This is a genomic window from Pseudomonas asturiensis (genome assembly GCF_900143095.1).
GTDB lineage: Bacteria > Pseudomonadota > Gammaproteobacteria > Pseudomonadales > Pseudomonadaceae > Aquipseudomonas > Aquipseudomonas asturiensis.
Genome location: NZ_FRDA01000001.1, coordinates 222591 through 280261 on the forward strand (window position 1 = coordinate 222591; position 57671 = coordinate 280261).

53 protein-coding genes (2 of these 53 cut by a window edge) are annotated in these 57671 nt (G+C 58.4%); 29 read left to right on the forward strand and 24 right to left on the reverse strand.

The window, feature by feature from the left end; translation table 11 throughout:
• The 5 genes from BUB69_RS01175 to BUB69_RS01195 all read left to right on the forward strand — a co-directional run.
• Positions 1–1262 carry the 3' portion of an amidohydrolase gene (locus BUB69_RS01175; protein WP_073162234.1) on the forward strand. 577 nt of this gene lie to the left of the window's left edge, so the window shows 1262 of its 1839 coding nt (coding positions 578–1839); its start codon lies beyond the left edge, outside the window; it ends in the stop codon at positions 1260–1262.
• A 71-nt stretch (positions 1263–1333) separates the two neighbouring features.
• Positions 1334–1963, forward strand: coding sequence for an isochorismate family cysteine hydrolase YcaC (gene ycaC, locus BUB69_RS01180; RefSeq protein ID WP_073161897.1), 630 nt, complete (start codon positions 1334–1336; stop codon positions 1961–1963).
• 528 nt (positions 1964–2491) lie between these two features.
• A complete protein-coding gene (locus BUB69_RS01185; RefSeq protein ID WP_073161898.1) occupies positions 2492–2809 on the forward strand; it encodes a hypothetical protein in 318 nt (105 codons plus the stop codon).
• A gap of 537 nt (positions 2810–3346) precedes the next feature.
• A complete protein-coding gene (locus tag BUB69_RS01190) occupies positions 3347–3865 on the forward strand; it encodes a chalcone isomerase family protein (protein ID WP_073161899.1) in 519 nt (172 codons plus the stop codon).
• Positions 3866–3882: 17 nt separating this feature from the next.
• Complete coding sequence (locus tag BUB69_RS01195; protein WP_073161900.1) at positions 3883–4422, forward strand: DUF3833 domain-containing protein; 540 nt, start codon at positions 3883–3885, stop codon at positions 4420–4422.
• A gap of 13 nt (positions 4423–4435) precedes the next feature.
• Here BUB69_RS01195 and moaA read toward each other — a convergent pair whose 3' ends face one another.
• The 9 genes from moaA to BUB69_RS01240 form a co-directional block, all read right to left on the reverse strand.
• Positions 4436–5434 carry a GTP 3',8-cyclase MoaA gene (moaA, locus tag BUB69_RS01200; RefSeq protein WP_073161901.1) on the reverse strand — a complete coding sequence of 333 codons (999 nt, stop codon included), beginning with the start codon at positions 5432–5434 and terminating at the stop codon, positions 4436–4438.
• A 224-nt stretch (positions 5435–5658) separates the two neighbouring features.
• Positions 5659–7011, reverse strand: a complete 1353-nt coding sequence (locus tag BUB69_RS01205) for a cation:proton antiporter (RefSeq protein ID WP_073161902.1) — start codon at positions 7009–7011, stop codon at positions 5659–5661.
• 391 nt (positions 7012–7402) lie between these two features.
• Positions 7403–8455: an ABC transporter substrate-binding protein gene (locus BUB69_RS01210; RefSeq protein ID WP_073161903.1), complete on the reverse strand. Its 1053-nt coding sequence runs from the start codon at positions 8453–8455 to the stop codon at positions 7403–7405.
• Positions 8452–9669, reverse strand: a complete 1218-nt coding sequence (locus BUB69_RS01215; protein ID WP_073161904.1) for an NAD(P)/FAD-dependent oxidoreductase — start codon at positions 9667–9669, stop codon at positions 8452–8454. The genes BUB69_RS01210 and BUB69_RS01215 overlap by 4 nt, the downstream gene beginning before the upstream one ends.
• On the reverse strand, positions 9666–11027 hold the full coding sequence (locus tag BUB69_RS01220; RefSeq protein ID WP_073161905.1) for an FAD/NAD(P)-dependent oxidoreductase: 1362 nt from the start codon (positions 11025–11027) through the stop codon (positions 9666–9668). The genes BUB69_RS01215 and BUB69_RS01220 overlap by 4 nt, the downstream gene beginning before the upstream one ends.
• Positions 11024–11332 (reverse strand): (2Fe-2S)-binding protein, encoded by a 309-nt coding sequence (locus tag BUB69_RS01225; RefSeq protein ID WP_073161906.1) that lies wholly within the window; start codon positions 11330–11332, stop codon positions 11024–11026. The genes BUB69_RS01220 and BUB69_RS01225 overlap by 4 nt, the downstream gene beginning before the upstream one ends.
• 21 nt (positions 11333–11353) lie before the next feature.
• Entirely contained in the window at positions 11354–12148 is a 795-nt protein-coding gene (locus BUB69_RS01230) for an ABC transporter permease (RefSeq protein ID WP_024685662.1), read from the reverse strand.
• Between the two features lie 3 nt (positions 12149–12151).
• Positions 12152–13024: an ABC transporter permease gene (locus tag BUB69_RS01235; protein WP_073161907.1), complete on the reverse strand. Its 873-nt coding sequence runs from the start codon at positions 13022–13024 to the stop codon at positions 12152–12154.
• Complete coding sequence (locus tag BUB69_RS01240) at positions 13021–14049, reverse strand: ABC transporter ATP-binding protein (protein WP_073161908.1); 1029 nt, start codon at positions 14047–14049, stop codon at positions 13021–13023. Before BUB69_RS01240 ends, BUB69_RS01235 begins: the two co-directional genes overlap by 4 nt.
• A 240-nt stretch (positions 14050–14289) precedes the next feature.
• Between BUB69_RS01240 and BUB69_RS01245 the strand changes: the two genes are divergently transcribed.
• Positions 14290–15129: an IclR family transcriptional regulator gene (locus BUB69_RS01245; RefSeq protein ID WP_073162235.1), complete on the forward strand. Its 840-nt coding sequence runs from the start codon at positions 14290–14292 to the stop codon at positions 15127–15129.
• A gap of 21 nt (positions 15130–15150) precedes the next feature.
• Here the strand turns inward: BUB69_RS01245 and BUB69_RS01250 are convergent, their stop codons facing one another.
• The 8 genes from BUB69_RS01250 to BUB69_RS01285 all read right to left on the reverse strand — a co-directional run bounded on the left by BUB69_RS01250 (position 15151) and on the right by BUB69_RS01285 (position 21763).
• Positions 15151–16350 (reverse strand): cyclic di-GMP phosphodiesterase, encoded by a 1200-nt coding sequence (locus tag BUB69_RS01250; RefSeq protein WP_073161909.1) that lies wholly within the window; start codon positions 16348–16350, stop codon positions 15151–15153.
• Positions 16351–16419: 69 nt separating this feature from the next.
• The gene (locus tag BUB69_RS01255) at positions 16420–18042 is read right to left on the reverse strand and encodes a methyl-accepting chemotaxis protein (RefSeq protein WP_073161910.1); all 1623 of its coding nucleotides are present in this window, start codon (positions 18040–18042) and stop codon (positions 16420–16422) included.
• Positions 18043–18319: 277 nt separating this feature from the next.
• On the reverse strand, positions 18320–19282 hold the full coding sequence (locus BUB69_RS01260; protein WP_073161911.1) for a class I SAM-dependent methyltransferase: 963 nt from the start codon (positions 19280–19282) through the stop codon (positions 18320–18322).
• Between the two features lie 90 nt (positions 19283–19372).
• A complete protein-coding gene (locus BUB69_RS01265; RefSeq protein ID WP_141121801.1) occupies positions 19373–20071 on the reverse strand; it encodes a YoaK family protein in 699 nt (232 codons plus the stop codon).
• A gap of 59 nt (positions 20072–20130) precedes the next feature.
• Positions 20131–20358, reverse strand: coding sequence for a hypothetical protein (locus BUB69_RS01270; protein ID WP_073161913.1), 228 nt, complete (start codon positions 20356–20358; stop codon positions 20131–20133).
• Between the two features lie 159 nt (positions 20359–20517).
• Complete coding sequence (locus BUB69_RS01275) at positions 20518–20787, reverse strand: hypothetical protein (RefSeq protein ID WP_084537020.1); 270 nt, start codon at positions 20785–20787, stop codon at positions 20518–20520.
• A 233-nt stretch (positions 20788–21020) separates the two neighbouring features.
• Positions 21021–21362 carry an FKBP-type peptidyl-prolyl cis-trans isomerase gene (locus BUB69_RS01280; protein ID WP_073161914.1) on the reverse strand — a complete coding sequence of 114 codons (342 nt, stop codon included), beginning with the start codon at positions 21360–21362 and terminating at the stop codon, positions 21021–21023.
• Positions 21363–21484: 122 nt separating this feature from the next.
• Positions 21485–21763, reverse strand: a complete 279-nt coding sequence (locus BUB69_RS01285) for a hypothetical protein (RefSeq protein ID WP_073161915.1) — start codon at positions 21761–21763, stop codon at positions 21485–21487.
• 604 nt (positions 21764–22367) lie between these two features.
• Between BUB69_RS01285 and BUB69_RS01290 the strand changes: the two genes are divergently transcribed.
• Together BUB69_RS01290 and BUB69_RS01295 are read left to right on the forward strand one after the other, a co-directional pair.
• Positions 22368–23936 carry a TerC family protein gene (locus BUB69_RS01290; RefSeq protein ID WP_073161916.1) on the forward strand — a complete coding sequence of 523 codons (1569 nt, stop codon included), beginning with the start codon at positions 22368–22370 and terminating at the stop codon, positions 23934–23936.
• A 158-nt stretch (positions 23937–24094) separates the two neighbouring features.
• Positions 24095–24367 carry a hypothetical protein gene (locus tag BUB69_RS01295; protein ID WP_024685675.1) on the forward strand — a complete coding sequence of 91 codons (273 nt, stop codon included), beginning with the start codon at positions 24095–24097 and terminating at the stop codon, positions 24365–24367.
• Positions 24368–24403: 36 nt separating this feature from the next.
• Here BUB69_RS01295 and BUB69_RS01300 read toward each other — a convergent pair whose 3' ends face one another.
• On the reverse strand, positions 24404–24994 hold the full coding sequence (locus BUB69_RS01300; RefSeq protein WP_073161917.1) for a GNAT family N-acetyltransferase: 591 nt from the start codon (positions 24992–24994) through the stop codon (positions 24404–24406).
• Between the two features lie 293 nt (positions 24995–25287).
• The gene (locus BUB69_RS01305; protein ID WP_073161918.1) at positions 25288–25806 is read right to left on the reverse strand and encodes an Hcp family type VI secretion system effector; all 519 of its coding nucleotides are present in this window, start codon (positions 25804–25806) and stop codon (positions 25288–25290) included.
• A gap of 523 nt (positions 25807–26329) precedes the next feature.
• Here BUB69_RS01305 and tssA point away from each other — a divergent pair.
• The 15 genes from tssA (at position 26330) to BUB69_RS01380 (ending at position 46321) form a co-directional block, all read left to right on the forward strand.
• On the forward strand, positions 26330–27871 hold the full coding sequence (tssA, locus tag BUB69_RS01310; RefSeq protein WP_073161919.1) for a type VI secretion system protein TssA: 1542 nt from the start codon (positions 26330–26332) through the stop codon (positions 27869–27871).
• Positions 27872–27897: 26 nt separating this feature from the next.
• The gene (gene tssB / locus BUB69_RS01315) at positions 27898–28395 is read left to right on the forward strand and encodes a type VI secretion system contractile sheath small subunit (RefSeq protein WP_073161920.1); all 498 of its coding nucleotides are present in this window, start codon (positions 27898–27900) and stop codon (positions 28393–28395) included.
• Positions 28396–28423: 28 nt separating this feature from the next.
• Complete coding sequence (tssC, locus tag BUB69_RS01320) at positions 28424–29899, forward strand: type VI secretion system contractile sheath large subunit (protein WP_073161921.1); 1476 nt, start codon at positions 28424–28426, stop codon at positions 29897–29899.
• Positions 29896–30309, forward strand: coding sequence for a type VI secretion system baseplate subunit TssE (gene tssE, locus BUB69_RS01325; RefSeq protein WP_073161922.1), 414 nt, complete (start codon positions 29896–29898; stop codon positions 30307–30309). The genes tssC and tssE overlap by 4 nt, the downstream gene beginning before the upstream one ends.
• Positions 30310–30412: 103 nt before the next feature.
• A complete protein-coding gene (gene tssF / locus BUB69_RS01330) occupies positions 30413–32200 on the forward strand; it encodes a type VI secretion system baseplate subunit TssF (protein ID WP_073161923.1) in 1788 nt (595 codons plus the stop codon).
• The gene (gene tssG, locus BUB69_RS01335; RefSeq protein WP_073161924.1) at positions 32164–33171 is read left to right on the forward strand and encodes a type VI secretion system baseplate subunit TssG; all 1008 of its coding nucleotides are present in this window, start codon (positions 32164–32166) and stop codon (positions 33169–33171) included. Before tssF ends, tssG begins: the two co-directional genes overlap by 37 nt.
• A 12-nt stretch (positions 33172–33183) precedes the next feature.
• Complete coding sequence (gene tssH, locus BUB69_RS01340) at positions 33184–35802, forward strand: type VI secretion system ATPase TssH (RefSeq protein ID WP_073161925.1); 2619 nt, start codon at positions 33184–33186, stop codon at positions 35800–35802.
• A gap of 10 nt (positions 35803–35812) precedes the next feature.
• Positions 35813–37327: a sigma-54 interaction domain-containing protein gene (locus BUB69_RS01345; protein ID WP_073162237.1), complete on the forward strand. Its 1515-nt coding sequence runs from the start codon at positions 35813–35815 to the stop codon at positions 37325–37327.
• Between the two features lie 200 nt (positions 37328–37527).
• Positions 37528–38670 carry a type VI secretion system-associated FHA domain protein gene (locus BUB69_RS01350; protein WP_073161926.1) on the forward strand — a complete coding sequence of 381 codons (1143 nt, stop codon included), beginning with the start codon at positions 37528–37530 and terminating at the stop codon, positions 38668–38670.
• Positions 38671–38692: 22 nt separating this feature from the next.
• Entirely contained in the window at positions 38693–39181 is a 489-nt protein-coding gene (gene tssJ / locus BUB69_RS01355; RefSeq protein ID WP_073161927.1) for a type VI secretion system lipoprotein TssJ, read from the forward strand.
• 2 nt (positions 39182–39183) lie between these two features.
• Positions 39184–40515 carry a type VI secretion system baseplate subunit TssK gene (tssK, locus tag BUB69_RS01360; RefSeq protein ID WP_073161928.1) on the forward strand — a complete coding sequence of 444 codons (1332 nt, stop codon included), beginning with the start codon at positions 39184–39186 and terminating at the stop codon, positions 40513–40515.
• A gap of 17 nt (positions 40516–40532) precedes the next feature.
• Positions 40533–41408 (forward strand): type IVB secretion system protein IcmH/DotU, encoded by an 876-nt coding sequence (gene icmH, locus BUB69_RS01365; protein WP_245825246.1) that lies wholly within the window; start codon positions 40533–40535, stop codon positions 41406–41408.
• Positions 41405–44920: a type VI secretion system membrane subunit TssM gene (tssM, locus tag BUB69_RS01370; protein ID WP_073161930.1), complete on the forward strand. Its 3516-nt coding sequence runs from the start codon at positions 41405–41407 to the stop codon at positions 44918–44920. The genes icmH and tssM overlap by 4 nt, the downstream gene beginning before the upstream one ends.
• 14 nt (positions 44921–44934) lie before the next feature.
• A complete protein-coding gene (locus BUB69_RS01375) occupies positions 44935–45792 on the forward strand; it encodes a serine/threonine-protein kinase (RefSeq protein WP_073161931.1) in 858 nt (285 codons plus the stop codon).
• A gap of 70 nt (positions 45793–45862) precedes the next feature.
• Positions 45863–46321: a GNAT family N-acetyltransferase gene (locus BUB69_RS01380; protein ID WP_073161932.1), complete on the forward strand. Its 459-nt coding sequence runs from the start codon at positions 45863–45865 to the stop codon at positions 46319–46321.
• Between the two features lie 20 nt (positions 46322–46341).
• On the opposite strand, the gene BUB69_RS01385 is transcribed toward BUB69_RS01380, so the two are convergent.
• Entirely contained in the window at positions 46342–46812 is a 471-nt protein-coding gene (locus tag BUB69_RS01385) for a metallophosphoesterase family protein (RefSeq protein ID WP_073161933.1), read from the reverse strand.
• A gap of 202 nt (positions 46813–47014) precedes the next feature.
• Here BUB69_RS01385 and BUB69_RS01390 point away from each other — a divergent pair, with 202 nt between their 5' ends.
• Positions 47015–47854 (forward strand): TauD/TfdA dioxygenase family protein, encoded by an 840-nt coding sequence (locus BUB69_RS01390; RefSeq protein WP_073162238.1) that lies wholly within the window; start codon positions 47015–47017, stop codon positions 47852–47854.
• Between the two features lie 186 nt (positions 47855–48040).
• On the forward strand, positions 48041–48238 hold the full coding sequence (locus tag BUB69_RS01395; RefSeq protein ID WP_073161934.1) for a hypothetical protein: 198 nt from the start codon (positions 48041–48043) through the stop codon (positions 48236–48238).
• On the opposite strand, the gene BUB69_RS01400 is transcribed toward BUB69_RS01395, so the two are convergent.
• Positions 48213–48725 carry a GAF domain-containing protein gene (locus tag BUB69_RS01400; protein WP_073161935.1) on the reverse strand — a complete coding sequence of 171 codons (513 nt, stop codon included), beginning with the start codon at positions 48723–48725 and terminating at the stop codon, positions 48213–48215. The genes BUB69_RS01395 and BUB69_RS01400 overlap by 26 nt on opposite strands.
• A 397-nt stretch (positions 48726–49122) precedes the next feature.
• On the opposite strand from BUB69_RS01400, the gene BUB69_RS01405 reads away from it, so the two are divergent.
• Positions 49123–51027, forward strand: coding sequence for a methyl-accepting chemotaxis protein (locus BUB69_RS01405; protein ID WP_073161936.1), 1905 nt, complete (start codon positions 49123–49125; stop codon positions 51025–51027).
• 51 nt (positions 51028–51078) lie between these two features.
• On the opposite strand, the gene BUB69_RS01410 is transcribed toward BUB69_RS01405, so the two are convergent.
• Entirely contained in the window at positions 51079–51984 is a 906-nt protein-coding gene (locus BUB69_RS01410; RefSeq protein WP_073161937.1) for a LysR family transcriptional regulator, read from the reverse strand.
• A 104-nt stretch (positions 51985–52088) separates the two neighbouring features.
• Between BUB69_RS01410 and BUB69_RS01415 the strand changes: the two genes are divergently transcribed.
• Complete coding sequence (locus BUB69_RS01415; protein ID WP_073161938.1) at positions 52089–53291, forward strand: aspartate aminotransferase family protein; 1203 nt, start codon at positions 52089–52091, stop codon at positions 53289–53291.
• Positions 53292–53413: 122 nt separating this feature from the next.
• A complete protein-coding gene (locus BUB69_RS01420; RefSeq protein ID WP_073161939.1) occupies positions 53414–53962 on the forward strand; it encodes a DUF4174 domain-containing protein in 549 nt (182 codons plus the stop codon).
• Between the two features lie 63 nt (positions 53963–54025).
• On the opposite strand, the gene BUB69_RS01425 is transcribed toward BUB69_RS01420, so the two are convergent.
• On the reverse strand, positions 54026–54466 hold the full coding sequence (locus tag BUB69_RS01425) for a CBS domain-containing protein (protein WP_073161940.1): 441 nt from the start codon (positions 54464–54466) through the stop codon (positions 54026–54028).
• 126 nt (positions 54467–54592) lie between these two features.
• Positions 54593–57172 carry a bifunctional diguanylate cyclase/phosphodiesterase gene (locus BUB69_RS01430; RefSeq protein WP_073161941.1) on the reverse strand — a complete coding sequence of 860 codons (2580 nt, stop codon included), beginning with the start codon at positions 57170–57172 and terminating at the stop codon, positions 54593–54595.
• A gap of 222 nt (positions 57173–57394) precedes the next feature.
• On the opposite strand from BUB69_RS01430, the gene BUB69_RS01435 reads away from it, so the two are divergent.
• A protein-coding gene (locus BUB69_RS01435) for a DNA polymerase II (RefSeq protein ID WP_073161942.1) crosses the window boundary here: on the forward strand, positions 57395–57671 show its beginning. It continues 2087 nt past the right edge of the window; only the first 277 of its 2364 coding nucleotides appear in the window; it begins with the start codon at positions 57395–57397; the stop codon falls past the right edge of the window.

The window sequence follows — 57671 nt, forward strand, 5'->3', positions numbered from 1 at the left end:
TTCTGTATTCGACGTTGGCCAAGGGGCCGAAGCTGCCGTTGGAATATCAGGTCAACTCGACGCGGCAGTTCATGCGCGAACTCAACCGCCTGGGCCTGACCAGTGCCATCGACGCCGGTGGCGGCTTCCAGAACTACCCCGATGATTACGCGGTGATCGAACAGTTGGCCCGGGAAAAACAGCTGACCGTGCGCATCGCCTACAACCTGTTTACCCAGAAGCCCAAGGAAGAGCTGGCGGACTTCAAGAACTGGACCAGCACCGTCACGCTGCATCAGGGTGATGACTTTCTGCGGCACAACGGGGCAGGGGAGATGTTGACCTTCTCGGCCGCCGACTTCGAGGATTTCCTCGAACCTCGTCCGGATCTGCCGACTGGCATGGAAGGCGATCTGGAGCCTGTCGTCCGTCACCTGGTCGAGCATCGCTGGCCGTTCCGCCTGCATGCCACCTACGACGAATCCATCAGCCGCATGCTGGACGTGTTCGAGAAGGTCAATCGCGACATTCCGTTCAATGGCCTGCCGTGGTTCTTCGATCACTGCGAAACCATCACGCCGAAGAATATCGAGCGCGTTCGTGCGTTGGGCGGCGGGATTGCGATCCAGGACCGTATGGCGTTTCAGGGTGAGTATTTCGTGGAGCGTTATGGCGCCAAGGCCGCCGAGATGACGCCGCCGATCAAGCGCATGTTATCCGAAGGCGTGCCGGTGGGCGCAGGTACCGACGCCACGCGAGTGTCCAGCTACAACCCCTGGACCTCGCTTTACTGGATGGTCAGCGGGCGCACGGTTGGCGGTCTGGAACTCTATCCCGAAGGACTGCCACGCGAGACCGCGCTGGAACTCTTCACCCATGGCAGCGCCTGGTTCTCGTCCGAGCAGGGCAAGAAAGGCCAGATCAAGGTCGGGCAACTGGCGGATGTCGTGGCGCTTTCGGCGGACTACTTCAGCGTCGAGCCTGAAGCCATCAAGTGGATCGAGTCGGTGCTGACGGTCGTCGACGGCAAGGTTGTGTACGGCAGCGGCGACTTCGAAACCCTGGCGCCACCCAGCCCGCCGGTACTGCCGGACTGGTCGCCGGTGGCCAGGGTTCCAGGCCATTGGCGTCCCACCTCACCGATGCTCGCCCAGGTACATCAGTGCAGCGGCCCTTGCGCCGTGCACGTCCACAGCCATGAACGGGCGCGGCTTTCCAATGCCCCGGTCAGCGATTTCCAGGGCTTCTGGGGCGCTTTCGGCTGTTCCTGCTTCGCCTTCTGATCACATTACCCAGGACTGCACGGGGCCGTAGCGCCCCGTGCCATTAGCGACAACCCTAATAGGAGTCAATCATGAGCACTGCAACCCCTTACAACCGTTTGAACAAAGACGACGCCGTGGTTCTGCTGGTCGATCATCAGACCGGCCTGATTTCGCTGGTGCAGGATTTTTCCCCCAATGAGTTCAAGAACAACGTGCTGGCATTGGGCGACCTGGCCAAGTTCTTTGGTCTGCCGACCATCCTGACCACCAGTTTTGAGAACGGTCCCAATGGTCCGCTGGTGCCTGAACTCAAGGAAATGTTCCCCGACGCGCCTTACATTCCGCGCCCCGGCCAGATCAATGCATGGGACAACGAGGAATTCGTCGCAGCGGTCAAGAAGACTGGGCGCAAGCAGTTGATCATCGCCGGTGTGGTGACGGACGTTTGTGTTGCATTCCCGACCCTGTGCGCACTGGCTGAAGGTTTCGAAGTATTTGTGGTAACCGATGCCTCCGGCACGTTCAACGAGACTGTCCAGAAAGCGGCCTGGGCGCGTATGAGCGCGGCGGGTGCGCAACTGGTCAACTGGTTCTCGGTGGCCTGCGAGCTGCAGATTGACTGGCGCAACGACATGGAAGGCCTGGCGAACCTGCTGTCGCAGCGTATTCCGAACTACCGCAACCTGATGAACAGCTACAGCGCTTTTACCGCTCGCTAAACCCTCATCCATAACCCCCGCGCATCAATGGCTCAGTGACCAAACGGTCACTGAGCCATTTTTCTGTTCTTGTCGGACAATTATGTAGTGCCTGAAAAATATCACTACATAATGATTGACGCCCCCGGTTTCCTTTTGCATTATGCAGCTGTCTCCCTGATCGGGAGCGCCGCAAAGATGTATTGAACAGGCTCGGCAAGCCGTCGAGATGTTCCCGGATGTAGGCTGCCCACAAGGCAGATTGATGAAGCTGACCTGGCATGATCGTCGATACGGGCGAGAAGCTGGCGAAACGTCCTCATGATGCTTGTGGCTGATCAATCAATGATCATCAGGCTTTTGAGTTTCGCGACTTCTTCTCTCTTCGATGACGCTGCCATGTAGTGGCTTTGCATCAAGGCTACCTGCACTTCCTTGAGGGCTGGATCTGTATTCGACGAACACGACATCGTGTTTCGTGCTGAATCGTCTGGCACATGAACTTGATGTATCAACCATTGAACTGCTTACGAGCGAAGGAGCATCAACATGAACATGAACCAGCAGCCGAATATTGATGAACTGGCTCGTCTGTTTGCCGCCCGCAAAGACACGCTTGATAACCATATTGCATGGATTGCCGATTCCGGCGAAGTTCATGTAGACCCCATGACACCGCACACGCAGGACGATGAGTTCCGCGAGGCTCACCCTGAGCTGCGCGCCGCGCTGGGCATGTTCCGCCGGGGCCTGGGCTACGTTGGCAAGAAGGCGGCCGCTGATCGTGCCTACATGGAAAGTACCCTGCAGGCGCTCAAGACCGAATGGCATAACAGTCGCCGTCAAGCACACAGTCGAGTCGCTTGATACGGTCGAGGCGTTAGTGCGTATGTTTCAATAACGTTTTGTTGCCTGTCACGACAGTCTGCCTCCATGTCAAACATGCAGGCAGACTTTTTACGATCGCGCCTTTTTAATAAGTCGTTTTGTTTTAATAAGTCGTTTTGTTATACATGATTAAGTACCCAGGGGTAGCGACTTTAAACAGTGCGTCTATGCTGTCTGAGTGCGTGTGTTGTTCATTATCGACGTTTATCGATATTGACCGTTGCCAGCCCAGGTCTCGTTTAAAGTCGCCTGCTGTCTGATGACTGGCTGCGCATTAAATCTCTTAAAGCGGTGCACTCATTGGAGTCTGTGTATCGGTTTTGATAACGGACTGTTTCAAAATTGAAAAAAAGATTGTCGTATTGTTGTACAAAGCGATTTGACTGGTATAGATTTTTAGCCATGAGTCAGCGCGTATGGCGCTGTTTTTGCCGGTTCCGGTATAGACCACACCGCTGACTCACCTCATTTACACCCGTCGGTGCCCATATCGACGGGATCTGCCAGAGGCTGACAATGGTTGCGCCGAGATGGTTGTTGGTCCTGCTGCTGATCAGCGGTGGTGCTCAGGCCAACTGGCGTGAAGCCCTGCCTGATGCGCAGGTCGTTGGCTCCGGCGAACTGACCTTGTTCGGATTTCGAATCTATTCAGCCAGGCTGCTCAGTCCTGCGAAACCCTTCGTGGTCGATGCGCCAATGGCGCTTGAACTCACCTATCACCGGGCCATCGACCGGGAAGATCTGGTCGATGCCAGCATCGATGAAATCAAGCGTATCTCCGGCTCTGCTGTCACCGCCGAACAACTCACGGCGTGGCGTCGGCAGATGGAGCAGTCATTTGTCGACGTGCAGCCGGGCATGAAAATCACCGGTGTTTATGTCCCAGGACGCGAAGCGCGGTTTTATGTAGGTGAGAAACTGCAGCATGTCGTGCCTGATAGCGCCTTCGCCAAGGCATTCTTTCTCATCTGGCTCGACCCGAAAACCCGTAATCCGGAGCTCAGGGAACGTCTGCTGGGCAAGGCAGAATCTTGAAAATTCATGGAGGGCTCATGCTCAGAAAGTGGTTGTTAGCGCTCTGTCTCGGATCGCTTCTCGCGGGCTGTGGCGGCGTCCCCGTCAGCCATTACAGCCAGGAAACGCCGAAGCTCGACCTTCGTGAATACTTCAGCGGCCGCGTTGAAGCCTGGGGCATGTTTCAGAAACGCTCGGGCGAAGTGACCAAACGCTTTCACGTGATCATCAACGGCCACAGCGAGGGCGAAGTGCTGGTGATGCATGAGGCGTTCAGCTACAGCGACGGCACCCAGCAGGTTCGCGAATGGCGCTTGCGTCCGGACGGACCGGGGCGCTGGACGGGCACAGCCGGTGATGTGGTCGGCGTGGCCGCGGGAGAGGTCTCAGGCAACAGCTTTCACTGGCGTTATGTGCTGAGACTGCCGGTGGACGGCACCGAGTATGACGTCAGCCTGGACGACTGGATGTACCTGATCGACAAGCAGACCATGGCCAACCGTTCATCCATGACCAAACTGGGTGTCGAGGTCGGGCAGGTCACCTTGTTTTTCCGCAAACAGGACGTCGCTAAATAGCGATGAACCGGCGTTAGCCGCCGGTCATGTTCATGAAGCGCACCACCTGCACACCATCATCGTGGGTGAAGTTGTGGCTCCAGGGCTTGATCTGCATGGCGTCGATGATCGCCTTTTCCAGTTTGTGCGGCTGACCGGGGTTGGCTCGCAGTACAGCCTTGAGGTCTACCGAGTGCTCATTGCCCAGGCACAGCAGCAAGCGACCCTCCACCGTCAGGCGAACCCGGTTGCAGGTGCTGCAGAAGTTGTGACTGTGCGGCGAGATAAAACCGATGCGAATCCCGGGCGCTTCAGCCAGCCGCCAGTAACGTGACGGGCCTTGCGTGGAGTCGGTGGACGGCACGAGCGTATAGCGCTCTGCAATGCGCTCGCGAACCTGATCACTGGAGCAGAACGATTCAGCGCGGCTGTGCTCGCTGATGATGCCCAGCGGCATTTCTTCGATGAACGACACATCCAGATTGCGATCAATCGCGAAAGCCAGCAGGTCGTTGACCTCATGATCGTTACGGCCCTGCATCACCACGCAGTTGAGCTTGGTGTGAGTGAAACCTGCTGCGTTGGCGGCGTCGATACCGGCGATGACCTTGTTCAGGTCGCCGGTGCGGGTCAATTCACGAAAACGGGCCGGGTCCAGGCTGTCGAGGCTGATGTTCAGGCGCGTGACGCCTGCGTTGAACAGCGGACCAGCCAGCTTGTCCAGCTGCGAGCCATTGGTCGTCATGCACAGTTCACGAAGGCCGGGCAGGGCGGCGATTCGCTCACACAGGCCCACGACACCGGCGCGCACCAGCGGCTCGCCACCGGTCAGGCGTATCTTGCGCGTTCCCAGCGCCACGAAGCGTTCGGCAACCTGCAGGATTTCTTCAAGCGAAAGAATCTGTTGACGAGGCAGAAACGTCATCTCTTCGGCCATGCAATACACGCAGCGGAAATCGCACCGGTCGGTTACCGACATGCGCAGATAGTCGACTTTGCGGGCAAAGCGGTCCATCAGGACGGGTTCTGACATTTCACCTTCTTACGTGATCGATCAATGAATGGGTTGCCCGATTTGGACGCCAACGCACTGAAGGAGTTTGATTTATTCAGGATCATAGTGCAGACCCATAGTAGCGACAGGTCACGACGATTGCACTGGCTTCATGCCATCCACGCTACCGAGTCGAAATGCCGCAGTCCAATCGCTTGTTCCAATGGTCTCATCGAGTTGCTCTATGGCAGCACTCTCTGCCGTTATTCTGGAGCCGTATTGGCCCGGGAACTGCGTTCATAGCGCTCCAGCAGCGGCTGGATACTGATGCCATGCAGCAGAATGCTCAGCGCGACGACTGACAAGTTCATGCCAATCACCAGATGACCGACGTCGTCAGACAGCCCATGGGACAGCGCAAAACACAGGTAATACAGGCTGCCGATACCGCGTATGCCGAACCAGCCCACCAGCGCTTTCTGGCTATTGTTGAGCAGCCGTTTGCTGATCAGAAACCACACGCTCACTGGCCGAATGACGCAGAACAGCGCCAGCCCCAGACCGATGGCGCGCCAGTCCCAATAAACTGCCAACGCTGCGCCCAGCAGTGTGATCAGCAGCACTTCCATTGCCCGCTCGACCAGGCTGCCAAACGCCAACATGTCGCCCATCATGACCCCGGCGGCCAGTTGCGAATCGCTCAGCTCTTCGGCTTCGGCCACGGTGCCTTTTTCAAGCGAACCGGTCATGTGGCCGAGCACGGGCTGCGCAACGTGTTCAGAAGGCACTTCTGAGCGGGTGACGCGTGCTTCCGCCTGACGCAGACCGACGCCTGCTGCGAACACCGATAGAAACCCGAAGGCATCTACGCTTTGCGCCACGACGTAGGACAGCGCGATCAGCGCCAGCGCCAGATAGTCGTTGGGCGAGGAGGTGCTGTCGGCATTTCGGATACGCAGGAAAATCATCAGATGCCCGACGCCCCGGCCCATGCCGTAACCAATCAGCAGACCGGCAGGCACCGCCCAGATCAGATGCTTGAGAAACCACAACTGCAGCCAGTCTGTGGTGGTCTCTCCAGAACTCAGGTACAGCAGCGCGAAAATCACGAAGGGGAACGCTGTTCCGTCGTTCAGCCCGGCTTCACCGGACAGGCCGAAGCGCAGACGGTCCTGATCCTGTGCGTTGTTCACTTGCACCATTCCCGCGAGCACCGGATCTGTCGGCGAAAGCACAGCGCCCAGCAGCAATGCGATTCCCCACGTCAGGCCGAACAGGTAGTGGGCGGCGATGGACACGCCTGCAATCGATGCCAGCATTACCGGCCCTGCCAGCCAATAGGCTGCATGCCAGGCCTTGCAGTGCAGCGGCAGGCGCAACTTGATGCCGGTGCTGAACAACGAAAACAGCACCGCGGCTTCGGTCAGGCGTTCAAGCCATTCATAGGACTCCTTGAAGTCCAGATCCAGTACACCCAGCCCCATCGGGCCGATGCCGAAGCCAAAAGCCAGGCACAACGCCGACGTGGTGACCGGCATCCAGCGAAGGTAGGAAGACGTCAATGCCAACAGCATCAACAGCGCGCCGAGCACGCTCATGCAAATGATGAAACTCATAATGGGGAAGTCGCCGTGAAAGCGCCTTGAAAAGAGGGCGTTACCTTGGGACTGCCGTTAGGGGAAATAAGTTGAAATAATTTGTTAACGAATAGATGAGCGTGCTGCTCGCTGATCGTTCTTGTGTGCCGCGCCCATCGTTCTACACAAGTCTTGCTGCAACCAACGAACTGTGGGAGGCGGCTTGCCGGCGATGCTTTTTCTGAAGCGAAACATCAGCGACTGAACTGACGCCATCGCCGGCAAGCCGCCTCCCACGGGGTATGCATTCAGCTAGACACCCTCGTTTAGGCCCCGTTTTGCGCGTCCTGCGGGCTTGTGTATAACGCTGAGCGTAGAGCGCCGGCACGATCAGTGTCGCGGCCGGCTCATCATGCTGCGTCAGTCGAGACTATCGCTCGATACTGCGACTCCAGCGGGCGTTCCACTCCGGACGAATCTGGTTCACCTGATCCCAATCGATGGTCACAGCGGTTTCCAGATACCTGTTCATCGCCTCGACCTGACTGCGGGTCTTGTCAGTGGTCGGGGTTTTCGGGTTGGACGGAATCTGATCACCGAATTCCAGCGCCGGGGCCTGTGCTTCAGGTGTCAGCAGATAAGCCGCGAGCTTTTGTGCCAGCTCAGGCTGGGTATTGTTGGCAATGGTGCATTCGGCCACGTTCAAGACCACCGCACCTTCCTTGGGTGCGGCGTATTCCACCGGCACGCCCTTGATCTTCAAGGCGGTCACCTGAGTCGGTGTCAGCGGGAACAGCGCGGCTTCGTCGGTCTGCACCATCTCGGAAATCTTCGCCGAGCTTGCGATGTATTCCAGCACGTTCGGGCCGACGGTTTTCGGCCACGCCTTGAAGCCTGGCTCGACATCCTTCTCGCTGCCGCCCTGAATGCGGTTGAACATCAAAAAGCCATGCAGGCCGAAGGTCGACGAGGCCAGCGACTGAAACACCACCTTGTCCTTAAAGCGCTTGTCCGCCAGGTCCATCCAGGAGGTGGGAGCAGCCCAGCCTTTTTCCTTGAACATGCGCGTGTTGTAAGCCAGCCCCGTGACGCCAAGGCTGACGGCTGCTGCCTGTTCCTTGATCTTTGCCTTGGCCGGCAGATCGCTCAGCGCCGCACTGGGCTGCAGGCTGTCGCACAGGCCCATGGAAATCGCTCGATACATGATGCCGTCGTCGAGAAACATGACGTGCATCTGCGGGTTGTCCTTGCTGGCCTGAACCTTGGCCAGGATATCGGCCGATGTGCCGGGCACGATGACAACTTTCACGTTGTTGGCCTTCTCGAAGGCGGGCAGCACCTGATCGGCGTACAGGCGTTCCATCGTTCCGCCGTTCATGCCCAGATAGAGTGTGGTCTCGGCACTGGCGGGCATGGACGTGAGCAAAGCCGCCAGGGGCAGGCAAGACAGACCGGTTAGGGCGACACGTTTGGCAATGTTCATAAAGGCGACCTTCCTCTGTGCAATGGGATGACGTTCGAAACGGGTTCAGGGACAGTGCGGGGTGTGGCGATCAGGTTTGAGTCTGTGAGCAAATCGGGTTGTTCGGACCGGAATCGGCCGACTGAAAACGCGTCCAGCGGTATCGACGACCGACCGGCGCAGACCCACTCGGCCAGCGCTTCGCCCGCCGCCGGACCGATCTGGAATCCGGCTCCTGCAAAACCGAAGCCGTGCAGCAGGCCTGGTTGCGTCAGGCTGGGGCCAAGCACTGGCTCACGATCCGGCAGATAGCCTTCGGTGCCGCTCCAGGTGCGGATGGCCTGAGCGCCTTTGAGCGGCGGGTACAGTTCGACGGCGTTGCGCAGAATGTCGAGCACGGCAGCCTGACCCGGTCGCGCACGCGCCGGATCGAGCGCAAAGCCCTGACCGCCGCCCAGTACGCAGTTGCCTCGTGCCACCTGGCGCGCGTAAATGCCGCCGCCTTCCACGCCCGTGCTGACGTCCATGAACATCGGCAATGGCTCGGTCACCAGCATGGCCGGGTGCCCGGAATACATGGGCACCGGTTCGTTGAACTGCGCCGCCAGTTGCCCGGCCCAGGCACCCGCGCAGTTGAGTAGCCATGGCGCGCGCAGTTTCAAGCCGTTAAGGGTTTCGACGATGAAAGCATGTCCGTCATGGCTGACCTGCGTCACCTGCGCCTGCTCGAAGACCTGAGCGCCAGCCAGACGTGCAGCGCGCGCAAAGGCGGGCGACACCAGACGCGGGTTGGCGTGTCCGTCATCGGCGCACAGCGAGGCCCCGACCGCGACATCGCCGGCCCAGGGAAACCGTGCGCGCAGTTGAGCCCGATCCAGCAACTGCAAGTCCAGCCCGAAGCCCTGGCTGGCCTGCGCATACGCTCGCAGCGCATCCATATCCTGATCACTGCGAGCCAGTTTCAGATGCCCGGAGCGCTGGTATTCGCCATCAATGCCGATCAGGTCTGGCAGGCTGCCCCAGATCTGATGCGCACGTTGAGACAGTGGCAACTGCGAAAGTGGACGACCCTGACGTCGAACGCCGCCGTAGTTCACGCCGCTGGAGTGTGAGCCGCAGAAATCGCGTTCCAGCAACGCCACGCGCTTACCTTTGCGTGCCAGCACCAGCGCCGCCGAGGCTCCGACAATGCCGCCGCCGATGATCAGCGCGTCGGTTTCGATCAGCGTACTCATGGCTGCGCCTCCAGGCCGAATGGAATCGGCTTGATTGGCGATTGCCCGCGCAGACGACCGACCTGCTGCACCGGGCGACCGCTCTCACAGGCGACCAGCTCGGCCGCGGCCAGACCGCACATCCGGCCCTGACAGCGTCCCATGCCGACCCGGCACATGGCTTTGACGCGATTCATTTCCCAATGGCCGTCCTGCACCGTGCGGCGGATATCGCCTGCACTGACTTCCTCGCAGCGGCAGATCAGCGTTTCGTCGGGCACGAGAGTCGCCCAGTCGTCCGGGAACGGGAAAGCGGTTTCCAGTCCGTGACGAAAGCGCTCGATGCGCTTGAGCTGTGCGTTCAGGCTGTCGACACGATGCTCATCCACCTGAAGGGCGCAGTCTTGCAGCAGGCTCAACGCGGCCAGTTCGCCAGCCATTTCAGCCGCATCGGCCCCCATGATTCCGGCACCGTCGCCCGCCAGATACACCTGCGCCACGCTGCTACGCCCGGCCTCGTCGCGAACCGGCAGCCAGGCGCGGTTCAGAGGACTCCAGTCGAAGGCGCAGCCGATCAGATCGGCGAGTTGGGTTTCGCTGCGCAGTGCATGGGCGAAGGCCACGGCGTCGCAGTCCAGATGGTGGCTCTGACCATTGCGCGTCCAGTTTACGCCCGCGACCCGTTGCTCACCGTCGATACGCGTCAAGTGCGCACCTTGATGCACCGGGATGCCATGCGCTGTCAGCCAGGCGCGGTAATACAGGCCCTTGGCAAGGGTCGCGGGCTGGCGAAGCAGGGCGGGAAGGGCGCGGCACTGTGCGGAAAACGGTGCGCTGTCCAGTACGGCCAATACCTTGGCACCGGCCTTGGCATATTGATAGGCGACCAGATACAACAACGGCCCGCTGCCACAGAACACCACGCGCTCACCAATGGCGCAGCCCTGATATTTCAGCGAGATCTGCGCTGCGCCCAGGCTGTAAGCGCCCGGCAGGGTCCACCCGGGTACAGGCAGAATCCGGTCGGTCGCGCCTGTGGCCACGACCAGGTGCGTGTAATCGACATGCCCGCAACGGCCATCCTGCAAGGTGTCGAGGCGTCCTGCTTCAGCGTTCCAGACCAGCGTGCGGGGCCGATAGTCGATGCGGCTGGTCAATGCATCCAGCGTCTGATGGACGGCCACGGCCTTGTTCGCTTCGAAGCCGTAGAGGTCGTTTGGCAAGCGCTTGAAGTTTTCAGGCTGGCGACGGTAGATCTGTCCACCGCCACGCAGGCCCTCGTCGATCAGACACGCCTTGATGCCATGAGCCAGGAGCGTCTGCGCAGCCCGGATGCCTGCCGGCCCGGCGCCGATGATCACCACCTTCTCGTTGCTCACGATTGCGGTTCCTCGGAAAAACGCCGTCCCGCTTCGCGGCTGACCGTCTGGCCAGCCTCCAGAAGCGTCGAGCAGGCACGCACCCGCTGACCATCGCCCAGACGAACCCAGCAATCCTGGCACGCACCCATCATGCAGAAGCCTGCACGCGGCTCGGCGCTGAAGTCGCTGCCGCGCAAGTGATCACTGGCCGTGAGTACCGCTGTCAGCAATGTATCGCCGAGCAGGCCCGTGGCTGGCTGTCCATCAAGCGTGAAGCGCAAAGCCGGACGTTCCTGTTCGGCGAGTCGTTTAAGCAGTGCCATTAATATGCTCCAGCCCCGTAATCAGTGTTTGCCAACCAGCACGCGGTCCAGCCCATAGACCCGGTCGAGCAGGATCATGGTGGCCGCCGTAAGTGCGATGACCAGCGCCGACACGGCCGCCATCATCGGGTCGATGGATTCGGTGGCGTAGACGTACATGCGCACCGGCAGGGTCTGTGTGGCGGGGGAGGTGACGAAGATCGACAAGGTCACCTCGTCGAAACTGTTGATGAACGCCAGCAGCCAGCCGCCCGCAACACCGGGCAGAATCATCGGCAGGGTGATCTGGCGAAACAGCGTGAAGCGGCTGGCACCGAGCGATTCGGCAGCGTGTTCGGCACTGCGATCAATACCGATGGCCGCCGCCAGCACCAGCCGTAATACGTAAGGCGTGATCACCAGCACGTGAGCGAAGATCAGCCACGTGAAGCTGCCGTTGACGCCCATCAGGGCGAACAGGCGCAGCATCGCGACCCCCAGCACCAGGTGCGGAATGATGATCGGTGACAGAAACAGGGCGTTGAAAAAGTTGCGTCCCGGAAAAGTGTGCCGGGTGATTGCCAGGGCTGCGGGCACTGCAATCAGGGTCGCCAGCGTGGCCGAGATAAAGGCCAGTATCAGGCTGTTATAGAACGAGTCGATGAAGTCCGCCCGTTCGAACACCGCCTTGAACCAACGCAATGAGAAGTCTGTGGTGGGCAGGCTCAGGGTGTTTTCCGGGGTGAACGCCACCAGGCAGACGACCACCAGCGGCGCCATCATGAACACCACGACCAACGCATGAAACGACAGGGCCAGAGGACCGTTCTTGGACATGAATCATTCCCCCAGGGATTTCTTGTAGCGGCCTTCGATCATGCGGTTCCACGACAGCATCACCAGCAGGTTCACCAGTAACAGCGCCACGGCCAGCGTCGCACCCATCGGCCAGTTGAGTTCCGACAGGTACTGGTCGTAGATCACCGTTGCGACCATTTTCAGGCGTCTGCCGCCGAGCAGGCCGGGAATGGCGAACGAGCTGGCGGCGAGACCAAAGACGATCAGCGAACCGGACAGCACGCCGGGCATGACCTGCGGCAACACGATCAGGCGCATCACTTTGGCCTGACTGGCGCCCAGCGACAGCGCGGCCTGCTCTGCCGTCGGGTCAAGCTTCTGCAGCGAAGTCCAGACCGGAATGATCATGAACGGCAACATGACGTGGACCAGCGCGATGATCACCGCGAACGGCGTATACAGCAGCTTGACAGGGCGTCCGCCCATGGCCTGGATGCCCTGATTGATCAGCCCGTCTGCGCCCAGCAACAGGCTCCAGCCAAACGCCCGGACCACCACTGAGATCAGCAGCGGGGTGAGGATCAGAATCAGAAAGATCGAACGCCACGGCGTGCCCATGCGGCTCAGGATGTAGGCCTCGGGCACACCGATTACCACGCAGAGCAGGGTTACGAGCGCGCTGATCCAGAAGGTGCGCAGAAAGATCTCGTAGAAGTAGCTGTCGGTGAGTACCGCGCCGTAGTTGTCCAGCGTGTAGCTGTCGCTTTTGACGCCCACCTGATAGTCGAACACGTTGAACGACAACAGCAGCGTCAGGCCCAGTGGCAATACCAGCAAGCCTATGTAAAGCGCCAGCGCAGGCGCTGACAGCCAGTAACCGCGCCCGCCCTGACGCATCTGGGTCAGCAGGCTCATGCGCTTACCTCGCCGGCGTCCAGCACGCGCAGCAGCTCGGACGACCAGTCCAGGCCGACCGCCGCACCTTTTTCCAGTGGCGCCTGACCGTCATTACGGCGCACGACGGTCAATTCACCGACGCCGGTCTGAATGCTGTACAGCCATTGGCTGCCGAGAAAATAACGGGTGACGACGCGCCCTGACAGACGCCCGCAGCCCGGCGCAACCAGATCAATCTTTTCCGGCCGCAGGCTGAGGGTTAACGCCCCTTCGCCCGGCAACTGGCGTAGTTGCGGTACGCCGCTGCCGTCCAGATCGCCCTGCAACAGGTTGGCCTTGCCCACGAAACCGGAAATGAAGCGCGTGCGCGGGTGCTCGTAGAGTGTGTAGGGTTCATCGATCTGGGTGATACGCCCGGCCTGCATGACGACCACCCGGTCACTGATCGACAACGCTTCGGCCTGGTCATGAGTGACCATCAGCGTGGTGATGCGCACTTCGTTCTGAATACGGCGAATCTCGAATTGCATTTCTTCGCGCAGGTTGGCGTCCAGGTTGGACAGCGGTTCGTCGAGCAGCAGCACCGGCGGCTCGATCACCAGCGCTCGTGCCAGCGCCACACGCTGACGCTGTCCTCCTGACAATTCACGCGGGTAGCGCTCGGCGTGTTGATCAAGGCGCACCAGCTTGAGGACCTTGCTGACCCTGCTCTGGAGCTCGGCAGTTGGCACCTTGCGCATGCGCAGGCCGAACGCGACGTTGTCGGCGACCGTCATGTGGGGGAACAGCGCGTAACTCTGAAAGACCACGCCCAGGCCACGGCTGCTGGGTTTGGCGTGAGTAATGTCGCGCCCGTCGAGCACGATGCGTCCGTCACTGACGTCGACGAAGCCTGCGATCATCTGCAAGGTGGTGGTTTTACCGCAACCGGACGGGCCCAGCAGCGAGACGAACTCGCCCTTGTCCACGTTCAGGTTGGTCGCGACAACGGCGTCTATCGAGCCGTAGCGTTTGGAGAGACCTTCGAGCTGCAGAAATGCCATGCCTGCTTCCACCTTCTATACATGCGCGCCGGGGCACGCGTTTGTCATGGGCAGATGCGAAGTGAAGTCATGCAGCTATGGACGTTGGTGCTCGATCTGGGTCGGCTACCGGTGATTGTTCAAATCGCCCCTGTGGACTGAGAGTAGGACGAAGGCTAGGATGCACTCAATGGGCAATTTCACTGAGCAACATCTTTTTTCGTATTAATTCATCAGGTGGAATTCAATGTGATTAATGGCATACAAGATTCCACTGATCGGAATAGTGAGCCGAAGGATGTCGGCGTCGGTGCCGTCTCGCGGCTGTTCGCGGTACTGCGTTGTCTGGGCGAATGCGACGAAGGCGGCGAGCGGGTCACTCAACTGGCGCAGCGCGTCGGTCTGTCTCAGCCCACCACACATCGTCTGCTGCGTAGCCTGATGGACGAGGGCATGGTCGAGCAGGACCTGCTCAGCAAACGCTATCGACTGAGCATCGAGTTCTTCGCGTTGGCCGCCAAGGCAGGCAACACAGGCAATCTGCGCGATCTGGTCAGGCCCAGCCTGTTGCGCCTGTCCGCATCGCTTGGGGATTCACTGTTTTTGCTGGCGCGCAGTGGCTTTGACGCGATCTGTCTGGATCGCAGTGAGGGGCCGTATCCGATTCGCACCTTTACCGGCGATATCGGCGGACGCGTTGCTTTGGGGGTGGGGCAGGGCAGTCTGGCGATTCTCGCCTTCCTGCCCGAAGACGAGCGCGAAACGGTGATCGCCTACAACCTGCCCAGACTCAAGGACTTCCATCTGTATGACGAAGTCTTTCTGCGCTCGGAAGTCGAGAACGTGAGGCGTCTCGGTTATGCAGCGCGTAACACGGGCGCATTGCCTGGCATGGCTGGTCTTGCGGTACCGATCCTGGACCGCAATGGCCGTGCGGTGGCGGCGCTCAGCGTGGCGACCATCAGCGACCGTCTGGGCCCGGATCGTCTGCTGACCGTCGTAGAATTGCTCAAGCGTGAGGCAACGGCAGTCAGTGCCCGGATCAATCCGTTCGACCCGTCCCTGAGACGACCAAGTCAGGTGTTCGGGCAGGTGGAGTAGCCCGAAAAAAGGGCCGGGTGGTTATCCACTGCGCGACGTCTGTTGCGCCGGCAGTCCCGTCCATAGCGCGTCAAGATGCTTGAAACCCCAGTGTTTTGCGCACTCGCGGCCGACGATCCGCTCAGGTTCGTCGGCCATCGACAGGTCGATCAGCCTCTGCTCGATAGGGACTTTGCGCAGCGCCGAGTAGAACACCTTGACCTTGGGCGTGAGCAGGGAAGTCGGGTTCTGCTCCACAACGACGCCGAGGTTGCCGCTTTGCAGGCGAACCAGTGAACCGACCGGATAGATGCCGACACATTTGACGAAGGCATGAAAGACCTTCTCGTCGAACGCCCCGACCCACCCGGCCATCCTGCCGATCGACTCGGCCGGGCCCTGGCCGGGCTGGTGCGGGCGCTCTGAGGTCATTGCGTCATACACATCGCAGATCGCACCCATGCGGGCAAACAGGCTGATCTGCGAGCCCGCCAGTTTATCCGGGTAGCCGGAGCCATCGTAACGTTCGTGGTGATGCAGACAGACATCGAGTATCCGCTCACTGAACTGATTATTGAGGCCCAACAGCCTGACACCGTTGGCAGGATGGCTGCGTATGACGGCCAGTTCTTCTTCACTCAATGTGCCCGTTTTGCCCAGAATGGCTTTGGGTATGTCGAGTTTGCCGATGTCCAGCAGCAGACCCGCCATGCCGGCCTCACTGACCAGCTTGTCGGGCAACGCCAGTTGACGGGCCAGGCCAATCATCAGGGCGCATACCGCTAGAGAATGCAGGTACGTGTACTCGTCCGCACCCTTCAGGCGCGCCATGCCCAGCAAGGCGTCCGGATGGCGGGACAGTGAGTCCGAGACCTCGGTGACCAGATCGCGGATCGCATCAAGCTCGGCAATCCGGCCCATGCGCACGTCAGTGATCAGGCGCGTCACCACGGCTTTGGCGCGGCGGCACAATGCAAGCGCACTCTGGACTTCTTCCGACAGTGGCACAGGCCCTTGCGGCACCTGGGGTCGCGGGTGCGCCGTTTGCTCGGGTGCGAGCAGCAAGCTGCGGCTCAGGTCTATCGACAGCCAACCGACGCCGGTCTCACGGATGCGCTGCAGATCGCCTTCGTGCCTGAGCAGAAAGCTCTTGCTCAGAAAATGCTGCTGCGCCTGCAGATCGCACAATTCATGGACGTACATGCCGAGGCGAAGCTCGGCCATTGGAATACGTTTCAGCACAGAAACCACCCATCATGACGGGATAGGGATGGGCAGAACCGTCGTTCCCTGAGTGTTCCGACCCGCCGGTCAAACAGAAAATCTGGACACCAGTCGATTCAGATCCACGGCAAGCCTGGACAGCTCCTGACTGGCCGTCGAGGTCTGGCTGGCGGCGGAGGAACTGATTACGGAAAGATCACGAATGCTCACCAGATTTTCATCCACCGACCGTGCAACGTGGGCTTGCTGTTCCGAGGCCGTGGCAATCATCATGTTGCGCTCGTTGATCTGGGTGATCGACGTGGTGATTTCCTTGATCGCCACACCGGCCTGCTGGGCTATCAACAATGTGGCATCGGTTTCTTCGTTACTCTGTTTCATCGACTGGACGGCTTCGGTCGAATTCTTCTGAATGCTCTGAATCATCTGCTCGATTTCCTGAGTCGAGGTCTGGGTGCGATGGGCCAGCGCCCGGACTTCGTCTGCCACCACGGCAAAACCGCGACCCTGCTCGCCGGCACGGGCCGCCTCGATGGCTGCGTTGAGTGCCAGCAGGTTGGTCTGTTCGGCAATGGCACGGATGACGTCCACGACCTTGGCGATGCTTTGCGCCTGATGGGCCAGGCCCTCCACCTCAGTGCCGGTACGATCGACCGTAGCACTGAGTTTTTCGAGTGCGCCAATCGTCTGGCTCACGCAGTCCTGACCGGTTTGCGCAGAGCGCTCGGAAGTCTGGGTAGAAGCCGATGCCGCGACTGCATTTCGTGCGACTTCCTCGATGGCTGCAGTCATCTGATTGACCGCCGTGGCGGCCTGTTCGGTTTCCATCGTCTGGCGCTGAATGCCGCGTGTGGAGTCTTGGGTAATGGCGCTCATTTCCTCGGCGGCAGACGCCAACTGACCGGACGACTCGGAGATGTGCTGAAGGGTGGTCTTGAGACTCGCCTGCATGGCCGCCGTTGCCGTTTGCAGCTCGGTCAGTTCATCGCGGCCGTTGATGGCAACGGTGGTACGCAAGTCACCTTCAGCAATTTTTTGAGTGGACGCCAGCAGGGCTTTTACGGGCAGGGTAATGCTGCGAATAAAGAGCGTGGCCACAATCAGGGTGATGACGACGGCCGCCACGATGAATGCGATGGTCATCGTCAGGCCGCTTTTAAATTCCTGATCCGCGACTTGGCCCGACTGTTCGGCGCCTTTCATATTCACTTCGATCAGCGTTTCGATAGAACTTTGCAATGCCTTCGCTTGCGGGCTGGTGGTGTCACGAATGAACGCGAATAATTCGCTGTTGGATTTGACTTTACTCAGTTCGACCAGCTCATCAATCTTGCCAATGTACGCTTGCGCGTCGTTCTTGACTTTTCTATAAGCCTGTTCTTCTTCGGGACTGGAGACCATCGCTGCGTAAGTGTCGGTGGCCTGCAGCAAGTTCTTTTTGAGGCCGTTCAATTTGTTGACGGACTCGGCTGACTGCCGGTCTTCATCCATGACGAAGCGTCGGGCGTCGAGCCGGTACACCAGACCCGCGGACTCGATACGACCAGCCTGCCTGACACTGGGCAGCCAGTCGTGTTGTAGCTGGACGACCGAGTCGTGAATGCCGTTCATCTTGTTCAGTGCAACCCCGCCAAGGCCTGCAAGCAGAAGGCAGACAATGCCGAAACTGAGGAGCGCCCTGAGGTGTATACCGATGCTTCTTATTGTCATTGTTGGATCCCCTTATTTCGTCACTCCACGGCATTGGGGCTGTAACTTATGGCGTGACTGATATCACTTTAGCGGCGTGTACATAAAAAACTATAGGGGGCGGATAAATATTTATTAAAGTTAAGTGGACGCACTGTAGTGTCGGGCTATTCACGAATAGTCCGACTTTTTGTTTGGGTTGCTTGCGTATATAAGTTGAAGTATTGACGCCAGTTTTCAGTTGTTTTAAACGATCGATTCAATACTGTTGTCTGGCATTGAATCGATCATCTTGCGCTCAGGCCCAACCGGAACGGCTCAAGCCTTCGGCCTTGAAGATCAGCGCCTTAAGTCCACCCTCTGCATGGGCGTCCGGGAACTCGGGCGGGTTGTCCAGACGCTGCGCGTAGCGCAGGCAGGGCGCTTCGGTTGCCGTGTGCCTGATCAGAAAATCAGCGCCAAGCGCCGGATCGTTCATGCAAGCCAGCACCATGCCGTCTTCCTCTAGCAATTCCGGCAGGCGCCGCAGGACGCGCTGGTAATCCTTGTCGAGCATGAAGCTGCCTCTCTGGAAAGAGGGCGGGTCGACGATGATCAGGTCGTAAGGACCGGAGCGTGTCACCTTGGCCCAGGATTTGAACAGGTCGTGGCCCAGAAAGGTCACGCGGCTTAAGTCATGCCCGTTGAGACGATGGTTTTCGCGCCCGCGATTGAGTGCCCCGCGGGCCATGTCCAGATTCACCACGTGGTCGGCACCACCGGCAATGGCGGCAACTGAAAAGCCGCAGGTGTAGGCGAACAGATTGAGAATGCGCTTGCCTCCGGCCTGTGCCTGCACCCATTCACGACCGTAACGCATGTCGAGAAACAGGCCGCTGTTCTGCTTCTTGCCGAAATCGACCTTGTAGCGAAGTCCATTTTCGCTGATGACCCACTCGTCAATATGTTCGCCGGTCAGCCACTGGGTCGTGCTTTGTGGCAGATAGCGATGTTGCAACAACAGGGTGTGTGCGCCGCTGTGCTGCCATTGTGGCGTTTCGATCAGTTCCATCAGCAGCCGTTGCAGGTCCGCCAGTTCGGATTCCTGCGGTTGCTTGAACAGCGACACCAGCACCACGCCTTGCATCCAGTCGACCGTGATCTGTTCCAGCCCTGGCCATACGCGGCCACGGCCATGAAACAGCCGGCGGGTTTCGGTCGGGACATTGCTCAAGGCATCGAGCAGGTGCTGTTGCAGGGTGGCGAGCGCTTCGGAATTCATGAGCAGGGTCGGTCAGGAAAAAGGCGCGTATGGTAAACCTATTTGCGTCGATGCGAACGCGTGTGATCGGGCGGTGGTGAGCGTGTTCTGTCAGCGTGGCATATAAGAGCGCTGCCACTGATGAGGAATGGCCAGCGATACGACCCCCAGCACTGCAGCGAGGGCACCGCTGATCAACAACGCGCTCAAGCCCAACTGACGTTCGATGAGCGCGCCGATGACCGCACCCAGAAACATGCCGATCCAGGGAATCAACTGAGTCTGCCAGCCGTGCTTGCGTTCACCCAGCAACCAGCGCCCCAGGCCGCGCCCGAACCGGGACAGTGCGCCGGTTACGTAGGTCAGGCCGACAGACTGGCCGTTGACCTGTTCAACAGCGGCATTGAGCATGCCCATGGCCAGGATCGCCCAGACCAGTGCCAGCAGATTCTTTTCCATCGGCCAGGCGGCGGCCGCGCACAGCAGGGTCGCCACACTGAGTAGCAACGGCAGGGCGCGATGCTTGCCCAGTCGTGCAAGAACAACGCCCAGCACGTTGCCTGCGATGAAGACCACGATGGCCAGGGTCAGGCGAGCGGTCGTGTTCAGATCGCCTTCGCCCATCGCTACCGCGAGCCGAGTGGTGTTGCCGCTCATGAACGAGACAAAGTCACCCGTCGCCATGAAACCGATAGCGTCGGTCATGCCTGCCAACACCGAAAGACTGGCGGCCAGTGTCATGCCGATCCGGTCGCGGCGTCTCTGTAAGGCCAGGTATCGAATCCTGGCGGGGGTGTGGGCTGATGGCATTGATCGCTCGCTCTGAAGCGCTAAGTCGAATAGACCGTCCCGAAGCGGGAGTCAGGCGTTCACAGCGGCTTCGCGCGCACAATCCTCTTGGCCTTGACCTCGTCGGCATAGGCCTTGAGCTGATCGGCATCGCTGTAAAGGCGATTGACCATCTGCAGAATCGAGGTGACGTCGACGTCTTTCATCTGAGAGGCGAGTTTGAGAATTTCTTCTGCGGTGTTTTCAAGGTTGGTGGCCGTGCCCTTGAGGTGCTTTTTCAGCTCTTGGGTCGACTTGTTGAGCGCCATGAGGTGTCCTGTAAGCAATCGTTGAATTCCATACCCCGAGCATGGCTTTTTCTGTCAGCACAAGCAATCCGGCATCGCGAGTTGTGCAGGTGTACCTGAACAAAAAGTGCAAGGATTGAGCCCGTACTGACACAGCCCGGGCCTGTTCCATGGGTTGTGCTAGATCCGGGAACCATGCGTGGCGCGTTCGACGGAACTCAGAATGCGTTTGATCCTGAGCCACTCCAGGCGTGCCTGCGCGTAGCGCTCGTCCGCCTCTTTACGGGTCGCAGAAAAGTCGGCCCATAGCTGCGGTGACAGCGTGTCTCTGCGCAGCAGTGAGTAAGCACGCTCATTGAGCGCGTCCGCTTCGAAGAACAAGGCGTTGGTTCGCGTGACGGCCTGATTCCATGTCAGGCCAGTGAGGTCTTTGAACGTGTCGTCAATCATGCTGAGCTCCCTTTTGATCCGAAGGGGCTGGCGGCTGTTCAGCGTAGCAGCCCCTTGCCGCGGGTTTCCTTGCGAAACCCGGGATCGTTTCCGGTCAGGACGACTGCTCGCTCATCTGCGACGTCCACGAACAGGGATGCTTGCATCAAAAGGTCCGGCGTTGAACCCGCAATCAGTGCCGGACGATGAGCGGTCTGGCAGCAGTGCTCCGATTATCAAGGCCTGAAGCACCTTCAATCGTCGCGGGTCAGGACTTCCAACAGCTCTATCTCAAAGCTCAAATCGGAACCCGGCTGAATGTGGGCGCCCATGCTCCGGTCGCCATACGCCAGATGAGCCGGCACGAACAGTTTGCGCCGTCCGCCTACTTTCATGCCCATCAAGCCCTGATCCCAGCCCTTGATGACCCGCCCGGTGCCGATCACGCACTGGAAAGGCTTGCCGCGCTCATGCGAGGAATCGAATACCGTGCCATCTTGCAGCGTTCCGGTGTAATGGGTGGTGATCAAGGCACCCTTGACCACGGCCTTGCCATCGCCAAGGTGCAGGTCAGTGATCTGTAATTCATTGCTCATCGGCTGGCCTTCTATTGAAAGTGCGGGGTGCTTTCTCGCAGAAATGGCGACCCCTGACAAGCGAACAGAAACGCAAACGGGGAAGCGCTGGCTTCCCCGTTCGGTCTGTCAGTCATGGACGCTCAAAGATTCTGCGAGCTGACCACCATGGCCTGAGCGATATTTTCTTTCTGTTCCTGAGTAAAGCCGTCCCAGACGTTGACCTTCGCGTAGTAACCCAGACCGGCCAGGCAGTAGAGGCTCAGGGTCAGGATGATGACGACCGAAACGAAGGTCCAGCGGCCCTCGTCATTTTCACGGGTGAAGTCGCGCGAGTCGCTGCTGTGCGAACCGCGAGACAGCAGGCCGGAAGACAGACGTTTGAACCATTGGAACAGGTGGACAACAACAATACGCAGCATGGGGAATGATCCTCAAATGTCAGAAAACGGTTCGACCGGGACGCTACGGTGAGCGTCTGATACAAAAGCTGAAAACGAAAAAAGCCCGTCTATGACGGGCTTTCTTTTTATGATTCTGGTCAAGTGTCAGTCGGATTCGACAGCGGCAGGTGTCTGCTTTTCGATTCCGGGCATCAATGACGTTATGGCAACATTTTAAAACAAATTGATGATCGTCAGCTACCGCGAATCCTGCGTTGTCAGACAACTGGTCATGAATCAGGGTGCGACAAAACGTCGCCCGGCATGACGTTGGCGATGGCGCTCAATCAATTCCCGGTCAACTCTTGTAATACTTATTCGGCGCGCTAAACCAATCTGTGTATTGTACGATCATCGCCCGCATTCAATTTCAGGACCGTATGAACACCCTCCAGGAACCTCCGAGTTGTTTTCCTTCATCAGCCATTGGCTGGCCAGTGACCTCTTGTTCATATGGCGCACCTCCCTTTCTTTCCAGCGTTTCAACCCTCCGTTTACCTCGTATCGTCGCTGATGAATCTTTGGCAGCTACGGTCGTGTCTGCTCGTCACCTTCTTCAAGTTCTAGAGGCTGAATAATTCCCATGGAATGGATTGCTGATCCAACGGCATGGCTTGGCCTGCTGACGCTGATCGTTCTGGAACTGGTACTGGGTATCGATAACCTGGTGTTCATCGCTATTCTGGCTGACAAACTTCCGCCCGAACAGCGCGACAAGGCGCGGGTGATCGGTCTGTCGCTGGCCTTGATCATGCGACTTGGCCTGCTGGCCAGTATTTCCTGGATGGTGACACTGACCGAGCCGCTTTTCGACGTGTTCGGCAAGACGTTCTCCGGTCGTGACCTGATCATGTTGTTCGGTGGTATTTTCCTGCTGTTCAAAGCCACCATGGAGTTGCACGAGCGACTCGAAGGGCATGTCAGTCAAAAAGCAGCCAATGCAGGCTATGCGTTGTTCTGGCCTATCGTGGCGCAGATCGTCGTACTGGATGCGGTGTTCTCGCTGGACGCGGTGATCACGGCTGTGGGTATGGTCGAGCACCTGTCGGTGATGATGATTGCCGTGATCTTCTCCATCGGCCTGATGCTGATAGCCAGCAAACCGCTGACCAAATTCGTCAACAGTCGCCCTACCGTCATCATGCTGTGCCTGGGCTTTTTGATGATGATCGGCTTCAGCCTGACCGCGGAAGGCCTGGGTTTCCATATCCCCAAAGGCTATCTGTATGCGGCCATCGGCTTCTCGATCCTGATCGAGGTGTTCAACCAGATCGCCCGCAAGCGCAGCAAGAAGTCCAACCATGGTCATCTTCCCCGTCGCGAGCGCGCAGCCCATGCTGTCATGCGATTGCTGGGCGGTCGCCGGTTGGAGTCTGGTGATGTCGACGAGGAAATCATCGACATGATGGAAGGCGAAAGTGCCGGGCCGGTGTTCGACCGCCGTGAGCGCGTGATGATCAGCGGTGTCCTGCAATTGGCAGAACGCCCGATTCGTACGGTCATGACGCCACGCGCCGAGATCGACTACATCGACCTGAACGACGACGCTGACAAGATCCGCCTGAAACTGATGCACTCCTCGTACTCGCGTCTGCCGCTGATCGGCGAAGGCGGTATCGACGAGCCGTTGGGCTTCGTGCACAAGAAGGAACTGCTCAAGGAGCTGTTGTCCGGCAACGAGCCTGATCTGAGGCTGCTGTCACGCAAGGCCATCAACCTGCTTGAGAACTTCACGATCCTCAATGCACTGGAGCAGATGCGCAAGGAGTCGACCCACATTGCGTTCGTGGTCAATGAGTTCGGTGATTTCATCGGTGTGTTGAGCATGACCGATATCCTGGAATCGATTGCCGGCCAGTTGCCAGATGCCAGTGAGGTCGAAGGTCCGGACATCGTGGCGCAGGGTGATGACTTCATCGTGTCGGGTGCCCTGAACCTGAGCCTGATCCGCGAACGGACCGGCTTTCAGGCCCAGGCCACCGACGATTACCAGACGCTGGCCGGCCTGGTCATGAGTCTGCTGGACCGCTTGCCGACGACGGGCGACAGCCTCAATTGGCAGGGTTGGGACCTTAAAGTGGTGGGCGTTGAAGAGCGTCGTGTTACCCGGGTGTTGTTGCAACGGCAGCCCGAAGCAAGCACGGGCAAGTAGCGACATGCAGTGACAACGAAAACGGGCCGGAAGGCCCGTTTTTCGTGGGGTTACGGTTGGTCGTCCGATCACAGGCGACGCGTTGCAAGAGTGGTCTATTCTGGATCAATCACGTGGCTTCACCGCGCAGTCAGCCACCCCATGAAACGGAGACTGCCATGACTGCTGCGTTCATTTTCAACCCCAACCTGACCTACGATGTCATCTCCACTCGCAAGCGCTATCCGGTCTGGCGCATTCGCGAGCGCAAGGTTTATGCGTACCTGGAACACGATCCGCGTCGAGACTGGAGCGGCGAAATCGGCACATTGAGTCTTGGAACTCCGCAGCGCCTGGTCGACCATGATGGACAGACCATCGCTTACATCGTGGGCGCCGAAGTGCGAGATACCAGGGGGCATCGGTTCTCACTGACCGAGGTCAAGGAGTGACAGGCTGATCGGCAAGCCTGCGGCAAGGGCAGTGGGTTACTTGCGACGTGGACGTGAAACGACGGATTCGATGTTCTTGCGCCCGATCAACATGGATTGCGCAGGTTGGCGTGTGTCACGTTCGTCGGCCTTGGGCGCATCGCCCAACCACTTGAACATCACCAGGCAGTCCACCAGACCCAGCCGGGCATGCCGATAGGCTTTAGGCAGGCGTCCGACAGTGTCGAATCCAAGCTTGGTCCAGAGCGCCACGGCGATTTCATTGGCCGCGACCACCGAGTTGAACTGCATGGCTTGAAAGCCACTGTCACGCGCCAGTTGCTGCGAGTGCTCGCACATCAACCGCGCCACCCCCCGGCCACGCGCCGCATCGGTCACCATATAGCCACAGTTGCAGACATGATCACCTGGACCTGCAGCATTCGCCTTCAGGTAATAGCTGCCGAGCAATTCACCTTGTTCCTCCGCGACCAGCGTGTGCATGGGCAGCTTCATCCAGATGTCACGGGCCTGCTCAAACGTCAATGCCGGGTCGTAGGCGTAGGTTTCCTGAGCCACTGCGACAGACTGGAAGGTGGGCCAGAAGCGGTCGAAGTCTTCTGGGGTCATGGTGCGGATCTGGATCATGGGGGACCTTTGTTCGAGGCTCACGGGTACTGGACTGCGCTGAAGAGCACCTTATTCGTTGGATGAGGAGGGCGCAAGCAGGGTGGATAAAACGCCTCGTCGGGGCGCACGGATTCGTTTTTCAAGCGTCTCTGACGGTTGCGATTCCGCAGGTGCGTTGGTCTGCGAGGGACTTCCATGTTGCCGGGAGTGGCAACAGAAGTAGAGGGGAGTGTGTCATCACACTCGTGTTCTGTGTGAAAAAAGGTCGTAGAGGCTATCGGCCCTTGCGAGTCGATAGCCGTCAGTCACATTCAGGCCGAGATCGGGCTGCCCCAATCGTCAGAGCCCGATGTACTGGCTTTTTCATGGGTCCAGGTGATCTTGCGATAAGAAAAATGGACGTCTTCAAGGTGAGTGAATTGTGACGTGGCGGAGTCCTGGCAGTTGTACATGTAGTCCTTGATCTCGACGATGATCGCCTTCTCCAGCAGCGTCGTGTAGTAGGGCTCCTGCTTGCCTTCGCTTGAGGTGCGGTACCACACGATCTCGACCTTGCTCAGTTGCTCGCCGGAGGTGAGCGCCTGTTGGAGTAATGGCGATGATTTATCGAAGATTTTGGTAATGCACAGAGGTGAATGAACGCGTTGTCCGGTGGGCTGGCCTGATTGCGGATCCCGAGGGATCGTTATCATATGGCTGAAGGCCTGTACCATGGCCTGATCAGTATGCCCCTCTTGATAAATACTCCCTACAGACTCTTGAGTAAAAGCATTCAGGGTCAAAACGCCACGCGTTTCGCTAGTAATCGTTATGTAAGCAGGTGTTGCCATTAGGTACGCTCCTTATAATACTGAATACCCAGCCTGTTCTGTTTTGCTGGTCATCGAGTATTAACAAGAACCGTGCCATTTGATGAAAAACCCGATTACATGGCCTTCTGGTGAGTCAAATCAGTGTTCTTCGTGATCTTGCAGGCTGCTGAGTGTGGGGAGTTGCGCAGCTTTTTGCACAGGAGGAAGAATAGTTGCGCAGCGCTTGCAAAGGTCAGTGTTTATTAAGTGTAAGTAACCAGCACCAGGTGTGCAGCGCTGGAGCGTGTGTAAATAGTTGCGCATGTTGCCAGAGCGGATGCGGCAGTTGTGGGCGTGGGCGGAAATGACGCAGGCGAACGGTTGTGTTTAGTTTGTGGTCCTACAATTATTCTGTTCTGCGCTGTAGGACATTTCTGAAAAGATAGTGTGCGCGATTGAGTGGCTTGTTAAAGGCAAATCTTAAAGTTAATGTTTACCCCGTCAACAGTATTCAGCGTTAAACACCTATCGATTGGCGATAAGAATAACAGTAGGGCGGCACATGGACAGACTCTCTGCTCTTTACCTTCGTATTGCTCAGACGTCCATTTCCAGTCTTTGTTACGCAGGTAATGATGTTCGCTATTCGACCGATTTTGAAGCGTTGGAAACTCACCTCAAGGGTGAGCAATCAATGCACGGGGCCGGACATGTTGACTGGGACAAGGTTCGCGAACTCAGTGAACGTATTCTGCGCGAACAGTCCAAGGACCTTCGTGTCGCGTGCTGGTTAGTCTGGGCGCTCTATAAATGCGAAGCGTTTCCAGGTTTATTGGCTGGGATAGAATTGTTACTTCATATATGTAAACACCACTGGCCCGTTTTGTACCCGATCAAATCGGGAACACGCACAGCAGCCTTTGCGTGGCTGGTGTCCCGACTCGAAAAAGTCCTTGTGGAAGAGGTGTCTGTAAAAAAGCAGTTGTCGCTGTTTGAAAGACTGTCAGTGCATTTAGAAGTGTTGGATGAGTTGCTGGGGCTTCACTTCGGGGAAGCGTCGCCTTTGCTGCTGCCACTGCGCAGGCGATTGGACCGCATGCTAAAGCTTGCATCTCAAGACGAGAGCAAGCCCATGGCAATTGTTACGCAGGTCAAGGAAGTCGCGACTCAGCTTTTCAGTCCTGCTCCTGTGGGCAATGATAAAGAGGCTCGCAAAGCGCTCGGCACTCAACAGGAACTTGCCCGGGCGCTGTGTGCCTGGTGGTTGCGACAGAAGGCGACCGATCCACGTGCGTTGCGTCTTAATCGCACGCTGCTGTGGCTTACGATCGAGTCCGCGCCGGATTGCAATGGCGAACGGATAACAGCGCTGCGCGGCCTGCCTGCGGATAGATTGAATGATTACAAAGGGCGTTTTGAGCAGGGTAAATACGCCGATCTGGTAGTGGACATTGAAATGAGCATCGCGCGTTCGCCGTTTTGGTTCGACGGTCAGCGTATGGTCTGGGAGTGTTTTGAAGCACTTCAGGCCCAGGGGGCAATGCGTGAAGTTGAAATCCAGTTTGCGCTTTTTCTGCAGCGGGTTTCCGGCATCGCCGACCTGCACTTTTACGACGGGCAACCGTTTGCTGATGAGGCCACGCAGAGTTGGATAGCGACTCATGTAATGCCGCACGTTACTCCCGAGCAGTCTGAGCGTTCTTCGGCTAATGCCAGTGTCGGAACCGTTTGGAATGTCGTGTCGGATGAGGTTGCCGAGGCGCTGCCGAAAACCGGTTTCAAACAGGCCGTTCAAGTATTAATGCAGCACCTGAAAGAAGCACGCAACGCGCGTGAACGTTTTTTTTGGCAATTTGCTGTCGCCCGGCTCTGTTGTCGGGCAAAGAAATTTGAGCTGGCCAGGGTTCAGCTGGAACTGCTGGATCAGCAACTTCAGAACGCAGGGCTTGAGCACTGGGAGTTCGACACCTTTCTGGAGGTTTCGCAACTTTTATACAGTTGCTATGAACTGCTTCCCCCGACTCAAGAGACTCGGGTGAGTAAGGAAGCACTCTATCGACGGTTGTGTCAGTACGATTTTGAGTCGGTATTGAGCAAATCATAACGCCTGCACAGGCAAGGAGAGAAACTATGGCCAAAGAAGGCTCTGTCGCGCCTAAAGAACGGATAAACGTCACGTTCAAACCCGCCATCGGCGACGCCCAGGAAGAGATTGAGTTGCCTCTGAAGTTGTTAGTGCTGGGGGATTTCGTTCAGCGGGTCGATGAGCGAAAACTTGAAGACCGCAAGTCGATCAGCATCGACAAGAATAATTTCGATGAGGTGCTGGCCAAGCAGGAACTGCAACTTTCATTGAGCGTGCCGAATCGCTTGCAGACGGAGGGTGAGGCCACTGAGCTCGCGGTGGATATCAAAGTCAGTTCCATGAGCGACTTCAATCCCGCCAGCCTGGTCGAGCAAGTTCCGGAACTGAAAAAGCTCATGGAGTTAAGAGACGCCTTGATGGCCCTCAAAGGGCCGTTAGGCAATGCGCCGGCGTTTCGCAAGGCGATTGAAAGTGTACTCACCGATGAAACATCCCGCCATCGAGTGCTTGAAGAACTAGGTGTCGAGGCGGTGCAAGCATGAAACGTTTGAACGGCCAGGAGGCACATCCATGAAGACCAACGTTGCACAGCAAAACACTGCCGAACAGGCAGAGTTCGGCATTCTTGATCAGATCATCGCTGAAACCAGGATGTCTCCCGGTGACGAAGCCTACGCGATAGCGAAACGCGGCGTGGCCGCGTTTATCGAAGAGTTGCTCAAACCTCAGAACAGTGCCGAGCCGGTCAAAAAGGCGCTGGTTGACCGTATGATCACCGAGATCGATGTCAAGCTCAGTCGTCAGGTGGATGAGATCCTGCACCACCTCGAATTTCAGGCGCTGGAGTCTTCCTGGCGCGGGTTGAAGTTGCTGATCGATCGAACGGATTTTCGAGAGAATATCAAGATCGAGATGCTGAATGTGTCCAAGCAGGACTTGCTGGACGACTTCGAAGACTCGCCCGAAGTGTTCCAGTCCGGCCTCTACAAGCATGTGTATACCGCGGAATACGGGCAGTTCGGTGGCAATCCGGTGGGTGCAATCATTGCCAACTACTATTTTTCCGCCAGTTCGCCCGACGTCAAGACCATGCAGTACGTGTCGAGCGTGGCATGCATGGCACACGCGCCTTTCGTCGCAGCAGCCGGGCCGCAGTTTTTTGGACTTGAACAGTTCACCGGTCTGCCTGATCTCAAGGACCTGAGGGATCATTTCGAAGGTCCGCAGTTTGCCAAGTGGCAGAGTTTCCGTCAGCAGGAAGATGCCCGGTATCTTGCGCTGACGGTGCCTCGTTTCCTGCTTCGTAGCCCCTACGACCCGGAGGAAAATCCGGTCAAGACGTTCGCCTACAGAGAGAATGTTGCCAGTGGGCATGAGCATTATCTGTGGGGTAACACCGCGTATGCGTTTGCGACACGCTTGACTGACAGTTTTGCCAGGTTTCGCTGGTGCCCCAACATTATAGGCCCGCAAAGCGGCGGGGCCGTTGAAGACCTGCCGTTGCATCATTTCGATAGCATGGGCGAGATTGAAACCAAGATACCCACCGAGGTCCTGGTCTCCGACCGCCGCGAGTATGAGTTGGCGGAAGAGGGGTTTATTGCGTTGACCATGCGCAAGGGGAGCGACAACGCAGCTTTTTTCTCGGCGAATTCTGTGCAAAAACCCAAGTTCTTTGGAAACAGTCCAGAGGGCAAGACCGCCGAACTCAATTACAAGCTGGGCACTCAACTGCCCTACATGATGATCGTCAATCGACTGGCTCACTACATCAAAGTGTTGCAACGCGAGCAGATCGGCTCATGGAAAGAACGGACGGACCTTGAACTTCAACTCAATAAATGGATACGTCAATACGTGGCTGACCAGGAAAATCCGGGTGCCGAGGTTCGCGGCCGGCGTCCGCTGCGTGCCGCGCATATCACCGTCAGTGATGTCGAGGGTGATCCGGGCTGGTATCGCGTCGGGCTGAACGTGCGTCCGCACTTCAAATACATGGGGGCCTCGTTCACGCTTTCTCTGGTTGGGAAGATGGATAAGGAATGACCTGCGGCGCCAGTTTGTTCGAGCGACTGGGCAACACCGCTGACACCCGAACCGGATTGAGTCGTGAAGCGCGCCTGATGGCTTCGGTGGCGGCGCATCTTTCAAGAATGTTAAGCACTCGTGCAGGCAGCGTCCACATGCTGCCTGATTACGGCCTTCCAGACTTGAACGATATGCGCCTCAGTCTTCACGACACACTGCGGCACGCTCAGAAGTCCATTGAACACTTCATTGGTACTTATGAACCACGCCTCAGCCATGTTCGGGTCATGGCAGAACCTGATCACGACAATGTGTTGATGTTTATGTTCTCCATCAAGGCGTTTCTTGAGGTTGATGGCGTTAATAAGGAAGTGGTATTTCACGGCGCTCTGGATGGCCGTGGCTGCGTGAACGTGAGCAGTCACTGAACGTCTGCCCGCGAGCAGCGCGTGTGTTCGTTAACACAGACACCGCGTTGCTTGCACCTTTTAAACCACAGCATGTACCCACTTCAAAACAGGTAAACGAACGTTGTCTTTCAATGACTACTATCAGGATGAGCTCTCGGCGTTGCGTCACCTTGGGCGTCGTTTCTCCGAGCGTAATCCTGCGTTGGCACCTTTTCTGGGGCAGACAGGGCGTGACCCGGATGTTGAGCGGTTACTCGAAGGGTTCGCATTTCTGACAGGGCGGCTGCGTCAGAAGCTGGATGACGAATTGCCCGAGCTGACGCACTCCTTGATGCAGTTGCTATGGCCCAACTACATGCGGCCGCTGCCATCGGTCAGCATGCTTGAGTTCGAGCCATTGCTGCGGCCTGGGCCAGCCGTGCTGGTCGAACGTTCGACCCCTGTCGAGAGTGAGCCGGTCAACGGTGTGGTCTGCCAGTTCCGTACGTGCTTTGCGACGGAAGTGTTGCCGCTCGTGCTTAAAGAGCTGAATTATTCTTCGACCAGTGATGGCGTGACCTTGAAGCTACATCTGGAAATGAGCTGCGATGGTCATGTAGGTGATGTTCAGTTGACCCGACTGAGGCTGCACCTTGCAGGTGATCGTCATATCAGCCAGGCGCTATACCTTGGGCTGATGCGTAAACTGCAAGGGATCAACTTGAACTTGCTGGATGCCGAGGGTGGTCTGCTTGTTGGTCAGGACGGCCAGCCCATCGAGTTTCAGATTCCGGTCAGCGAAGTGTGCCCGGTCGGCTTCGCTGAAGAGGAAGCGTTAATACCTTATCCCTTCAATACCTTTCGGGGTTATCGGTACCTGCAGGAGTATTTTTTCTTCCAGGAAAAATTCATGTTTGTCGACGTGAAGGGATTGGGTGTTTTCAATGCCCTGCCTGAGGCGCTTCTGAAAAGCGCGCGCGGATTACAGTTGGCTTTCACGATCAAAGGTGCGGATATTCAACGTCTGCGTCCTACCCTGGATCATGTAAGGCTTTACTGCACGCCTGTGGTGAATCTGTTTGAACAGGACGCCTTGCCTATTCTCGTCGATGGCAAACGGGATGAGTATCTGCTCATGCCATCCAGAGACAGCGTGGACAGTTGCGGTGTGTATTCGGTCGACAAAGTAACGGGCTGGCAGTCAGGCGGTCTGGGGCACCAGGAATATGTAGTGTTCGAGTCGTTTGAACATGATCCGGTGGCTGATGTGAAGGCCAATACACCCTTCTACAGTGTTCGCCAGCGTCCGTCCTTGCAGTACGAGGGGCTGGACACTTACTTGAGTTTCGATCTTCGCGGTGCCGAGTATCAGGAAGCGGTTTCCATCAGGCTGACCTGCACGAACCATAACCTTCCCTTGCAGATTGAAGTGGGGGGTATTTCCAGGGCGTGTGATGGAACACCAGACGCTCTTCGGTTCAAAAATATCATGCCCGCCACCCCCAGTTATCCACCTCCTATCAGTCGGGATTTCCTGTGGCGAGTCATCAGCAACATGTCGCTCAACTACTTGTCGCTGGCCAATATTGATGCGTTGAAAGTCATTCTGGAAACCTACGACTTGCCGCGTCATTACGATCAGCAGTCCGAGAAAACCAGTCGGCATCTGCTCAACGGTCTTGAGTCGATCAGCCATCAACCTGTTGATCGGTTGTACAAAGGCCGTCCGGTACGTGGCGTCAAGACAGTGTTGGTGATCAATCCCGATGGCTATGTGGGGGAGGGCACGCTCTTCCTGTTTGCTTCGGTACTCAATGAGTTCTTTGCGCTCTACGCCAGCCTCAATTCATTCCATGAACTGCATGTAAAAAGTACTCACGGAGATATTTACGAATGGACACCGCGCATGGGACTCCAGCCGCTGCTCTAGTTGCGTTGGGGCGCACGATCCGCGAGTACTCGATCTATCAGGCCATCCCGCTGATTTTGAATGTACTGCGTCAATTGCACCCCACGGCCGACGATGAGGGCCTGCATGAGTTTCTGGAACTGCAGGCAAATCCGAGCCTGGGGTTTCCCGGAAGCGATATCGAAGGGCTTGAGCTTTTCGAAGAGCGTGGGCTCGTCCACGTTCGGCTGCGCCTTAACGTTATCAGCCTGTGTGGATCCGGTTCGCCTTTGCCTGCCTTTTACAGTGAGCAGGCGCTGGATGATGGAAGCCGTTGTAATGCGACCCTAGATTTTCTCGATCTTTTTCACCACCGTCTCCAGAAACTCATGTTGCCTGTCTGGCGCAAGTACCGTTATCGCGCTGTTTTTACCAAAGGTGCAAAGGACCCATTTTCCGAGCATTTGTTTGCGTTGATCGGGCTGGGTGGCGAGCGGATCCGAGGGACGCGCGAACTCAACTGGAAGCGACTGCTTCCCTACCTGGGGTTGCTCAGTCTGCGCGCCCACTCTGCTGCGCTGATCGAGTCGGTTCTTCGCTATTACTTCAAGCATGCAGACCTGTTCATCGAACAATGCACGCAGCGTGAGGTGTACATCAGCGCGGGACAGCTCAATTCATTGGGCCGCGTCAATCACCGAGTGGGGTATGACGTGGTGCTGGGCGAGCGTGTTCGTGATCGAAGCGGCAAGTTTCGTATCCACATCAAACAACTGTGCTGGGAGCGCTTTCACGAGTTTCTTCCCATCGGGCCAGGGCATCAGCCGCTGAAGGCGCTGGTGCGTTTCACGCAGCGCGACTTTCTCGCCTACGACCTCTCTCTGGCATTGCGCCGTGAGGAGATCAGGGAGCTGCGTATCGGCGAGCAGAATACCTGCCGCCTCGGCTGGACCAGTTGGTTGGGGTGCGAGCGGGCGGACGGTGTTGTCACGCTCGGCCAGTCTATTCATTAAGGACAGATATTCATGATCAACGTAGATCTGCAACAACTGGTCAACGCACTGGATGCGCACACTCGGCAGGACCTGGAGAGTTGCGCGGGGCGATGTGTGGCCAGGGGCGGCAGCAAAATTCTGGTGGAGGACCTGTTACTGGCCTTGCTGGAGCGTCCTGAAAGTCTTCTCGCTCGTGCGCTGCTGGACGCAGGTGCCGAGTCCGCACACCTGGCTGCTACGCTGCAGCCCGCGATCGAACACAATGCATCCAGCAATCCTGTGTTCGCGACAGAGTTGATTCAGTGGCTTCAAGACGCGCTGCTGGTGGCGAATCTGGAACTGCGCCAGAACCACATCGAACAGGCAGCGCTCATTCTGGCGTTGTTGCGTAATCCGATGCGTTACGCAGGCGCTCGCTATCACCGGCTGTTGAGCACGATCAATGCCGATCGTTTGCGCGATTTTGCACTTGGTGATCAGGCGGGTGCAGATGCACAGCCGTTGAAGGGCGTGGACGAGTCGTGGCTCAAACGCTTCACTCACAACCTGACTCAACAGGCACGTGAAGGTCGGCTCGACCCTGTGCTGTGTCGTGACGAAGCCATACGCCAGATGGTCGACATCCTTGCCCGGCGGCGCAAGAACAATCCGATCGTGGTCGGCGAGGCCGGCGTCGGCAAGACCGCGATCGTCGAGGGACTGGCCCTGAGAATCATCGAAGGGGAGGTGCCCGAGTCCCTCAAGGACGTTGAGCTGCTTACCCTGGACATGGGGCTGCTGCAGGCAGGTGCGAGCATCAAGGGCGAGTTCGAGCGTCGTCTGAACGGCGTGATTGAAGAGGTCAAAGCGTCAGCGCAGAGCGTCATCCTGTTTATCGACGAAGCGCATACCCTGATAGGCGCTGGAGGGCAGGCGGGTGGCTCGGATGCTGCGAATCTGCTCAAGCCGGCCCTGGCCCGCGGAGAGTTGCGCGCAATTGCTGCGACCACTTGGGCAGAGTACAAAAAGTACTTTGAAAAGGATCCTGCTCTGGCGCGTCGCTTCCAGCCGGTTCGGGTGCTTGAGCCCACCGTCGCAGAGGCCATCACCATCCTGCGTGGTCTGGCGCCAGTCTACGAAAAAAGCCACGGGGTTTACCTGCGCGATGATGCCGTGGTTGCCGCCGCGCAGTTATCGGCTCGCTACCTGACGGGACGGCAGTTGCCGGACAAGGCAGTGGATCTGCTTGATACCGCGTGCGCGCGGGTTCGAATCAGCCTTGCCGCCGCCCCCGAGCACCTGGAGCGCCTGCGAACCACGTTTGCCGAGCAGCAACGCCAGCTTGATGCCATGCAACGTGATGCGGGTGCCGGGCTTGCTGTTGACGGACAGGGGCTTATCGCGCTGACGGACGGTCTTCAGGCAATCCAGCAGCAGATAAGCGCCCTTGAGTCTGCATGGCAACAGCAACGTAAGGGCGTGGAGCGGTTGCTTTCGCTGCGCCAGCAGGTGACTGAGCTGCGGACACAGCACAATTGCGACGCTGCAAGCGGCTCGCAATCACTGCACGGTGTGGATCAGGCCATCGAGTCACTGGAAGCCGAGTTGCGACAGACCCTTGGCGAGCTGAGCGGCAGCCAGGCCACCGAGCGTCTGGTCAGTTTTGAAGTGTGCCCCAGGTTGATTGCTGAAGTGGTCAGTGCCTGGACCGGCATTCCTCTGTCACAGCTTGCGCTGGAATACAGTTCGAAAGTCGCCGGTTTTGCGGCCGATCTGAAAATGCGTATCCGGGGTCAGGACCAGGCTGTGCATGTGCTCGACCGAGCCATGCGTGCGGTTGCGGCCGGTTTGAACAAGCCGGACGCGCCGGTTGGCGTGTATCTCCTGGTGGGACCCAGCGGGGTGGGCAAAACTGAAACGGCTATCGCACTGGCGGACCTGCTGTATGGCGGCGAGCGCTTCCTGACGACCATCAACATGTCGGAATTTCAGGAAAAACATACGGTGTCGCGTTTGATCGGCGCACCTCCAGGTTATGTGGGTTATGGGGAAGGGGGGCTGCTGACCGAAGCCGTCCGGCAAAAGCCCTATTCGGTGATTCTGCTGGATGAGGTGGAGAAGGCTGACCCTGATGTCATGAACCTGTTTTATCAGATCTTCGACAAAGGCATTGCCAACGATGGTGAGGGCCGGGAGGTCGACTTCCGCAATACCTTGATTCTGATGACGTCCAACCTGGGAAGCGAACGCATTACGGCCTTGTGTCAGTCGGATCAGCGGCCAGATCTCGAGCAACTGGAGACGGGTATCCGGCCCCTGCTGACCGCACATTTCAAGCCCGCGTTGCTGGCCCGAATGCACGTGGTGCCTTACTACCCGATGACCAGAGACGTGCTGCGTGAGCTGGTTGAACTCAAGCTGCAGCGAATGGGCGCGCGCTTGAAAAACAGAGGGCTGAGCTTCGGGTACTCCAGTCGCCTGGTCACGTTCCTGCTTGATCGCTGCGAGCAAGGTGACACCGGCGCGCGACGTGTCGACCGATTGCTGGAGGCGTGCGTCACGCCCCTGATCGCCGATCGGTTGCTGGCTGCGATGTCCGAGGGCAAAGACCTCCACCGGGTTCACGCGACCCTTGACGCGGCAGGTCGTGTTGCCTGTGAGTTTGAATAGGATGGAACCGATGTTCAGCTCGGTCCGGCACCCCTTGAGCTACGCACAGCAGCTGTGCTCGATCTATACGCATTTGTCACAGGCGACTGACGACGCCATGCTGCTGAATGATTTCGTTCACGCTGCCTCGCGCCTCAGTGGTTGCGAACTGAGCCAATTGTTCATGTTCGACGCAACGCCAGGATGCCTGAACTTAAAGGCGCAGGTACTGGATGGGAACATTCGGTCGGGATCGCCGGATAACGATGTGACCGACTACAGCGCGGAGCACCTGTTTCAGTTCGTTGCGCGCAATGGCAAGCCTGTCAGCATCAGTGATCTGGATTGCGCGCTCTACAACACGTGTTTTCTGCCCGGCAGCGAGTCAGCCTGGAAATCCCTGGCGTGTATCCCCTTGGTGAGTCGGGATCAGAGCGTCGCCGGGCTCTTGGTCTGTGCAAGCAGAAAGGTGGCCTCACTGGAGGGTTTCACAGCGTCTCTTGGCTGTCTGGGTGCCTTCGTGGTGTCACAGCGGGCCCTGCTTACGCGCCATCAGTCTCTTGCATACCCATCGGTAACCGAATCACCGCCTGCCGTGTCGAGTTACGGATTGATCAGCAACAGTGCGACGATGCGCCAGACCTGCGAGCTCGTCGGCAAGGTATTGCAAAGCCCCTACACGGTCTTGCTCACCGGTGAGACAGGAACCGGCAAGGAGGTCGTTGCCCGCGCCATACACGAGCATGGGCCGCGGCGGTCGAAGGCGTTCGTTGTGCAGAACTGCGCGGCGTTTCCCGAGAGTCTTCTTGAGAGCGAATTGTTCGGCTATCGCAAGGGTGCGTTTACCGGCGCTGATCGTGATCACCGGGGACTGTTCGACGTTGCGCATGAAGGCACGCTTCTGCTCGATGAGATCGGCGACATGCCGATCGGGCTGCAGGCCAAACTCCTTCGTGTGTTGCAGGAGGGAGAGATACGTCCGCTCGGCTCCAGCACGGTGCGCAAGGTCAATGTGCGGATCATCGCGGCGACCCACCGGGATCTGCCGGCGCTGATCGCGCAAGGGCGGTTTCGCGAGGATCTTTACTACCGGCTCGCGCAGTTTCCGGTCGCGCTACCTGCCCTGCGCCAACGAGTCGAGGATATTGAACCGCTCGCCAGGCTTTTCGCAGACAACGCGTGCGATGCGCTCAAGCGCGCACGGGTTGCCTGGTCGCAGGCCGCACTCGCAGCGCTTTCCAGTCATCCGTTCCCTGGCAACATCCGGCAATTGAAGGGCTTTGTCGAACGCGCTGTCTTGCTCAGTGAGAACGGAGAACTGTTGCCCGAACACTTTCCTTTTGCGCCAGCGCCCCAGGAGGGGCTGGCGGGTGTGACGTTCCGCGAACGGATGGAGCAGTTCGAACGCGGGCTGTTGCTTGATTATCTGCACAAGAGCAACGGCAACCGCACCGTGACGGCCAGAACGTTGGGGCTGTCGAGACGCACCCTGCTTTACCGATTGGCGCACCTGGATATCAACAGTGCGCAAAAAGGACGCTGCTAGGCGTTCGCGATCATCCCACCCTTGGTTTCATGGAGATGCCTGATGAACTTCAGTCACCGGACAGCTGTGCTTTTTTTATGTGTTTTACCGATGTTTCTGGGCGGTTGCAGCGGCCCCTTCAAGTTCAGCGACGACCAATACCGTGCGTTGGGCCACTCGACTTCAATCAATCGCGATCAATGATCTAAAGAGATGTATTGATGGAACTGGTATTTGAAATAACCAATCCGTTGGAGCTCAAGGAGGGCTGTGCTCGATCCTGGATGTTCAGGGACGGCAACGGGATTATCGGGCGCAGTGGCGATTGCGATTGGTACATCGAGGATCACGCACCTCATGTGTCCAGACAGCATGCGCGCGTCAGTCAAGAGGGCGGCGCGTTTTATCTGACGGACATCAGCCGGAACGGGACCGTGATCAACGGTATCGAGACCCTTCAGGGCGCAGAGAAAAGGCGCATCCGACAGGGCGATACCTATCGCTTGGGAAGCCTTGAGATACGGGCACAACGTGTTCAGTTTCGGGGTGACTCCTCCCATCAAGCGTTGCCGTCATTTCTTCTCAAGGGGCAGTTGACTGCGGCGCTGGATCCCCTGAATGCGTTGCAGGCGCGTGACAACGCGTATTGCGTTATTGATGAGCTTTCATCAGTCATCGCAACACGGATCACATCGAGCGGTGTCGGTGTTCAGGTGCCGGTAGACCATGAACAGGTACGTTTGCCGGAATTGGTCGCTGCCCCGATGGCTGTTCAGCCCGACCATTCTCCTCGTCCGCTGGATGGAAATACCGGACGGTTCTGGCAGCTATTTGGCGACGCGCTGGGTGTCGATCTGAGCGATGTCGATGCGCCGGCGTGCGAGGTGCTGGCGGTCGATGTCGCGCGCCTGTTCAAACAGTGCCTCGATGGCCTTGAGCACAGCTCTGCGACGCGTCACGAACTCAAAGCCGAGTTGCGTACATCGCAACAGTGCGGACGCGAAAGCGGATCTGACGCATCGGACAGCGGCTTGATCATTTCCCAGCTCATGCAGCGCCAGCCCGAGCAGGCCGCCCGGACGATCACGCGGTTATTTCGCGATTCGCAGGCTCATCAGGTCGCACTTCTGGCGGGGTGCCGGGCCATGGCGCGCTCGACCCTGGAGCACTTTTCTCCGCAGCGGCTGCACTGGCACTTCGAGCATGAAGGCAAGTCGTGGCTACGAACGGCCGGCAGTCGATGGCGCGCCTATGTGCATCATCACAGCGCTCTGGTCCGGGACGATAACTGGAGCGCCGGGCTCTGGGGCCGGGACTTTGTGCATGCCTATGACGAACAGATCCGCTTGATCAACTCCCTTTGACCTGAACCACAGAGATCGACCCATGTATTCATACCTAACGAGGCCAGTGCTAGTGGTCTTGCTCATGCTGTGTGGCGGCTGTTCGGCACTGTCGCCTTACTCCACGCAGACCCGGCTGGACATCAGCCTGACGGGAAGCCATCAGCTCAACCCGGATCTCAACGGCCGACCCTCGCCGACGGTTTTGCGCCTGCTTGAGTTGAAGCATCCGGCGGCGTTTCAGAGCCTGGATTTCTTCTCTCTGTACGCGCGCAGCAAGGATGTACTGGCTCAGGATCTGGTTGCCAGCGAAGAGCTTGAACTGCGACCTGGCGAGCGCATCGATCTGAAGTTGAAAGTGGCTCCCGATAGCCGTTATGTCGGTGTGCTGGCGGCCTATCGCAATTTGCCGGAAGCACGATGGCGTTATGTGATCGAGCTGACACCCGAAAGCCTTACGCGTGCCGAGTTCACGCTCGACGAGGCGGGCCTGCATCGCAGTGACGAATCCATCACCAGGGCAGGGCGTTGAGCATGGATGCGCACAAGGTAGTCTGGCAGGAGGGCATGCTGCTGCGCCCTCAGCATTTTCAGCATAACGATCGCTACTACGACCATCAGATGAGGGTACGTACTCGGCTGACCGGGGCTTACATCTGGGGTTTTACGAGGGTTGAGATCGATCAGCAGTTTCTGGGCTCGGGCCAGATTGTGCTTCACCACGCTTCAGGCGTGCTGGCGGACGGTACCGTTTTCGACCTGGGTGACAGGGCCAGGCCTCTGGTGCTGGAAGTACCCGCAAACACTGCCAATACCGCTGTTTATCTGGCATTGCCGTTGGTGACGGGTAACTGCATTGAGGCGCGCAGTGCCGATCAGCCGGATGTGGTCGCGCGTTTTACGTCTTACACGGCCAATATCGCCGACTCCAACGCCGGTGAGGACAACCGGACGGAAATATTCTGCGCCCGGCCCGAGTTTCAGTTGCTGCTTGGGGAGCAACACAGCGAGCACGCTTATGTGAAGCTCAAAGTGTGCCACGTACTGGTCAGCACGGCCGACAAGGCGATCAGACTCGATGCCGGGTTTGTCCCGTCGTTCATCAATGCTGGCGGATCGGCTTATCTGATGTCGTGCCTCAAGGAGGTCGTGGGCCTTCTTGAGCACCGGGGCAACGCCATCGCGGCGCGCATGCGCTCGAGCGGACAGACCGGCAGTGCCGAGGTCGGTGATTTCATGATGCTGCAACTGATCAACCGGACCGAGCCGGTTCTTCAGCATTACCTGACGATTCAGGACGTTCATCCTGAAACCCTCTATCGCGCCTTGCTCGCGTTGCTGGGTGAACTGGCGACTTTCGGCTCTGAAAGCAAACGACCGCAGCTTGACTGTGCGTATCAACACAGTGACCAGGGTGCGACCTTTGAAAAGGTGATGCTCGCCATTCGGCAGGTGTTGTCGATGGTGCTTGAACAGCACGCCATTGAGCTTGAGTTGCAGCCCCGTCAGTACGGCGTATTGGTTTCCCCGCGCGTGGACAGACAGTTGCTGGGGTCTTGCTCGTTCGTCCTCGCGGCCCGCGCGCAGTGTGACCCTGAGGAGTTGCGCCATCGATTGCCCTCGCACCTCAAGGTGGGCTCGGTGGAAAGCATTCGCGAACTGGTCAGTTTGCATTTGCCCGGGATTCGCATAAGGCCGCTCCCAGTGGCTCCGCGTCAGATCCCGTTTCACTCGAACAAAACCTATTTCGTCCTGGAGATCAACGACCACGAACAGGCTCAGATCGATACGTCCGGCGGCTTTGCGTTTCATGTGTCAGGCGAGTTTTCCGGGCTTGAGCTGCAGTTTTGGGCAGTCAGAAATTGATGGGCAGGGGACCGGATATGCAAAGCAATGATGACAACCAGACGGTGCTTTCCGATCTGCGTTCAGCGGACGGCCGTGACAGGCGGCTGACCGATTCCGCTGACTCACATCCGTTCGAGAGTCTTCAGGAGCGGCTCGCCTACAGCGCAAGGCACGCGCCCGTAAAACGCCTCGACATTCATATCAATCCACTCGTCGCTGCAGCCAGTGATCTGCTGGTACAGCTTTCGCGACTGGCCATGGCCCCTGCGGTGGGCGATGTCCGCCCGATGAACAGGCAGTTGATCGATCAGGTGAAGCTTTTCGAGGCTCACGCTCATCACCACACCATAGAGCACGATCAGATGCTCGCGGCCCGCTACGTGCTATGCACGGTGCTGGATGAGGCTGTGCTGACAACCTCATGGGGCAGCACCAGTAATTGGTCGACGATGAGCCTGTTGAGCCATTTCCACAAGGAGACATTCGGCGGCGAGAAGTTCTTTCAGTTACTGGAGAAGCTGGGCAGTAACCCCCACAGGCATCTTCATATGCTCGAACTGATGTACCTGTGCATGGCCCTCGGTTTTGAAGGCAAGTACCGCGTGACGTTGCGCGGTGCTGACGAACTGGAGGGCATTCGTGATGGGCTTTATCGACAGATACGCCAGTTGCGGGGCGATGTGCCGCTGACCCTTTCGCCTCAATGGCGAGGCCTGCAGGAGCCGCGCGCGGATCACCCGCGGCTCGTCCCGTCATGGCTGATTGTGATGTTTACCCTGATGACGTTGACGGTGATGTATTCAGGGTTCGCCTGGGTTCTGGGCAAGCATCGCGAGACCGTCCTCGCGCCGTACCACATCGTTGATTCCGTGGCGCCTGGCCGTGCGTCGCAAAACCGAGAGGCACCATGAAAACCCTTTTTAAACACGTATTTTCCGTGCTGCGCAAAACCTGGGCCTGGTCGTTGTTGACGGTGCTGGGCATGATCATGCTGATCTGGTTTTTCGGCCCGTTGCTGGCCGTAGCAGACCAGCGGTTCTGGGAAAGCGCGGTTTCACGTCTGCTGGCAGCCAGCGTCCTGCTGCTGTGCTGGGGGCTGGTAATGGTCGCGGCCAACGGACGTGCGGGCAAGCGTCAACAACAACAGCAAGACAGTGACGTCGATAAGGAACAGTTGCAGCAGCGTATTGCGATCGATAAAGAGCGTCAGGAACTTGCCCGGCGCTTTATGGATGCGTTGCGGCTGATCAAGCGTTCGAGCCTGTACGGCAACCAGGGTGAGTCATGGCGTCAGGCGTTGCCGTGGTACTTGATGATCGGCCCTGAAGGCAGTGGCAAGACCAGCCTGCTGGATTTCTCCGGACTCGATTTTCCGCTCAACAAGGTCGAGCGCAAGCTGACCCGCGACACCCTGAGCACGGCGTACTGCGACTGGTACCTGACCGATCAGGCCGTCATCATGGACACGGCCGGCCGCTACCTGAGCCAGGCCCGATCCGAGATCGACAGCAGCGCGTGGCGTAAGCTGTTATCGCTGTTGCGTGACCGGCGCCGCGCGTGCCCGCTCAATGGTGTGCTGATCACGTTGCCAGTGGACATGCTGATCGACAGCAAACCGAATCGGCTCGAATCCCTGGCCGAAACGGTTCGCGCCCGCCTGGATGAACTCCATCGACAATTGCGTATCGAGGTGCCGGTCTACCTGGTGCTGACCAAGGCCGATGCGGTTGAAGGCTTTGATGAATTCTTCGATCAACTGTCCATGGAGCAAAGTCGACAGGTGCTGGGCGCAACCTTTCGCAAAGGCGAGCGCGGCAACGATATCGCGGTGGTCGGACAGGCACTGGAAACGCTGCTGAAAAGGCTGAGCAGCCAGGTCATCACCCGTCTCCACCAGGAGCGCGACCCTCAGCGCCGCGCACGAATGCTGGAGTTCCCCGATCAACTGGAGCGTATCGGCAGCGGCCTGAACGTTTTTGTCGAAATGGCGTTTTCGGGAAACCGCTACCAGCGCGCGACTCACCTGCGCGGGTTTTACCTGACGCGGGCGCCTCATCGGACCGATCTGGCAGATGCGTTGCCAGGCGCAGCGGCCAGCCAGGAGACCGGCGGCCTGCCTTTGCACCATGCAGGACGGCCAAGGTTTATCCATGACTTGCTGGCTCATGTGATTTTTCCCGAATCCAGCCTGGCGATGCTCGACAAGGCGGTGCGTCGCGTCATCGACTGGCGGCAGCGCGCCCTCTACAGCGGTGCTGCGCTGGTGGTGCTGGCGGCTGGCGCAGTCTGGGCCAACGGGTTCAGCGCCAATCACGACCGTCTGGAAACACTGCGTCTCACCGCCCAGCAATTGTTTCAGCAGCGTGCGCAGATTGCGCCGCAGCACGATGTACTGACGCTGCTTGATGCCTTGAATACGCATTACCAGTCCACTCGGGTCTTTCCCGCGACCGAAGCGCTGGGCTTGATCGAGCGCAATGGTCTCTATCAGGGCGAGGCTGCCAACAGGACGCTGCTGGCCAGCTACCAGGCGCAACTGCAGCAAGCGTTGTTGCCACGCGTGGCGCGTCAGCTCGAGGCGCAATTGCAGGTAGACACCGCGAATCGTGAGCAACTGCTGGGCAATCTGCGTGCGTACTTGATGCTCACCCGGCCGGAGCGACGCGACCGCGTCTGGTTGAAAGAGTGGGTGGCCGCCGACTGGTCGATCCGCTATGCCGGCCATGCTCAGGCGCAACGTCAGTTGAACGAACACTTGCAGCGTCTGCTGGACCTGCCCTTCGATTATCCCGCCAACGCCACGGTGGTGGCGCAGGCTCGCGAATTGCTGCGCAACGAGTCGCTGGCCAATGTCGTCTACAGAGTATTGCGAGACAAGGCCCGCAGTCTCCCTGATTACAGTCTGGCCCAGCGAATCGGCCCACAGCGGATGTTGCTGTCGGGAGCCGACTATCGAATCCCGGGTTTCTTCACTCGTCAGGGTTATCAGCAGTATTTCGTGGTCCAGGGCGCAGGCGTCGTAAGTGAGATCCTGCGCGACAATTGGGTGCTGGGTGATCGCGCAGAGCTGGACACCACCGACATGCGCAGATTGATGATCGAGCTGGAGCAGTTGTACTTCCGCGATTACGCCCATCACTGGTCAGAAGCGGTGGCGCAGACCGCCCTGCAACCTTTCGAAGGCCCAAGGCAGGGTGCCTTGCAGATGGCCGGTCTGACTGCCGCCAACTCCCCCATGGTGCAATGGCTGGTCGAGATTCGCGACAACACCCGTTTCCCGACCCTGGCCGAGAGCATCGACAAGCTGGCATCCGTCGAGACGACAGGTGCGCCGCTCAATGCTGTGGGCAAGGTGGCGTCAGCGGTAGGCACACAGGTGCAGCAGGCGCTTGCAGAGAGCTTGCCTGATGCGCCGAAGAAGGCATTGCAACGCCGCTTCGACCCGTTGCATCGACTGCTGGATGAAGAGAGCGCACCGGGTGCCGACCTGACGACAATGCTGGTTGCCCTGGATGAGCTGCAGCTACAGATGGCCGCGCTGGGCCGATCGGGACAGCCCGAAGTGGCGGCATTCGAAATGGCACGCGCACGCATGAACGGCCAGCGCGATGCCTTGAGCAGTCTGCGCAACGCGGCTGCGCAGCTCCCACAACCGATAGGCGGATGGTTCAATGCGCTGGCCGAGGATGCCTGGAATCATGTGCTGCATCTGTCTTATCAATACGTCAATCAACGTTACAAGGAAGAGCTCTACAGCTTCTACGGGCAGGCGCTCGACAAGCGCTATCCGTTTCATGCCCACAGCAGCAGCGATGTGGCGCTCAATGATTTTCGCGAGTTCTTCAAGTCGCAGGGCGTTGCCGATCGTTTTTTCAACCGTTACCTGAAGCCCTTTGTCAGTGGCGAACCCGGGCATTACCGGTTACGCAGCGTCGACGGCTACAGCCTGCCGATGAGTCGTGCCTATCTTGACCAGATGAGCGGTGTGCAGGCAATTCGTGACAGCTTTTTTGCAGGCGGCACTCAGGAACCGCTGGTGCAGTTCAAGCTTGAGCCCTATACCCTGGATTCGACAGTCAGCCGCGCCGAGTTTCGTCTGGGCAACCAGTCGATGGAATACCGTCACGGGCCTATCGTGCCGGTCGCGTTCACCTGGCCGACCGAGATCGAGGATGGTCGCGCCAGTCTGGTTATGGACAGAATGGTCGGCCGTCCACTGGGTATCGAGAAAAACACAGGGCCGTGGTCGCTGTTCCGTCTGCTGGAACTGATGCAGACCGAGCCGTTGAAAGGGCGTGATGTGTGGGTGCTCAAGGCCGATGTCGGCGGGATGCGCGCCAACTACCTGCTGTTGAGCCAACGCTCTGCGAACCCGTTCGACATGTCTGTGTTGCGCAGGTTGCGCATGCCTGCGCAGCTTTGAGGGGGTGTGACACGATGCCGGACGTGCTTTCAGGTCGCTACAGCATCGAGCGACTGCTCGGCACTGGCGGCATGGGAGCCGTTTATCAGGCACGCGACCTTCTGCATGAGCAGCTCGGCGAGCCTGAGCCTGCTATCGCGATAAAAGTGCTTAACGATGACCTCGTGAAGGCCCCGGATGCTGCTGCCTTGCTTTACAGCGAGTTTGCCTTGACCCGGCACCTGCATCATCCGCATGTGATTCGACCCTATGCGTTCGAGGTGGACGCTGATTCGGATCGGGCGTTCATGACGCTTGAGCTCATGCGCGGCATGCGTCTTGATCAATGGCTTCATCGACGCCCGCACGGCCTGCCGTGGGACCAATGTCGCGAGGTCGCGATTGCGCTACTGGATGCACTGGCGCATGTCCACGAACGAGGCGTGGTGCACGGCGACGTGAAGCCGGGCAACGTCATGCTTACCGAGCGCGGCGTGCGACTATTCGACTTCGGCCTTGGGCGCCCTGTCGACGGTGTGCTCGACGGGTTGCCGCAGCTGGATCGCCAGCGTCTGAAGGCCTGGACACCCTGTTACGCGGCACATGAAATACTCGAAGGCGGTCCGCCGACAAGCCAGGCCGATGTGTACGCTGCGGCCTTGGTGGTCTACGAAATGGCCGCTGGCAGGCAAGGTTCAAGTATCGTCGGGTCGGGGACGAGGTGTGCAGTTGCAGCGCTGGAAAAACCTGCCGGTATGCCGTCCGGTTACTGGTCCTCCTTACGTCAGGCACTCATGAGTGACGGCCGCGACAGGCCGATCAGCGCCAGGCAATTGCACAGGGTTTTTCAGGCTGCGCCGCACAGCCGACTCAGGCAGTGGTTCAAACGCTGATTACCCGATCGCTCGGCAACCGCTATCGTTAAGTCGGCCGTAATCACTCATCAGCACTCAAGGACGCCCAATGCACAGCCTGGACTGGCTCGCCCATCACATGGAACACAGCGACACGTTTGCGCAGTGGCTGCATCAACAATTCAACTATGAATTCGCCGATCAGTCGCTCGCTGACTGGCAGCACGAATTCTCCCAAGGTCAACACAACAATGACTGGACCTGTCTGATCGCGCATGAGCAGGGGCAGTTATTGGGTGGCGCGGCGTTCGCCGATAACGACTTGTCCGATCGACCGGATCTCGGGCCCTGGCTTGCCTGTGTGTTCGTAAAACCCGAGGCACGGGGCAGGGGGCTTGCAGCGCAATTGATCGAAGGCATCTGCCGTCACGCCAGGGCCCGGGGGGTGACCCGTTTGTACCTCCACACCCACGACCAACAGGCGTATTACGCCAGACGCGGATGGAGCGTCCAGGAGCGTTTCGACGCCTGGGGCAAGGCGCAATGGCTGATGTCGCGCGAACTGTAGAAGCGAGCGACTGACGTCATTCAATCGAGCAACTGCACCAGCTGCGACTCCAGCGATGCAGGCTGTACGTCCAGCAAAGCGAGCGTCACCGGCAGCTTGAAACGACGGCGTCCCGCGCTGCCCGGATTCAGGTAAAGCCGTTCGCCACGCCATTCGATGCACGGCTTGTGCGAATGGCCGGTGACCACCAGTCTCACGGGGTCGCTGGAGGGCTCTTCCAGCAGGGCAGGTACATCGGCGATGTCGTGCACCAGCAGCACCTGCCAGCCATTGAGCTTAAAGCGCAGGTGGTCGGGGAGGGTGTCAGCCCAAGTCGCGCCCATGTCGTTGTTGCCACGCACAATGTGCAAGGGGGCGATGGACTTGAGCTGTTCGACGATCTCGGCGCTGCCGATGTCGCCGGCGTGGACGATGTGTTCGCAACCTTCAAGCGCGGCAATGGCTTCAGGACGAAGCAGGCCGTGAGTGTCGGAGATGATGCCGATTTTCATGAATGATCCCTTATGACGTGGACGCAGTGCCGACGCAGTGCTAACCACGTGGCAGTCTTTCGTCCAGACAGACCGTTGACTGAATGAACCGGATTTTAATGCGAGAGATGTCACCGCCTCTTTGATGCTGCGCAGTGTACAAGGCTTGCGCTATGTCATCCATAAGCGTACCGTTCGGTTCACTTATGAGGAGGGTCGCATCATGTCAGCCACTTCGAACGCCTGTCTGGTTCACGAATCGATCAAGCCCGTCATCGGGACGCGTGTCTTCAATGACAAGGAACAACTCCTCAGCGGGACGCTGGCGGGGGAAATACGCGACTTGCTGGAGCAACGGGGCGTTCTGGTGTTTCCGCAGATTGGTTTTACCGACGCCGAGCAGATTGCATTTACGCAAACCCTGGGCACCTTTTCCGCCGAGGCCAGCGACGGCCGCAACATCACTAAAATCACCCTGGATGTGAAGCAGAACCCGGCCGGTGCCGAGTTTCTGAAAGGATCGTTTTACTGGCACATCGATGGAACGCGTAATGACGCACCGATTCTCGCGTCACTGCTGTCGTGCAAGGCCACGGCAAGTTGGGGTGGCAACACCGGATTCTGCAACACCTACGCGGCGTACGAAGCGTTGTCCGAGGCTGACAAGCAGCGTTACGAGGACCTGCGCGTGCTGCACGCGCCCTGGGCTTCGTTGCTCTATTACAACCCGGAACCGAGCCTGGCCATGCTTGAATCGATGCAGGCCATTGGCGAGAAGGAATTGCCGCTGGTATGGAAACATCGCTCGGGCCGCAAGTCGCTGATCCTGGGATGTACGGCGCATCACGTCATTGATGTCGATCACGCCGAGAGCGCGCGGATTCTCGTCGGACTGCGCCAATGGGCGACCGGCGAGTCGTTCAGCTATAGCCATGCGTGGCAGGTAGGCGATCTGGTGATCTGGGACAACACCGGTACCCTGCATCGCGCCGAAGCCTATGACCCCGAGTGTGGTCGGATGATGCATCGAACCAAGCTTGCGGGCGAAGAGCCCTTCGAGTGAACTCAGTGCATAAATAAACCAGGATGTACATTTATGCGTTGACGCGAACGGGTCAGGCGTCTAAAAATACACACCCTGGTGCAGTTATGAGCGGGTGTTGCTCATCACATTTTCGCGACATTTGGCCGCCTATCATCGGCCGATTCCCCCTACGCTCAACTGTTGTCATTCGACCGGAGAACTGACATGTGCGGACCCAAGGAACCCATTGCAGGTGTGTTTGTACTGCTGCTGTTGGCGGCAGGCGGGTGGGCCGCGCAGGAGCCGTTTCCGCACAGTGGCATCGAGGTGTTGCCTGAACCGCAGATGAGCAGCAAGGCACTCGCCGAACCCATTGCTGCCCTGCAACTGCAGTCCGTTACGCTCGATACTCGCCTTCGGTAAGGCTGGCAAAGAAGATACAGCCCACCAGTCTGGCAAACAGGCTGAGGGTTTCGGCCAGGTCAGGGTCGTCGAACAGGGCCAGGCGCGAATCCAGTGCGCACAATGCGCCGAACAAACGGCCATCCGGGAGAAAGATCGGCACTCCGGCATAGCTCTCGATGGCGTATTGCTTGACGATGGGAAGGTTCGCGTAGCGACCATTCTTGCTGACCTCGGGCACGAACAATGCCTGAGGATTACGTCGGAATTCGCTGCACAGCGTCGTCTCCAGCGCGAATGCGTCACCGTCCTCCATGCCGATGTGGCTGGGGTCATACACCGAGCAGGCAACCCAGTCGGCTTCGGTAAACTTTGCGATGCCGGCAAAGCGCATGCCGGTCAGGCGTGTCACCAGCCTCAGCACGTTAGTGGTCGCTTCTATCTCGGCAATCGCCGAACGCTCCTCGGCGGTCAGCAGGACGCGAGTGGCCGTCAACTCAGATGCCATTGATTTCTCCGAATTCAGGGACCGTTCATGGGGTGTGCGCAAGTATCGCATAACGGCCCGATACGACATATGCCAGGTTTGGCAGCGCCTTTCTGTGTCCAGTGTGAAGACGTGCACGTTCAGCGTGTAGTAATAAAACAGCGCTCAGAATACGGTTATTCGTATAGCAGGATTTAAGTGCGCCACACATGTGTAATGATCATGGGGTCGTGTATTTATTTTTTTATCGGGTCGATTGAATAATTGAATCTTTTCATTCGGAGCGGGTCGTGCGTCGTGTAATAAGAGTGTTTGCTCTAAGTTTAAAGTTTCAATCAGGCAGGCCGAAAACCAAGAACTGGAGCAGCGGCAGGGAGTGGCCAATTGCATTATTTTAATATGTCATAAAGAGCCAATTATGCTGAAAACGATACTGGGTAATATCACGGTCAGGTCTAAACTCGTTTTGGGGTTTACGCTGGTTATTCTGTTGACGGTGCTGATTGCATTTACCGGATGGAATGGCATTCTGACGATGAACGACCGCAGTGAGCGGACTGCAGACATCGGCAAGCTGAGCACGTTGACACGTGACATGCGCATTGCCCGCCTGTTGTTCATCATTAATTACGACGCTGAGCGCGCCAGCAATTGGCTCAAGGCCTATGACACCCTCGACAATCACGTGCGCTATGTCGCCACCGTCTTTACGTCAGCGGCCAACGTGCCGCTGATCCAGGCATCGCAGACAGCCATGAAGGACTATCGAGTTCACTATGACAACCTGATGCGGGCGACCGAGGCCCGGGAGGCAGCCAGAGCGGCCTTCGGACGACAGGGTGATTCTGCAGCCGAGGCGTTACGCAAGTTACAGGTTTTCGCCAACTCCGGCGAGGGCAGTGCTGAAGCACGCGAAACAATGGCGCAAGCGATGGCGGTGTTTCAAAAGATGCGCTTTGATGTGCGTGGGTATTCATTTTCATTGAAAGCCGACAGTCTGTTGCTTGCGCACTCGTCAATAAAAGAAACGATCGATTTCATGAACAACTTGCAGGGGTTCACCGGTCAGGCTGATACCCTCCAGCAAGTTTTGACGAATTTGACGGCCTACCAAAACACGATTGAGCAGTTCGTCAATGCTCAGGCCAGCATTGATCAAGCTCAGGCGGGTATTTCAAAGAACATCGATATTCTTCTGTCGTCGACGGACCAGCTTTCCAAAAATCAGGTCACGCTGAGAATGGAAGACATGGACGAGGCCAGAACATTGCTGATCCTCTGGCTGGCCGCCGCAATCGTCGCCAGTGTGCTGGCCGCGTGGGTGATCACTCGCCTGATCGTCGGTCCGCTACTGGAGACGCTGAAACTGGCCGAGCGCGTGGCCGATGGCGACCTGACTCATGACCAGGTCATCACTCGCAAAGACGAGCTGGGCCTGTTGCAAGGCAGCATGCAGCGCATGACGGGTAATTTGCGGGATCTGATGGGCGGGCTGCGCGATGGCGTGACCCAGATCGCCAGTGCCGCGGAACAGCTCTCTGCGGTCACCGAGCAGACGAGCGCAGGCGTGAACACGCAGAAGACCGAGACCGACCAGGTTGCAACCGCCATGCATGAAATGTCGATGACGGTACAAGAAGTCGCCAGGAATGCCGAGCAGGCTTCACAGGCAGCGGTCAATGCCTCCAAAGAAGCGCGTGAGGGAGATGGTGTGGTTGCCAAAGCCATTGTGCAGATCGAAAGTCTGGCAGGCGAGGTCGAGCATTCCAAATCTGCAATGGATGGCCTGAAAAGCGAAAGCGACAAGATCGGTGGCGTGCTGGATGTGATCAAAGCGGTTGCCGAGCAGACCAATCTGCTGGCGCTCAACGCTGCAATTGAGGCGGCGAGAGCCGGGGAAGCCGGCCGAGGCTTTGCTGTGGTCGCTGACGAAGTCAGAAGCCTGGCCCAGCGTACGCAAACCTCGACTGAGGAAATTGCCTCGCTCATCGGTGGGCTGCATACGCGTACCACACAGGTGGCGACCATACTGGAGAGCAGCCGCAAGCTCACCGAAAACAGCGTGGAATTAACGCGTAATGCCGGCAGGTCGATCAACAGCATCACGCAGTCCATTTCAACCATCGAGACCATGAATCATCAGATTGCGGCGGCAGCCGAACAACAAAGTGCAGTGGCCGACGAGATCAACAACAGTGTTCTGAAAGTGCGCGATATTTCCGAACAGACCGCATCGGCGAGCGAGGAAACGGCCTCTTCAAGCATTGAGTTGGCGCGTCTGGGCGTTCATCTGCAAGGGCTGGTCAGCCGTTTCAAGGTCTGACACCGAAGCGGCGGCTGGGCGACTCGGTGCGGGCGCAATGCGCGTACCGGGTTATCGCCCCCAGATTTCCAGCGCATACTCGACAAAACTGCGCAGCTTCGGTACGCGGTAGCGATCCTGCACATACAACAGGTTCATGGGCCGTATGGGCAGCTGATAGTCCGGCAGCAGCGCCACCATCTGACCGTCCAGCAGGTCGCGCTGCACCAGTGCGTCAGGCAGCATGACAATGCCCATGCCTGCACGGGCCGCCTGGTAGAGACCTGTCGAGGTATTGACGACCATCGAGCCTTCTACATCCACCACAACGTCGCCTTCGGGCCCGGTCATGCGCCAGCGTCTGCCGACATCACTCCAGTCATCGCCGGCCGGGTAGGCGAACGCCAGGCAGTTGTGCGCGCGCAGGTCCTGGGGGCGGGCTGGCGTGCCGTGGCGAGCCAGGTAATCGGGCGAGGCGCAGATGGTGAGGGTGTAATCCTGCAAAGGTCTGGCAATCATCGGCAAGGAATCGGGCAGAGTGCCCAGCCTGATCGCAATGTCGAAGCCGTTTTCGATCAGGTTCAGTCGCTGGTTGCTGAGCACCAGATCGAACCTGACGTCGGGAAAGCGTCGGGAATATTCGACCAGTGCCGGGGCCAGCACCTCGGAGCCAAAGGTCAACGGTGCAGTGATGCGAAGGGTACCTGCCGGTTCGCCCTGCGCCTGTTCGGCAAGTTGCTCGGAAGCAGCCACCAGGCCCAGCACCTCCAGACAGCGCTCGTAGTAAGCCCTGCCGAACTCGGTCAGGCGCTGACGGCGGGTGGTGCGGATCAGCAGGCTGACGCCCAGACGCTGCTCCAGCGAGCGCAGATGGTTGCCGACCATGGTGGTGGAGATCGAGCACGCCTGGGCGGCGGCTGTGAGGCTACCGCCTTCGACGACCTTGACGTACACCGTCATTGCCTGAAAAAGGTCCATTATCAATCCCGACTTTAAAATGATTGAAGTGTTACGGGGTTTATCCAGTATGGGTGGCTAACCATACTGCAAAAATACCTTGTGCACCTATGGAGCGACACAGCATGACCACTGCCTGCCTGATGACCACTTATCAACCGCTGGCCCTGAGTTTCAGCCACGGCCTGGGCACTCGCCTGTGGGATCAGACCGGGCGCGAGTATCTGGATGCCGTGGCGGGCGTGGCGGTCACTAATATCGGTCACTCCCATCCTGTGCTGGTAGAAGCGATTCGCGAGCAGGCAGGTCTGTTGTTGCATACCTCCAATCTGTACAGCATTGACTGGCAGCAACGCCTGGCGCAGAGGCTGACGGGGTTGTCGGGTCTTGAACGGGTGTTTTTCAACAATTCCGGTGCCGAAGCCAACGAAACGGCGCTCAAGCTCGCGCGTCTGCATGGCTGGCATAAGTACATCGAACGGCCGCTGGTGGTGGTCATGGAAAACGCCTTCCACGGCCGTACGCTTGGCACGCTGTGCGCCAGTGACGGCCCGGCGGTGCGCTTGGGGTATGGAAGCCTGCCGGGTGACTTCGTCAAGGTGCCGTTTGGTGACCTGGCGACCTTCGACAAGGTCTGCGTCACCCACGGCCACAGGATTTGCGCTGTACTGGTCGAGCCGATTCAGGGCGAGGGCGGTGCACGGGTCGCCCCGCCCGGTTACCTCAAGGCCTTGCGTGAGCGCTGCACAAGGCGGGACTGGTTACTGATGCTCGATGAAATCCAGACCGGTATGGGGCGTACGGGGAAGTGGTTTGCGTTTCAGCACGAGGGCATCGTGCCTGATGTCATCACGCTGGCCAAGGGACTGGGCAACGGCATCCCCATTGGTGCGTGCCTGGCGCGGGGCAAGGCGGCGGGGCTGTTCACGCCGGGCAGCCATGGCAGTACGTTTGGCGGCAACCCGCTGGCATGCCGCGCAGGGTGTACGGTCATCGACATCATTGAGCAGCAAGGGTTGGTGGAAAATGCGCGGCAACAGGGGCAACTTCTGCTGGAGCGTCTGCAGGCTGTATTGAAGGGCCATCCGCAGGTGCTGGAAATCCGGGGCAGGGGTCTGATGATTGGTATCGAATTGCTACAGGCGATTCCTGGGTTGACGGCGCTGGCAGCGCAGGAGCACGGCCTGTTGATCAATGTCACCCGGGGCAAGATCATCCGTCTTTTGCCGCCGCTGGTGCTGGATGCCGCCGAGGTGGAGATGATCGCACAAGGCATCGTCGCAACGCTGGACAGCGCCACGGGCGTGCGACTGGAACGCTCGGCCTGACAAGACCGTTTGCGGGTCAGGGCTATGCCGGGCTGTACCGTGGTGCCTCATATGCGGTAGAACAGGGGAGCATTGCGTGTGTCGACGCAATGGCTACCCCATGGATTCAAAAGGAGCGCACCATGTCAATCCGGTCCCTGACCCTCGCCACCCTGCTCGTCGCTGGCGGGCTTTTCACTGCCGGCCCGGTTTTCGCCGCCGACAGCGACAGCCCGTTGGCGCAGGAGCGTGGCAAGACACGTCCCCTGATCATCATCGCCCCCAGCACCGTCGATCCGACGCTTGTCAGCATCAAGAAGGCGCTTGATGAGCCTGCCAATCGTGAAGCCTTCGCGCAGCGTAACATGGTGCTGTTCACGGTGATCAACACCATTGGCGAACGCAATGGCAAAACCATGGATGCGCAGTCCACCATGGCCCTGATCCGCGAGCTGAAACTGGGCGCTGGCGCGAAAACCAAGGTTATTCTGGTGGGCAAGGACGGGGAGAAGAAGATCGAAAAGGAAGGGGTCGTCGATCCGAAGGAAATCTTCGCCACCATCGACCAGATGCCGATGCGCGAACGGGAAGCCAGCGCACCGCCGCCAGAGCCTGAACCCAAACCTGCACCTGCCGAAAAGGCCGGAAAACCGGTTAAGCCTGCGGCGGGCAGTAAAACCCTGGACGATTGATTGCCGCAGTGGGGCGTGATTGCGAAGGGCAAGCACGCCTGCACTCACTACCAACCGACGCAGTTACTCGCCGCGTATGTACTGTTCTAGCTGTTGAATCAGGCTGGCCTGTTCATCGATGGCTTCCTTGACCAGGTCGCCGATGGAGAGCAAGCCCAGCAGTTCACCGTTCTCCACCACCGGCAGGTGGCGCAGATGGCCGTCGGTCATGATGCCCATGCACGCCTCGACACTCTGCTGAGGATCGACGGTGATCACTTTGCTGCTCATGATCGCGCTGACGGGCGTGCCGACTGAGGAGCGGCCCTTGAGAATCATCTTGCGTGCATAGTCGCGTTCGCTGACCACCCCGACCACCGCACCCTTCTCGACCACCGGCAGGGCCCCGATGTTCTTCTCGGCCATCAGCCTGAGCGCATCGAGCACCATTTGATCCGGGGCAATGGTGTGCACTTTCTGGTTCTGTTCAGCTTTTAATTTCAACAACTGGGCGACGGTCTTCATGGCGCTCTCCGGGATGAGGATGACTCTGTGTCTGGGCACAGTGCTGTCTGCTACAGAATCGTGCAGTCAGTGCAATCCAGCAAGTCGCAAAGCGACTACAAGCAGTTGAAAACCCGACAGTCAGCTTTACGACTGGCCAGTCTGAGCCTCAACGGCCTCAAGAAATGACGACAAGGGCATGGGCCTGTTCAGGTAATACCCCTGAGCCTCGTCGCAGGCCAATGACTGCAGGCTGGTGAGTTGTTGCGCGGTTTCGACGCCTTCTGCAGTGATGGTCATCGACAGGCTGCGCCCCAGCTGAATGATGGCCTGGACGATCGAGTGGCTTTGGGTATTGGTGTCGATCTCGTTGATAAAACTGCGATCGATCTTCAGTGCATCGAACGGGAACATCTTCAGGTAGCTCAGCGACGAGTAGCCGGTCCCGAAGTCATCCATCGACAACCTTACGCCCAGTGCCTTGAGTTGATTGATCAGCTTCAGTGCCGCGTGTGCGTCATGAATCATCACCCGCTCTGTCACTTCGAGTTCCAGCCGATGACTGGGCAGGCCGGTCCTGATCAATACCTGGCGCACGCGCTCCACCAGACCCGGCGTACGGAATTCCACGGCAGAGATGTTTACCGACACGCGCAATGTATCGTCCCAGCGCGCCGCATCGCTACAGGCCCGATGCAGCACCCAGTCGCTCAGCGCCACAATCAGCCCATTGTCCTCGGCCAGACCAATGAACTGATCGGGCATGCACAGTCCAAGCGTGGGATGTTCCCAGCGGATCAGTGCTTCGGCACCGGATATCCTGCCGCTGGCGATGTTGTAACGTGGCTGGTAGCGCAAACTGAACTCATCGTTTTTGATGGCCACACGCAGGTTCTTTTCCATCTCGCGCAGTTGGGTGATGCGCGTGCTCATGATCTCTTCGTAGAATCGCCACGTATTACGGCCTTCTTTTTTCGCCTGATAGAGCGCCAGATCGGAAAACCGAATCAGGTTCTGGCTGTCCTGTGCGTGCTGCGGGAACAGCGCAATACCGATGCTCAGGCCGATCGACACTTCCTGGTTATTGAGCGTGAAAGGCCGGCCGATGAGGGCGATCAAACGCTCGCACAGGCGTTCTATGTCGTCGATCGTCGCAAGGCTCGTCGTCACCATCAGGAACTCGTCGCCCCCTTGCCGGGCCAGCAGACCGCCCGTTGGCAGGCAGCGTGATAGCCGCTCAGCCACTTCCCGGAGCACACTGTCACCCACGCTGTGGCCAAAGATGTCGTTGATGGGCTTGAAGCTGTCCAGGTCCAGATTCAGCATGGTGACTGCAAAACCGGGCTCATGACGGCGCTCAAACGTGCGATTCAGGAAAGCCTGCATCTGGGTGCGATTGGGCAGGCCGGTCAAGGCATCGTGCTGAGACAGGTGAAACAGCCGCGTCTGGTTTTCCACTTCCTGAGTAATGTCCGAGGCAATCCCCAGATACCCGACGATGCGCGAATCGAGCACGATGGGCCTGACGGCAATGTTGCTGGTCCGTACCGAACCCTGGAGCGAATAGTGCGTGCAACGCAGCACGGCGCGCTCGTCCGAAGGGCGTTCAGTGCGAACCCACTCTTCCAGAGACTGGGTCGGACTGGTCAGCAGTTGAGTAAGATGGCGGCCTTTCCAGGGCAGCGATGCGTGGCCGGTCACGCGGGTAAAGCGCTCTGAAAGGTAGGTGATGCGCAGCTGCGCATCGGTTTCCCAGACCCAGTCCGAGGCGCTTTCAGCCACGTTGCGAAAACGCTCTTCGCTGCTGAGCAGCGCAGCCCGGCTCTGGTTGATGAGTTCGAACTGTCGATCCATCAGTTCGGCGGTCCTGATGGTTTTTCTGGAAACGCGTCTGGCGACGAAGGCCAGGGTCATCAGGAACAGGATCAGAACCGGCAGCAGTCCGCTCACCAGCTTCATGCCCGGCCGCTCCGGGTCCCAGCGCAACAGCAGGCCGGGGGCGATTTCCAGCGATGGAAGGTGTTTGGCATCCTGGGCATCGGACGCTTCGCGCAAGCCATGCAGGCCATAGAGCTGCCCCATGGTTCTCAGCTTCTGGGGCGTCAGCGTATAGGCCAGAACCAGTAGCGATTGAGCGGAGTCGGTCGGTTGCACCTGATCATCGCCTCCGGTGGTCAGCGGCGCAGCGATCAGCAGTACCGGAACATGATTGACCCTGCGCATCTGGGTAAAGACTTCATCCTCGCCCGCAGGCTCGCGGGCCTGGGTCACCAGTTGATCCTGACCGCCGTCCAGCCAGTCTGTCAGTTGCAGCGTGGCCAGTTCGCCCTTGTCCACGGCGTAAGAGGTCTGATTCTGCCCATCGATGACAAACACCCCTTCGAACTCGAAATCGGTGTACAGCGAGGCACCAAGGTTGTTACGCGTATACGCCCACTCCTTGTCGACCTTGATGTGCAGATGCTTGTAAGCGTCTCCCCAGAACGCGTTGTCCTTGAAGGTCGCTACCAGGGCTTTTTCCCTTGATTGCCAGATTTTTTCGACCAGCCGCTGACTCTGCTGCGCTGCGCTTTGATTCAACTGCCAGGCGATATAGAACAACGAAGCGATCATGACAGACGAAAGCGCGCCCAGCAGGCCGGCCATGGTCAAAAGGGTGCGGCGCGCCAGAAACGTGTTGCCACGAACGGTGACTGGCAGGGGATCAAGCGAATCGAGCGATTTCATTACTGCTATTCCAGGGTCAGTAGCGTCCACACGACAGGTTGCGAACAGAAAGGCTTCACTTACCTGTGGCGGGTGCGTCCACTCGGATGTGCAGTCCATGGCCACATACGTGTACCGGGTTATCGGCTCAGACAAATGTTTCTTGAACCGACCGTCAGGCGCGCACGTGCAGTCATAGCCACGTAGAATCAGGCGCTTAATCGTCTGATCGAGGTTGTACCGTTGGAGTTACAGCAGGGCTTCATTCTGAGCCGGCACTGGCAGGACACGCCCGCCGGGACTGAAGTCGACTTCTGGCTGGCGACCGATGACGGCCCGCGCCACATCCGCCTGCCGTGCCAACCCTCTGTCGCGTTCATTCCCGCCGAACAGCAGGAGCGCGCCCGTTCATTGCTGCGGGCCGAGCGTGGCGTGGAGTTGCGGCCGCTGCAATTGTGCGACTTTCGCCATCGGCCGGTGCTGGGGGTGTACTGCCAGCAGCATCGGCAATTGATGAACA

Excerpts from the sequence above, each read along its gene's own strand:
- BUB69_RS01305 (WP_073161918.1), bottom strand. The coding sequence starts at position 25,806 with ATGGCAACACCTGCTTACATAACGATTACTAGCGAAACGCGTGGCGTT.
- BUB69_RS01415 (WP_073161938.1), top strand. The coding sequence starts at position 52,089 with ATGACCACTGCCTGCCTGATGACCACTTATCAACCGCTGGCCCTGAGT.
- tssE (WP_073161922.1), top strand. The coding sequence starts at position 29,896 with ATGACCTGCGGCGCCAGTTTGTTCGAGCGACTGGGCAACACCGCTGAC.
- BUB69_RS01285 (WP_073161915.1), bottom strand. The coding sequence starts at position 21,763 with ATGCTGCGTATTGTTGTTGTCCACCTGTTCCAATGGTTCAAACGTCTG.
- BUB69_RS01255 (WP_073161910.1), bottom strand. The coding sequence starts at position 18,042 with ATGACAATAAGAAGCATCGGTATACACCTCAGGGCGCTCCTCAGTTTC.
- tssH (WP_073161925.1), top strand. The coding sequence starts at position 33,184 with ATGATCAACGTAGATCTGCAACAACTGGTCAACGCACTGGATGCGCAC.
- icmH (WP_245825246.1), top strand. The coding sequence starts at position 40,533 with ATGCAAAGCAATGATGACAACCAGACGGTGCTTTCCGATCTGCGTTCA.
- BUB69_RS01195 (WP_073161900.1), top strand. The coding sequence starts at position 3,883 with ATGCTCAGAAAGTGGTTGTTAGCGCTCTGTCTCGGATCGCTTCTCGCG.
- BUB69_RS01385 (WP_073161933.1), bottom strand. The coding sequence starts at position 46,812 with ATGAAAATCGGCATCATCTCCGACACTCACGGCCTGCTTCGTCCTGAA.
- tssC (WP_073161921.1), top strand. The coding sequence starts at position 28,424 with ATGAAGACCAACGTTGCACAGCAAAACACTGCCGAACAGGCAGAGTTC.
- BUB69_RS01400 (WP_073161935.1), bottom strand. The coding sequence starts at position 48,725 with ATGGCATCTGAGTTGACGGCCACTCGCGTCCTGCTGACCGCCGAGGAG.
- BUB69_RS01235 (WP_073161907.1), bottom strand. The coding sequence starts at position 13,024 with ATGAGCCTGCTGACCCAGATGCGTCAGGGCGGGCGCGGTTACTGGCTG.
- BUB69_RS01260 (WP_073161911.1), bottom strand. The coding sequence starts at position 19,282 with ATGAATTCCGAAGCGCTCGCCACCCTGCAACAGCACCTGCTCGATGCC.
- BUB69_RS01375 (WP_073161931.1), top strand. The coding sequence starts at position 44,935 with ATGCCGGACGTGCTTTCAGGTCGCTACAGCATCGAGCGACTGCTCGGC.
- BUB69_RS01185 (WP_073161898.1), top strand. The coding sequence starts at position 2,492 with ATGAACATGAACCAGCAGCCGAATATTGATGAACTGGCTCGTCTGTTT.
- BUB69_RS01345 (WP_073162237.1), top strand. The coding sequence starts at position 35,813 with ATGTTCAGCTCGGTCCGGCACCCCTTGAGCTACGCACAGCAGCTGTGC.
- BUB69_RS01410 (WP_073161937.1), bottom strand. The coding sequence starts at position 51,984 with ATGGACCTTTTTCAGGCAATGACGGTGTACGTCAAGGTCGTCGAAGGC.
- BUB69_RS01270 (WP_073161913.1), bottom strand. The coding sequence starts at position 20,358 with ATGGCGCTCAACAAGTCGACCCAAGAGCTGAAAAAGCACCTCAAGGGC.
- BUB69_RS01230 (WP_024685662.1), bottom strand. The coding sequence starts at position 12,148 with ATGTCCAAGAACGGTCCTCTGGCCCTGTCGTTTCATGCGTTGGTCGTG.
- BUB69_RS01405 (WP_073161936.1), top strand. The coding sequence starts at position 49,123 with ATGCTGAAAACGATACTGGGTAATATCACGGTCAGGTCTAAACTCGTT.
- tssK (WP_073161928.1), top strand. The coding sequence starts at position 39,184 with ATGGATGCGCACAAGGTAGTCTGGCAGGAGGGCATGCTGCTGCGCCCT.
- ycaC (WP_073161897.1), top strand. The coding sequence starts at position 1,334 with ATGAGCACTGCAACCCCTTACAACCGTTTGAACAAAGACGACGCCGTG.
- tssA (WP_073161919.1), top strand. The coding sequence starts at position 26,330 with ATGGACAGACTCTCTGCTCTTTACCTTCGTATTGCTCAGACGTCCATT.
- tssJ (WP_073161927.1), top strand. The coding sequence starts at position 38,693 with ATGTATTCATACCTAACGAGGCCAGTGCTAGTGGTCTTGCTCATGCTG.
- BUB69_RS01390 (WP_073162238.1), top strand. The coding sequence starts at position 47,015 with ATGTCAGCCACTTCGAACGCCTGTCTGGTTCACGAATCGATCAAGCCC.
- BUB69_RS01240 (WP_073161908.1), bottom strand. The coding sequence starts at position 14,049 with ATGGCATTTCTGCAGCTCGAAGGTCTCTCCAAACGCTACGGCTCGATA.
- BUB69_RS01420 (WP_073161939.1), top strand. The coding sequence starts at position 53,414 with ATGTCAATCCGGTCCCTGACCCTCGCCACCCTGCTCGTCGCTGGCGGG.
- BUB69_RS01210 (WP_073161903.1), bottom strand. The coding sequence starts at position 8,455 with ATGAACATTGCCAAACGTGTCGCCCTAACCGGTCTGTCTTGCCTGCCC.
- BUB69_RS01395 (WP_073161934.1), top strand. The coding sequence starts at position 48,041 with ATGTGCGGACCCAAGGAACCCATTGCAGGTGTGTTTGTACTGCTGCTG.
- BUB69_RS01190 (WP_073161899.1), top strand. The coding sequence starts at position 3,347 with ATGGTTGCGCCGAGATGGTTGTTGGTCCTGCTGCTGATCAGCGGTGGT.
- tssM (WP_073161930.1), top strand. The coding sequence starts at position 41,405 with ATGAAAACCCTTTTTAAACACGTATTTTCCGTGCTGCGCAAAACCTGG.
- BUB69_RS01225 (WP_073161906.1), bottom strand. The coding sequence starts at position 11,332 with ATGGCACTGCTTAAACGACTCGCCGAACAGGAACGTCCGGCTTTGCGC.
- BUB69_RS01350 (WP_073161926.1), top strand. The coding sequence starts at position 37,528 with ATGGAACTGGTATTTGAAATAACCAATCCGTTGGAGCTCAAGGAGGGC.
- BUB69_RS01380 (WP_073161932.1), top strand. The coding sequence starts at position 45,863 with ATGCACAGCCTGGACTGGCTCGCCCATCACATGGAACACAGCGACACG.
- BUB69_RS01425 (WP_073161940.1), bottom strand. The coding sequence starts at position 54,466 with ATGAAGACCGTCGCCCAGTTGTTGAAATTAAAAGCTGAACAGAACCAG.
- BUB69_RS01300 (WP_073161917.1), bottom strand. The coding sequence starts at position 24,994 with ATGATCCAGATCCGCACCATGACCCCAGAAGACTTCGACCGCTTCTGG.
- BUB69_RS01215 (WP_073161904.1), bottom strand. The coding sequence starts at position 9,669 with ATGAGTACGCTGATCGAAACCGACGCGCTGATCATCGGCGGCGGCATT.
- tssB (WP_073161920.1), top strand. The coding sequence starts at position 27,898 with ATGGCCAAAGAAGGCTCTGTCGCGCCTAAAGAACGGATAAACGTCACG.
- BUB69_RS01295 (WP_024685675.1), top strand. The coding sequence starts at position 24,095 with ATGACTGCTGCGTTCATTTTCAACCCCAACCTGACCTACGATGTCATC.
- BUB69_RS01265 (WP_141121801.1), bottom strand. The coding sequence starts at position 20,071 with ATGCCATCAGCCCACACCCCCGCCAGGATTCGATACCTGGCCTTACAG.
- BUB69_RS01205 (WP_073161902.1), bottom strand. The coding sequence starts at position 7,011 with ATGAGTTTCATCATTTGCATGAGCGTGCTCGGCGCGCTGTTGATGCTG.
- BUB69_RS01275 (WP_084537020.1), bottom strand. The coding sequence starts at position 20,787 with ATGATTGACGACACGTTCAAAGACCTCACTGGCCTGACATGGAATCAG.
- BUB69_RS01280 (WP_073161914.1), bottom strand. The coding sequence starts at position 21,362 with ATGAGCAATGAATTACAGATCACTGACCTGCACCTTGGCGATGGCAAG.
- BUB69_RS01290 (WP_073161916.1), top strand. The coding sequence starts at position 22,368 with ATGGAATGGATTGCTGATCCAACGGCATGGCTTGGCCTGCTGACGCTG.
- tssG (WP_073161924.1), top strand. The coding sequence starts at position 32,164 with ATGGACACCGCGCATGGGACTCCAGCCGCTGCTCTAGTTGCGTTGGGG.
- moaA (WP_073161901.1), bottom strand. The coding sequence starts at position 5,434 with ATGTCAGAACCCGTCCTGATGGACCGCTTTGCCCGCAAAGTCGACTAT.
- BUB69_RS01430 (WP_073161941.1), bottom strand. The coding sequence starts at position 57,172 with ATGAAATCGCTCGATTCGCTTGATCCCCTGCCAGTCACCGTTCGTGGC.